Source organism: Actinophytocola gossypii, assembly GCF_025165815.1.
Taxonomy (GTDB): Bacteria; Actinomycetota; Actinomycetes; order Mycobacteriales; family Pseudonocardiaceae; genus Actinophytocola; species Actinophytocola gossypii.
The window spans coordinates 449,961-507,631 of sequence record NZ_JAFFZE010000014.1 but is presented as its reverse complement, the minus strand read 5'-3'; the positions used below and the strand labels follow the sequence as shown (position 1 = coordinate 507,631).

General features: G+C 74.7%; 20 protein-coding genes and 3 pseudogenes (2 of these 23 cut by a window edge). 18 read left to right on the top strand and 5 right to left on the bottom strand.

Translation table 11 applies throughout. From position 1 onward, the window contains the following. The 3 genes in view from JT362_RS18780 to JT362_RS18770 are tightly spaced (at most 28 nt apart) and all read right to left on the bottom strand, a layout consistent with a single transcriptional unit that may run on beyond the window. Positions 1-138, bottom strand: the 5' end (the start) of a protein-coding gene (locus tag JT362_RS18780; protein WP_260192613.1) for a DegT/DnrJ/EryC1/StrS family aminotransferase. 972 nt of this gene lie to the left of the window's left edge; only the first 138 of its 1,110 coding nucleotides appear in the window; the start codon lies at positions 136-138; its stop codon lies beyond the left edge, outside the window. Between the two features lie 28 nt (positions 139-166). Next, positions 167-1,417, bottom strand: a complete 1,251-nt coding sequence (locus JT362_RS18775; protein WP_260192612.1) for a cytochrome P450 family protein — start codon at positions 1,415-1,417, stop codon at positions 167-169. 4 nt (positions 1,418-1,421) lie between these two features. Further along, entirely contained in the window at positions 1,422-2,396 is a 975-nt protein-coding gene (locus JT362_RS18770; RefSeq protein WP_260192611.1) for an aldo/keto reductase, read from the bottom strand. Positions 2,397-2,577: 181 nt separating this feature from the next. Here JT362_RS18770 and JT362_RS18765 point away from each other — a divergent pair, with 181 nt between their 5' ends. From JT362_RS18765 to JT362_RS18725, 9 genes and pseudogenes are all read left to right on the top strand, one after another. Beyond that, positions 2,578-3,792 (top strand): FAD-dependent oxidoreductase, encoded by a 1,215-nt coding sequence (locus JT362_RS18765; protein WP_311202729.1) that lies wholly within the window; start codon positions 2,578-2,580, stop codon positions 3,790-3,792. Between the two features lie 38 nt (positions 3,793-3,830). Beyond that, positions 3,831-5,276 (top strand): activator-dependent family glycosyltransferase, encoded by a 1,446-nt coding sequence (locus JT362_RS18760; RefSeq protein WP_260192608.1) that lies wholly within the window; start codon positions 3,831-3,833, stop codon positions 5,274-5,276. After that, positions 5,171-6,187: an NAD-dependent epimerase/dehydratase family protein gene (locus JT362_RS18755; RefSeq protein ID WP_260192607.1), complete on the top strand. Its 1,017-nt coding sequence runs from the start codon at positions 5,171-5,173 to the stop codon at positions 6,185-6,187. Before JT362_RS18760 ends, JT362_RS18755 begins: the two co-directional genes overlap by 106 nt. Continuing rightward, positions 6,172-7,404, top strand: coding sequence for an activator-dependent family glycosyltransferase (locus JT362_RS18750; RefSeq protein WP_260192605.1), 1,233 nt, complete (start codon positions 6,172-6,174; stop codon positions 7,402-7,404). The genes JT362_RS18755 and JT362_RS18750 overlap by 16 nt, the downstream gene beginning before the upstream one ends. 10 nt (positions 7,405-7,414) lie before the next feature. Continuing rightward, a pseudogene (locus JT362_RS18745) lies at positions 7,415-15,689 on the top strand (SDR family NAD(P)-dependent oxidoreductase); the annotation flags it as partial. A gap of 60 nt (positions 15,690-15,749) precedes the next feature. Then, positions 15,750-17,012 (top strand): beta-ketoacyl reductase, encoded by a 1,263-nt coding sequence (locus tag JT362_RS35775; protein ID WP_511261445.1) that lies wholly within the window; start codon positions 15,750-15,752, stop codon positions 17,010-17,012. After that, positions 17,012-27,382, top strand: a complete 10,371-nt coding sequence (locus tag JT362_RS18735) for a type I polyketide synthase (RefSeq protein ID WP_260192600.1) — start codon at positions 17,012-17,014, stop codon at positions 27,380-27,382. Before JT362_RS35775 ends, JT362_RS18735 begins: the two co-directional genes overlap by 1 nt. 13 nt (positions 27,383-27,395) lie before the next feature. Further along, positions 27,396-37,031 (top strand): annotated as a pseudogene (locus JT362_RS18730) (SDR family NAD(P)-dependent oxidoreductase); the annotation flags it as partial. 9 nt (positions 37,032-37,040) lie between these two features. Next, on the top strand, positions 37,041-37,754 hold the full coding sequence (locus JT362_RS18725) for a class I SAM-dependent methyltransferase (protein ID WP_260192597.1): 714 nt from the start codon (positions 37,041-37,043) through the stop codon (positions 37,752-37,754). A gap of 48 nt (positions 37,755-37,802) precedes the next feature. On the opposite strand, the gene JT362_RS18720 is transcribed toward JT362_RS18725, so the two are convergent. After that, positions 37,803-38,543: a thioesterase II family protein gene (locus JT362_RS18720; RefSeq protein ID WP_260192596.1), complete on the bottom strand. Its 741-nt coding sequence runs from the start codon at positions 38,541-38,543 to the stop codon at positions 37,803-37,805. 169 nt (positions 38,544-38,712) lie between these two features. Between JT362_RS18720 and JT362_RS18715 the strand changes: the two genes are divergently transcribed. Beyond that, on the top strand, positions 38,713-39,630 hold the full coding sequence (locus tag JT362_RS18715; protein ID WP_260192595.1) for a proline iminopeptidase-family hydrolase: 918 nt from the start codon (positions 38,713-38,715) through the stop codon (positions 39,628-39,630). Then, entirely contained in the window at positions 39,627-40,565 is a 939-nt protein-coding gene (locus JT362_RS18710; protein WP_260192594.1) for an ACP S-malonyltransferase, read from the top strand. Before JT362_RS18715 ends, JT362_RS18710 begins: the two co-directional genes overlap by 4 nt. A gap of 19 nt (positions 40,566-40,584) precedes the next feature. On the opposite strand, the gene JT362_RS18705 is transcribed toward JT362_RS18710, so the two are convergent. Then, positions 40,585-40,836 (bottom strand): phosphopantetheine-binding protein, encoded by a 252-nt coding sequence (locus JT362_RS18705; RefSeq protein ID WP_260192592.1) that lies wholly within the window; start codon positions 40,834-40,836, stop codon positions 40,585-40,587. A gap of 69 nt (positions 40,837-40,905) precedes the next feature. Between JT362_RS18705 and JT362_RS18700 the strand changes: the two genes are divergently transcribed. The 7 genes and pseudogenes from JT362_RS18700 to JT362_RS35430 form a co-directional block, all read left to right on the top strand. Beyond that, the gene (locus JT362_RS18700; RefSeq protein WP_260192591.1) at positions 40,906-42,420 is read left to right on the top strand and encodes an AMP-binding protein; all 1,515 of its coding nucleotides are present in this window, start codon (positions 40,906-40,908) and stop codon (positions 42,418-42,420) included. Positions 42,421-42,550: 130 nt separating this feature from the next. Continuing rightward, complete coding sequence (locus JT362_RS18695) at positions 42,551-44,032, top strand: AMP-binding protein (RefSeq protein ID WP_260192590.1); 1,482 nt, start codon at positions 42,551-42,553, stop codon at positions 44,030-44,032. Further along, positions 44,029-45,249, top strand: coding sequence for a type III PLP-dependent enzyme domain-containing protein (locus JT362_RS18690; protein WP_260192589.1), 1,221 nt, complete (start codon positions 44,029-44,031; stop codon positions 45,247-45,249). The genes JT362_RS18695 and JT362_RS18690 overlap by 4 nt, the downstream gene beginning before the upstream one ends. Beyond that, positions 45,246-45,713, top strand: coding sequence for a cobalamin B12-binding domain-containing protein (locus JT362_RS18685; RefSeq protein WP_260192588.1), 468 nt, complete (start codon positions 45,246-45,248; stop codon positions 45,711-45,713). The genes JT362_RS18690 and JT362_RS18685 overlap by 4 nt, the downstream gene beginning before the upstream one ends. Continuing rightward, entirely contained in the window at positions 45,710-47,008 is a 1,299-nt protein-coding gene (locus tag JT362_RS18680) for a methylaspartate mutase (RefSeq protein WP_260192587.1), read from the top strand. The genes JT362_RS18685 and JT362_RS18680 overlap by 4 nt, the downstream gene beginning before the upstream one ends. Beyond that, positions 47,005-48,195, top strand: coding sequence for a cytochrome P450 (locus JT362_RS18675; RefSeq protein WP_260192586.1), 1,191 nt, complete (start codon positions 47,005-47,007; stop codon positions 48,193-48,195). The genes JT362_RS18680 and JT362_RS18675 overlap by 4 nt, the downstream gene beginning before the upstream one ends. 41 nt (positions 48,196-48,236) lie before the next feature. After that, a pseudogene (locus JT362_RS35430) lies at positions 48,237-57,671 on the top strand (SDR family NAD(P)-dependent oxidoreductase) (its annotated part continues 723 nt past the right edge of the window); the annotation flags it as partial.

Here is a 57,671-nt window from a genome sequence, read left to right as displayed (position 1 = left end):
GGCGAACTCGGACTCGAAGCCCGACACGCTCGGGCCCATCACGAGCTTGCCCGAGCGGAAGACCTGGTCGACCGCGCCGAGGATGTCCTCGCGTTCGTCCTCGTACTCGGTCAGGTAATCCCACACTAACGTGGTCATGGAGCGCTCCATCCACCTCTGGTTCGATTTACTGGCTGGCGACCGGGCAGCGTGCGATGCCGCGCACCACCGGGGACCGCATGCGGCGCACGACATCCCCGTCGGTGCGCAGTTCCGGAACGGTGTCGGCGAGGACACGCAGGGCCGCGCCGGCGAGCAGCCGCGCGGGCGCGGCGACGAGACTCGTGGAAGATCCCTCCGGCAGGGCGAGGTGCCCGGCCGAGGAGGTCCTGGTGAGGTCGAACCGGTCCGGCTCGGCGAACACCGCCGGGTCCCGGTTCGCTGCGTCGACCAGCACGACGACCTGGTCGCCCCTGCCGACCGCCTGCCCGGCGACCTCGGCGTCCTCGGCGGCGATCCGGCTCTCCAGCCGTACCGGCGGGGCGAAGCGCAGCGCCTCCTCGACCGCGTCCGGCGCGCGATCCGGCTCGGCGCGCAGCAGTCGCCACTGGTCGGGGTGGTCGAGCAGCGCGAGCACGGCGTCGCAGATCAGGTTCGTGGTGACCTCGGTACCGGCGACCGCGGCGAGCAGGCCGACCGCGCGCGCGTCCTCGTCATGTCCGGCGTCGTGGCCGGCGAAGGTCTCGCGGATCGCGTCGTAGGCGGCGACGAGCCGGGTGGTCATCGCCAGGGTCGGCGGACACAGGGTCGCGTCCAAGGCGGGACCGGCGCCGGCGCACGCCGCGGCGTGGTCGTCGCGGGCACCGGCCGGCACGCCGGTCAGCTCGGCGAGCACGGACACCGTGGCCGGGCGGGCGAAGTCGGTCATCAGGTCGAACCGGCCGCCGGTGTTCGCCGAGGTGTTGGCCAGCGTCTTCGCCAGGGTCTCGGCGAACACCCGGGTCACCTCGTCGGCGTCCGGCGCGAGGATCCGCTCGGCGATCGGGCGGAGCCGGTCGTGCTCGGCGCGGTCCATCGCCAGCACCGCGTCGTCCACGGACAGCACGTGCTTGAGGCTGGTGCGCGAGTCGATGGTGAACACCCGCTTGCGCCGCTTGGCCGCGGCCTGGTCGCGCAGGCGCAGCCGGGGGTCGGCGAGGATCTGCCGGCCGGCGGCGTGGTCGACGGTCACCCAGACGTCGGTCTCGCTCTGCCGGATGACCGGCGCGCCGCGCAGCCCGGGGAACAGCCGGTGCGGGTCGATGCCCTGGGCACGCAGGATCAGCGCGTACGGGTCGCCCCGGTTGCCGCGCATCCACTGGATGCCCCGCGCGGCCAGCAGGTGCCGGGCGAGGTCGCTCTCGGTCACGGTCCTCGGGTCGATCTGGTGTCTGGTCATCGGGTCACCACGCCTGGGGGATCTGGCTCGTGAGGGGCGGGAACAGCCGGTCGAGCGCGACGCGCGTGCTGTCGTCCAGCTCCAGCTTCAGCGCGTGCACGGCGCAGTCGAGGTGCTCGGCCGTGCGCGGTCCGATCACCACGCCGTTGACCCCTGGCCGGTCGAGCAGCCATGCCTGGGCGAGTTCGGCCGGGTCGACACCGAGGTCGGCGCACAGGTCCTCGTAGGCGGCGACGTCCGCGCGCCTGGTCTCGATCGCGACCTGGGCGCGGCCCTGGGCGGTCTTGACCGCGGTACCGGCGGCGAGCTTGCGCAGCCCGCCGCCGAGCAAGCCGCCGTGCAGCGGTGAACAGGCGAACACCCCGATGCCGTAGGCGTTCGCGGCGGGGATCAGCTCCAGCTCGGGCTGGCGGCTGAGCAGGTTGTAGAGGCACTGCTCGGAGACCAGGCCGAGGAAACCGCGCTGGTTGGCCTTCTCCTGGCCGGCCGCGAGGCTCCACCCGGTGAAGTTGGACGAGCCGACGTAGCGGACCTTGCCCTGGTTGACCAACAGCTCCATCGCCTGCCACACCTCCTCCCAGGAGGCGTCCGGGTCGGCGTGGTGCATCTGGTAGAGGTCGATCCAGTCGGTCTTCAGCCGCCGCAGCGAGTCCTCGCACGCGGCGACGATGTGCCGGGCGGACAGGCCGCGGTCGTTGGGCCGGTCGCTCATCGAGTTGCAGACCTTGCTGCCGAGCACGACCTGCTCGCGCCGGCCGCCGCCCTTGGCGAACCAGTCGCCGATGATCTCCTCGGTGAGTCCTCGGTGGACCTGCCAGCCGTAGTGGTTGGCCGTGTCGAAGTAGTTGATCCCGTGGCCCAGCGCCGCGTCCATCAGCCCGTAGGCCTCGTCGACCGTCGTGCGGACGCCGAAGTTCAGCGTGCCGAGGCACAGCGGGCTCACTTTCAGCGCGGTCCGGCCGAGCCGTACGTAGTCCATCCCACACCTCTGGTCATCGGATTGGATCGGGGAATTGGGACGGACATCTGTTTACGTTCTCGGTCACCCCTACCGTCAACCCTTACCCGAATTGCCGGTACGACCGGGGTTCGTTAGGGGCTGTATCCGGCGATCCCCTGGGACACACTGCAGAAAAGCGTTCCGTGGCAACTCGAACCGCATGATGGAGAACGTGATGACCACAGCTTTGATTATCGGCGGCGGTGTCGCAGGGCCGACCAGTGCGATCGCTCTCCGGAAGGCCGGCATCAAATCCGTGGTTTACGAGGCCTACGACCGAACCGCCGACGGAATCGGCGCGAATCTGGTGTTGGCCGTGAACGGTTACCGCGCGCTGCTGGAGCTCGGTGTCGACCATCTGTCCGCCGGCTTCGACATTCCGCGCTACCGCTACCACCTGGGCAGCGGCCGGGTGCTGGCCCAGGTCCGCAACGGCCGGCCGCTGCCCGACGGCACCGTGGCCAGGGCCATCACCCGCTCCGACCTGTACGCGTCGCTGCGCGACGAGGCCATCGACCAGGGCATCCAGATCGAGTTCGGCAAGCGGCTGGTGGACACCGAGGTCACCGCGGACGGCGTGATCGCCTACTTCGCCGACGGCACTGAGGCCAGGGGCGACCTGCTGATCGGCGCCGACGGCGCCCACTCGGTGGTGCGCAGGGTGATCAACCAGGGCGAGGTGCCGATGCGCTTCAACCACATGGTGACCACCAGCGGCTACGCCCACGGCGTCGACGTGCCGAACGAGCCGGGCACCGAGTTCATGTACCTCGGCAAGCGCAGCTTCTTCTGCTACATCCCGTCCGACGACGGCACCATCTGGTGGTACGCCGCGCCGACCTGGCCGGACGAGCCGACCAGCGACGACCTCGCGGCGATCACCCCGCGGCAGTGGCGGGCCCGGCTGCGGGAGATGTTCACCGACGACAACAGCGCCGCCGTCGAGATCATCGACGCCACCGAGGAGATCACCCCGCCGCGGCCGATCTACGACCTGCCGACGGTGCCGGTGTGGCGCAACGAGCGCATGGTCATCATCGGCGACGCGTGCCACGCGGTCTCCCCGTCCGGTGGCCAGGGCGTCTCGATGTCCGTCGAGGACGCCGTCGAGCTCGGCCGGTGCCTGCGCGACATCCCGGACATCCCGACGGCGCTGGAGCGCTACGAGCGGATCCGCCGCGAGCGGGTGGAGAAGGTCGTGGAGTTCGGCAGCTCGTCCAGCCGGTCGATCGCGGTCCGCGGCCAGGTCAGGCGGATCGCGCGCGACGTGTTCCTGCCGATCGCGTTCAACCAGAAGGCGGCCGAGAAGGACCTGGAGAACATGAGCTGGCTCTACGACCACCGGATCGACTGGGACGAGCCGGTCACCGTCTGAACTCCCCGCCGTCCCGACGACTTCCGCAGGTGTTGCCGATGCGTGTCATGTTCGCGGTGTACGCGGCCAAGACCCACTTCTACAACATGGTGCCGCTGGCGTGGGCGCTGCGCGCGGCCGGACACGAGGTGTGCGTCGCGACCCAGCCGGACATCGTGGACGCGGTGGCCGCGACCGGGCTGACGGCCGTCGCGGTCGGCGAGGAGACCGAGGTGGTCGAGCCGGCCGAGGCGGCCGCCCGAGGCGACCACGTGACCAGCGCCGGCACCTGGCAGAGCATCAACGCCGGCATGACCGAGACCCGGCCGGAGGAGCTGACCTGGGACTACGTGCTCGGCGCGTTCACCGTCGCCTGCACGATGCACTACGAGCACCTGACCGGTGGCCGGTCCATGATGGACGGTCTGGTGGAGTTCGCCAGGTACTGGGAGCCGGACCTGGTGGTCTGGGACGCGCTGAGCTACGCGGGTCCGGTGGCGGCCGTGGCGGCCGGTGCCGCGCACGCGCGGATCCTCTTCGGACTGGACTACATCGGCCGGATGTACACCCGCTACGAGGCGCTGCTCGCCGAGCAGGCGGCGGAACGGCGGGACGACGTGGTGGCCGACTGGGTCACCAGCCGGCTCTCCCGGTTCGGCCGTGCGCCGGAGTCCGCTCAGGACGTGCGGGAGCTGATGACCGGGCAGTGGACGATCGACCCCACGCCGCCGTGGATGCGGTTCCCGGTCGACCTGCCGTACCAGTCGGTGCGGTACGTGCCGTTCAACGGCCCGACCACGGTGCCGGACTGGATCCACCGGGACGGGCACCGGCGCCGGGTGTGCCTCACCCTCGGCATGACCGCCCGGGAGAACCTGGGCGGCGACCTGTTCGCCATCGACGAGCTGATCGACGCCCTGGCGAGCCTGGACATCGAGCTGATCGCGACCCTGGACGAGGCCCAGCTGGACGCGGTCGGCACGTTGCCCGACAACGTCCGGGCGGTGGACTTCGTGCCGCTCAACGAGCTGCTGCCGACCTGCTCGGTGATCATCCACCACGGCGGGTTCGGCACGCTGGGCAACGCGATGGTGCACGGGGTCCGCAACCTCATCGTGCCGGGCCGCTACTGGGACGAGATCGGGTTCGGGGAACTGCTCGAGGCCCGCGGCGCCGGCGGGTACATCGACCCGTACCGGCTCTCCGGCGACGCGCTGAAGAGCAAGCTGCCGGTCGACGCGTTCCGCGCGAAGGTCGCCACCCTGCTCGACGACCCGTCGTTCGCGCACAACGCCATGGTCATGCGGGACGAGCTGCGTGCCGTCCCGAGTCCGCACGACATCGTTCCGCAGCTGGAAGAACTGACCGCCACGCACCGGTCGGGACGGAGAGGAAAACCGTGTCAAAGGACAACTGGGCCGGGAAGAACGTCGTCGTCACCGGTGGACTCGGCCTCATCGGCTCGCACTTCGCGGAGGAGCTCGTCACCGCCGGTGCGAGCGTGACCCTGCCGTACCGCAGGGACAACCGGGGCGTGCTGCCCCAGCTGCCGCGGACCTCCCGGCTGCGCCCGGTGCGCCTCGACCTGCTCGACACCGAGCAGTTCGCCGCGCTGTTCGAGACCATGGACCGGCCGGTCGACCTGGTGGTGCACGCCGCCGTGGTGTCCGGGACGATGGAGGTCCGCCTGGACCAGCCCGGCCACATCCTGGACACCAACATGCGCGCGGTGTCCAACGTGCTGAACTGCGCGCGGGACTACTCGGTGCCCGAGGTGGTGCTGCTCAGCTCCAGCGACATCTACCTGTCGCCGTCGAGCATCCCGATCCGCGAGGACGACGACTTCCACCGGCAGATGTACTACTCCCGGGACGGGTACTACCTGTCCAAGAACTACGCGGAGATCCTGGCCGAGGCCTACCGCGCGGAGTACGGCATCAACATCTTCCTGCCCCGGCTGACGAGCGTGTACGGGCCCCGGGACAACTTCGAGCCGGACACCGACCGGGTGGTGCCGACGATGTTCGCGAAGGTCCTCGCCGGCGAGGAGATCGAGATCTGGGGCGACGGCAGCCAGACCAGGACCTACATGCACGTCACCGACCTGGTGCGGGCGATCCTGGACATGGTCGAGTGCAACAAGTACCAGACGCTGAACATCGGCACCACCGAGACCGTGTCGGTGCTGAACCTCGCGAAGATGATCTGCGCGGCGCTCGACCGGCCGGAGCGCATCCGCATCGACCCCGCCCGCTCCGGCGGCCGGCCGAGCCGGACGCTGGACGTCACGAAGCTCGAGGAGATCATCAGCTTCGCCCCGAGGTCGCTGCGGGACGGCCTCGACGAGACGGTCCGCTGGTACCGGAACGTTTACCTGTCAAGGAAATCTGGAGAACTCTCATGCGCGTCCTGGTGACCACCTCCGCCGTCAACTCCCACCTGTACAACCTGGTGCCGGTCGCCTGGGCGTTGCGCACCGCGGGGCACGAGGTGTGCGTGGCCACGCAGCCGAACCTGATCGAGGAGACCAAGCGCACCGGGCTCACCGCGGTCGCGGTCGGCGAGGAGCTGCCGACCGCGCGGGGCAACCTGGACACCTCGGACACCCCGTACGGCCTCGGCGTCGACATCACCGAGACCGACCAGGCGAAGCTGACGCCGTCGTACGTGCGCGAGGTGTTCCGCGCGTACACGTCGGTGGTCTGCGAGTACATGGCCGGCGACTCCACCCTGGACGACCTGGTGACGTTCGCCAAGGCGTGGCGGCCGGACCTGGTGCTGTGGGACGCGCACAACTACGCGGCGCCGGTGCTGGCCCGCGCGCTCGGGCTGCCGCACGTGCGGATCGTGCCGGCGCCGGACCACTGGGCGCGGATGCGTGCGATCTTCCACCGGCAGGCGGCGGCCGAGCCGGGCGGCGAGGACCCGCTGGCCGACTACCTGGGCGGCAAGCTCGCCAGGTACGGCAAGGAGTTCGACGAGGAGATGGTGGTCGGGCAGGCCACCGTGGAGCCGATCCCGTCCTGGCTGCGGGTGGACGCCGACGTCGACTACCGGCCGGTGCGGCACGTGCCCTACAGCGGCCCGAGCGTGATCCCCGGGTGGCTGCGGAAGAAGCCGAAGCGCCGCCGGGTGTGCCTGACGCTCGGCCAGACGCGCCGCGCGCTCGGGTCGGAGTCCGAGGGCGGCGGGATCGCCGGCCTGCTGCGCGGGATCGCCGACCTGGACGTCGAGGTGATCGCGACGCTGAACGCGAACCAGATCCCGCCGGGCACGACGATCCCGGACAACGTGCGGCTGTTCGACTACGTGCCGCTGAACGCGCTGCTGCCGACGTGCGCCGCGGTCGTGCACTACGGCGGCATGGGCACGGTGAACGCGTCGGTGGTGCACGGGGTGCCGCAGGTCGGCGTGCCGGGCAACATCTGGGGCGAGGCGGGCATCATGCGCGAGCTGTGCGCGCAGGGCGCCGGCCTGGTCGCCGACCACACGAACCTGGTCGACCAGCTGGCCCGGGTCCTGGACGACCCGTCGTACACCACGGCCGCCGACCAGCTGCGCAAGGAGATGCTGGCCACGCCGAGTCCCCGCGACATCGTGCCGGAGATCGAGGAGCTGGCCGGTGGACGGTGAGGACGGCAAGCTCCTCGGCTACCTGCGGCGGGCGACGGCCGACCTGCGGGACACCCGCGAGCGCCTGCGCGAGCTGGAGCAGCGGGACGCGGAGCCGATCGCGGTCGTCGGGATGGCGTGCCGGTACCCGGGCGGGGTCGCCTCGCCGGAGGACCTGTGGCGGCTGGTCGCCGACGGCGGCGACGGCATCGGCGAGTTCCCGACGGACCGGGGCTGGGACACCGAGGCGCTGTTCGACCCGGAGCCGGGCCGGCCGGGTCGCAGTTACGTGCGGCACGGGGGTTTCCTGTACGACGCGGGCGAGTTCGACGCCGGCTTCTTCGGGCTGAGCCCCCGGGAGGCCCGCGAGATGGACCCGCAGCAGCGGCTGCTGCTGGAGTCGTCGTGGGAGGCGTTGGAGCGGGCCGGCATTCCGCCGACGTCCCTGGCGCGCACGGACACCGGGGTGTTCGCCGGCGTGATGTACCACGACTACGCGGAGAGCAACGCGCTTGGCAGCGCGGTGCCCGGCCGGGTCGCGTACCACCTCGGGCTGACCGGGCCCGCGGTGTCGGTGGACACGGCGTGCTCGTCGTCGCTGGTGGCGTTGCACCTGGCGGTGCGGTCGCTGCGGCGGGGCGAGTGTTCGCTGGCGATCGTGGGCGGGGTGACCGTGATGGCCACCCCGGAGACGTTCGTGGACTTCAGCCGGCAGCGCGGGCTGGCCCCGGACGGGCGGTGCAAGTCGTTCTCCGACGACGCGGACGGCACCGGCTGGTCGGAGGGCGTCGGCGTGCTCGTGCTGGAGCGCCTGTCCGACGCGACCCGCAACGGCCGCCCGGTCTCGGCGGTGGTGCGGGGCAGCGCGGTGAACTCCGACGGCGCGAGCAGCAACCTGTCGGCGCCCAACGGTCCGGCGCAGCAGCGGGTGATCCGTGCCGCCCTGGCGGACGCGGGACTGTCATCCGCCGACGTGGACGTGGTGGAGGCGCACGGCACCGGTACGGCGTTGGGTGACCCGATCGAGGCGCAGGCCGTGCTGGCCACCTATGGCCGGGACCGGGACGAGCCGTTGTGGTTGGGGTCGCTGAAGTCGAACCTCGGCCACACCCAGGCGGCCGCCGGTGTGGGCGGCGTGATCAAGATGATCCAGGCGATGCGGCACGGGGTGCTGCCGAGGACCCTGCACGTGGGCACGCCTTCCGCCCATGTGGACTGGTCGTCGGGGAATGTGCGGCTGTTGACCGAGACGCAGGAGTGGGCCGCCGGTCCGCGTCGGGCCGCTGTGTCCTCGTTCGGGTTCAGCGGGACGAATGCGCACGTGATCCTGGAGTGGGTCGCGCCGGTCGAGGTGGAGCCGTCGCCGGATCGGGTGGTGCCGTTGGTGTTGTCGGCGCGGAGTGAGGTGGCGTTGCGGGAGTTGGCGTCCCGGTTGGCTGATGGTGTGGAGCCGCTGGTCGAGGTGGCGCGAACGCTTGCGGTGTCGCGGTCGTCGTTGGAACACCGGGCTGTCGTGGTGGCCGCCGGTCGGGACGACGCCGTGGCGGGTCTGCGTGCGGTGGCTGACGGGAACGGGATCACCGGTACCGCCGTCGAAGGCCGGTTGGCGTTCGTGTTCACCGGTCAGGGCGCGCAGCGAGTCGGCATGGGCCGCCGGCTGGCGACGGCGTTCCCCGTGTTCGCCGATGCGCTGAACGAGGTGTGTGCCCAGCTTCCCGGGCTGTACTCCGGTGATGACCCGGAGGTGTTGAACCGGACCGAGCACGCGCAGGCGGGCCTGTTCGCGTTCGAGGTGGCGCTGTTCCGGCTGCTGGAGTCCTGGGGTGTGCGCCCGGACTCGGTGGTCGGACACTCGATCGGAGAGATCGCCGCCGCGCATGTGGCCGGGGTGTTCTCGCTTGAGGACGCCTGCCGTCTCGTGTCGGCTCGCGGTCGGCTGATGCAGGCCTTGCCCGAGGGTGGGGCGATGGTCGCCGTCACGGCGAGCGAGGACGAGGTCGTCCCACTGCTCACCGACGGTGTCTCGGTCGCGGCGGTGAACGGGCCGCGCTCGGTGGTGGTTTCCGGTGTGGAGGCCGAGGTGCTGGCGGTGGTGGAGCGGTTGGGTTGTCGGCACACGCGCCTTCGGGTGTCGCACGCCTTCCACTCGCCGTTGATGGACCCGATGCTCGACGAGTTCCGCACCGTCGCGGAGTCCCTGACCTACCAGTCGCCCCGGCTGCCGCTGGTGTCCACTGTGACCGGTCGTGTCACGGATGTGGCGAATCCCGGCTACTGGGTGGACCAGGTTCGGGCGACCGTGCGGTTCGCCGACGCCATGGCCACCCTCGACGATGCCACCTGTCTGGAGGTCGGTCCCGACGCCGTGCTGCCCGGCTGTGTCCCGACCCAGCGCGCGAGCCAGCCAGAGGACGGCGCCCTGCTCACCGCGGTCGGACGGCTGCACGTCACCGGGATCAGTCCCGACTGGACCGCCCTGCTCGGCGCACCGACCCGGCACGTCGACCTGCCCACCTATCCGTTCCAACGCCAGCGGTACTGGCGGCATCCGCTCACCGACGGGCTCACCGGCGCCGGCCTGGTCGCCGCCGGGCACCCGATGCTCGGCGCCGCCATCGACGCGCCAGAGTCCGGCGAGGTGTGGCTCACCGGACGCCTGTCCACCGACACCCAGCCCTGGCTCGCCGACCACGTCGTGCACGGTCGTGTGCTCGTGCCCGGCACCGCGTTCGTCGAGCTGGCCATCCGCGCCGGCGACGAGGTCGGCCACCCCGAGCTGGACGAGCTGACCTGCGAGAGCCCCCTCGTGCTGCCCGAGAGGGGGGCGGTCGCGGTGCACCTTGTCGTCGGCCCTACAGACGGAGCCAGGCGGCCGGTGTCCGTGCACTCCAGAGTGGACGGACAGCCGTGGCGGCGACACGCCCGCGGCTTCCTCTCCGCCACCGCCGAGACCCCCGAACCGCCGGCCGAGTGGCCGCCGGCGGACGCGACCCCGATGCCCGTCGACGACCTCTACGACCAGCTCGCCGACCGCGGCTACGGCTACGGCCCGGTGTTCCAGGGCACCCGGGCCGCGTGGCGGCGCGGCGACGAGGTGTTCGCCGAGATCGCCCTGCCCGAGCACGCCGAGAGCGACGCCGGCCGGTTCGGCGTCCACCCGGCCCTGCTCGACGCCGCCCTGCACGCCGGACTCGTCGGCGACCGGGGCGCGCCCGACGACGGGCAGGCGTGGCTGCCGTTCGCCTGGACCGGGGTGTCCCTGCACGCCGCCGGTGCCCGCGCCGCACGGGTCCACCTCACCCACACCGACTCCGGTGCCATCGCTCTCGCCCTCGCCGACCCCGACGGCAGGCCCGTGCTCACCGTCGGCTCGCTCGTCGCCCGTCCCGTCGCCGACCTGGACACCTCCGGCGCCGCCGAACTGTTCCACGTGGACTGGACGCCCGCGACTCCCGGTACCGGCACCGAACCGTACGAGGTCGTCACCGCCTACCCGGACCCGGCCGCCGACACGCCCGCCGCCGCGCGGGAGCTGACCCACCGCGTCCTCGCCCGGCTGCGTGACCGGCCGGCCGACACCCGGCTCGTCGTCGTGACCCGTGACGCCGACACCGACCCGGCGAGCGCGCCCGTCCGGGGGCTCGTCCGGGCCGCCGAGGCCGAGCACCCCGGCCGCTTCTGCCACGTCGACATCGACACCACCGAACCCGACCCCGACACGCTCGCCGCGGCCGCCGCCACCGGCGAGCCCGAGGTGGCGATCCGCGCCGGCCGCCTGCTGGTGCCCCGCCTGGCCACCCACCGGCCGGCGAGGAAGCCCGCGCCCCGCTGGGACACCGGCACCGTCCTGGTCACCGGCGGCACCGGCGGGCTCGGCGCACTCGTCGCCCGCCACCTCGTCACCGCGCACGGCGCCCGCGACCTGCTGCTGACCAGCCGCCGAGGGCCCGCCGCGCCCGGCGCCGCCGAACTGCGCGCCGAGCTGACCGCGCTCGGCGCCGACGTCCGGTTCGTCGCCTGCGACATGGCCGACCGGAACGCGGTCGCCGCGCTGCTGGCCCAGCACCCGGTGACCGCCGTCGTGCACGCCGCCGGGGTCGCCGACGCCGGCCTGCTCGCCGACCAGACCCCCGAGCGGGTCGACGCGGTACTGCGGGCCAAGGTCGACGCGGCCTGGCACCTGCACGAGCTGACCGGCGACCTGACCGCGTTCGTGCTGTTCTCCTCCGCCGGCGGCCTGGTGCTCGCCGCCGGGCAGGCCGGGTACGCCGCCGCCAACGTGTTCCTCGACGCGCTCGCCGCGTATCGGCTCGCCGCCGGCCTGCCCGCGCTGTCCCTCGCCTGGGGCGCCTGGGACACCGGCATGACCGGCCTGCTCGACGACCCCGCCCGGCAACGCCTGCGCCGCGCCGGCCTGCCCCCGATGTCCACTTCGGACGCCCTCGCGCTGCTCGACGACGCGCTCACCGCCACCGAGCCGACCCTCGTCCCGCTGCGGCTCGACCGCGCCGCCCTGCGTGCCGGCGACCCGCCCGCCCTGCTGCGCGACCTCGCCCCGGCGCACCGCCGCGCGGCCGCCGACCGGACCATCGCCGGCGGCGGACCCGCGCTCGCCCGGCGCGTCGCCGCGCTGCCGGCCGACGAGCGGGACGCCGAGCTGCTGGCGCTGGTCACCCGGCACGTCGCCGCCGTGCTCGGGCACGCCACGCCGGCCGCCGTCGAGCCGGACCGCGCGTTCCAGGAGCTGGGTTTCGACTCGCTCGCCGCGGTCGAGCTGCGCAACCAGCTGGCCGCCGCGACCGGGCTGCGGCTGGCCGCGACGCTCGTGTTCGACCACCCGACGGCCGCCGCGGTCGCCCGGCACCTCGCCGACACGCTCGTCCCGGAGTCCACCGGGGACCCGCTGCTCGCCGAGCTGGACCGGCTGGCGGTCGTACTGCGGTCGGCGAACGGGACCGACCCGGCCGAGGTCACCACGCGGCTCGAGGCACTGCTGCGCGGTTGGCGGGACACGCACGCGGAACCGGAACCCGCGCGGGACTTCGGCTCGGCGAGCGACGAGGAGCTGTTCGCCGCGCTCGACACCGAGCTCGGCGCGGTCGGACGGGGGTGAGGACATGGCGGACGCGGACGAACTGCGCACCTATCTGCGGCGGGCCACGACCGAGCTGGCACACAGCCGGGCGGAGCTGCGCGAGGCACGCGCCAGGGAGCACACGCCGATCGCGATCGTGTCGATGGCGTGCCGCTACCCGGGCGGGGTCGCCTCGCCGGAGGACCTGTGGCGGCTGGTCGCCGACGAGGTGGACGCGATCGGCGAGTTCCCCACCGACCGCGGCTGGGACCTCGACCGGATCTACGACCCCGAACCCGGCCTGCCCGACCGCACCTACGTCCGGCACGGCGGCTTCCTGTACGACGCGGGGGAGTTCGACGCCGCGTTCTTCGGCATCAGCCCCCGCGAGGCCCTGCGCGCCGACCCGCAGCGCAGGCTGCTGCTGGAGCTGGCCTGGGAGTCGCTGGAGCGCGCCGGCATCGACCCCACCTCGCTCGCCGGCAGCCCGACCGGGGTGTTCGCCGGCGTGATGTACCACGACTACGCGGGCGGCGGACCGGTCGGCAGCATGGTCTCCGGCCAGCTGTCCTACACCTTCGGCCTGGAGGGGCCGTCGGTCACCGTGGACACCGCGTGCTCGTCGTCGCTGGTCGCCGTGCACCAGGCGGTGCGGTCGCTGCGCCGGGGGGAGTGCACGCTCGCGCTGGCCGGCGGCGTGACCGTGATGGGCACCCCGGAGCTGTTCGTCGACTTCAGCCGGCAGCGCGCGCTCGCCCCGGACGGGCGGTGCAAGTCGTTCGCCGACGCCGCCGACGGCGCCGCCTGGTCCGAGGGCGCCGGCCTGCTGCTGCTCGAACGCCTGCCCGACGCCCGCCGCAACGGCCACCAGGTGCTGGCCGTGCTGCGCGGCTCGGCGGTCAACTCCGACGGCGCGTCCAACGGCATGTCCGCGCCGAGCGGCCCCGCGCAGCAACGCGTGATCCGCGCGGCGCTGGCCGACGCGGAGCTGGCGGAGTCCGATGTGGACGCCGTGGAGGCACACGGGACGGGCACCACGCTGGGCGACCCGATCGAGGCGCAGGCCCTGCTCGCCACCTACGGCCGGGACCGGGACGAGCCGCTGTGGCTCGGTTCGGTCAAGTCGAACCTCGGACACCCGCAGGCCGCGGCCGGGGTCGCCGGGGTGATCAAGATGGTGCAGGCGATGCGGCACGGCATCCTGCCCCGCACCCTGCACGTCGACCGGCCGACCACCCAGGTCGACTGGACCGGCGGCGTCGAGTTGCTCACCGAGGCACGGAAGTGGCCGGTCACCGGGCGCCCGAGGCGGGCCGCGGTGTCGTCGTTCGGTTTCAGCGGCACCAACGCGCACGTGGTACTCGAAGAGGCCGAGCCGGTGCCGGAACGGGAAGGTACGACTCGCGCGACGGGAACGTACGACTCGCGAAGCTTGGCACTGGTGCTTTCCGCGCGGAGCGTCGACGCGCTGCGGGCGCAGGCGGCCAGGTTGCTTCCGGTGGTCGACGGTGGGCAGGCGCTGGTGGACGTGGCCGGGTCGCTCGTCACCCGGCGGGCCGCGCTGCCGCACCGGGCAGTGGTGCTGGCGGCCGATCGGGACGCCGCCGGGCACGGGTTGCGGGCGCTCGCCGCCGGGAGCGAGACCGGGGGCGTGGTCACCGGGTCCGTGACGGCGGGGCGGGTGGCGTTCGTCTGTACCGGGCAGGGGGCGCAGCGGCCGGGGATGGGGCGGGAGCTGGCCGAGGCGTACCCGGTGTTCGCCGAGGCGTTCGGGGCGGTGTGCGAGCGGATCGATCCGTTGTTGCCGGCGCCGTTGCGTGCGGTGGTGTTCGGGGGCGACCCGGACCGGCTGCGGCAGACCGTGTTCACCCAGGCGGGGCTGTTCGCCGTGGAGGTCGCGCTGATCCGGTTGTTGGAGTCGTGGGGGGTGCGGCCGGACCTGGTCGCGGGGCATTCGATCGGTGAGGTGGTCGCGGCGCACGTCGCCGGGGTGCTGTCCCTCGACGACGCCTGCCGGCTGGTCGCCGCTCGCGGCTCGCTGATGCAGGCGCTGCCCGCGGGCGGTGCGATGCTCGCGGTGCGGGCGGGGGAGGACGAGGTCGCGCCGTTCCTCGGCACGGAGGTCGGCATCGCCGCGGTGAACGCGCCCGGTTCGCTCGTGCTGTCCGGGTCGGCCGGCGCGGTGGCCGAGGCCGCCGACCGGCTCGCCGCCACCGGCCACCGGACCGCCTGGTTGCGGGTCTCGCACGCGTTCCACTCGCCGTTGATGGACCCGATGCTGGCCGAGTTCCACGCGGTCGCGAGCACGGTGACGTTCGCGCCGCCCACGATCCCGCTGGTCTCCACCGTCACCGGGCAGCCGGTCGAGCCGTGCACCGCGGACTACTGGACCGAGCAGGTCCGCCGCCCGGTCCGGTTCGCCGACGCGGTCGCCGCGCTGGAGGCGGCCGGCGCCACCACGTTCGTCGAGATCGGCCCGGACGCCGTGCTGACCGGGCCGGCCGCCGAGTCCCTGACCGGCGACACCGCCGCCGTGCTGCCCACCCTGCGTGCCGGCCAGCCGGAACCGCTCGCCCTCGCCACCGCGCTCGCCCGCCTGCACGTGCGCGGCGCCGGTCCGGACTGGGCCGCCGTGTTCGGCCCGCACCAGCCCGTCGACCTGCCCACCTACCCGTTCCAGCGCGAGCGGTTCTGGTGGAACCCCGAACCGGCGGCACCGAAGTCCACAGTGGACGATCTGCGGTACCGGGTGCGCTGGCGGCCGGTACCGGACCGCCCGGACCGGCCGGCCGGCGAATGGATCGTCGTCACCCCGGCCGGCCGGCAGGCCCCGGCCCTCCCCGGGCTGGCCGCGCGGCTGGTCGAGTACGCGGGCGAGGACCGCGCCGCCCTCGCCGCCCGGCTGCGGGAGCTGCCGCCGGCGACGGGCGTGCTCTCCCTGCTCGCCGCCGACACCGATCTCGAACCCGGCCACCCCACCCTCACCCGAGGCACCGCCGCCACCGTCGTGCTGCTCCAGGCACTCGCCGACGCCGGCCACAGCGCCCCGGTCTGGTGCGCCACCACCCAGGCGGTCGCCGTCGACGACACCGACCACGCACCCGACGAGCGGCAGGCCGCCCTGTGGGGCCTCGGCGCCGTGCTCGCGCTGGACCACCCCGACACCTGGGGCGGCCTGGTCGACCTGCCATCGGCGCCCGACGAGCGCGCCACCGAACGGCTCCTCGCCACGCTGGCCGGCGGCGAGGACCAGGTCGCGATCCGCGCCACCGGCCGCTACGCGCGCCGCCTGGTGCGCGCCGAGCCGGCCGGGTCGCCGGGCTGGCGGCCGAGCGGCACCGTGCTGGTCACCGGCGGCACCGGCGCCCTCGGCGGGCACGTCGCCCGCTGGCTCGCCGCGAACGGCGCCGAGCACGTCGTGCTGACCAGCCGCCGAGGGCCGGACGCCCCCGGTGACTGGACGGGCCTGCCGGTGACCGTCGAGGCCTGCGACGTGACCGACCGCGCCGCCCTGGCCGCCCTGCTCGACCGGCTGCCCGGGCTGACCGCCGTGGTGCACGCGGCCGGCGTGCTCGACCACGAGACCCCGTTGGCCGACACCACGGTCGCCGACTTCGCCGCCGCCGGCCTGGCCAAGGTCGCGGGCGCCAGGAACCTGGACGAACTGCTCGCCGACACCCCACTGGACGCGTTCGTGCTGTTCACCTCCGGCGCGGCCGTCTGGGGCACCTCTGGCCAGGCCGCCTACGGCAGCGCCAACGCCGTGCTCGACGCGCTCGCCCGCCGCCGCCGCGCGACCGGACAACCGGCAACCGCGATCGCCTGGGGGCCGTGGGCGGGCGGCGGCATGGTCGACGAGACCGCGAGCGCGCACCTGCGCCGGCTCGGCATCGGCGAACTGGACCCCTGGCGCGCGGTCGAGCTGCTCGCCGAGGCCACCGGCCCCGACCCGAACCTCGTGGTGGCCGACATCGACTGGACCCGGTACGGGCCGATCCTCACCGCCGCCCGCCCGCGCCCGCTGGTCGAGGAGCTGGTGCCGGCCGCGCCCCCGGCCGAGCCGGAGCCGGCCCGGTTCACCCTCACCGGCCGGACCCCGCCCGAGCAGGAACGGGAGCTGGTCGCCCTGGTCCGCGAGCACGCCGCCGCGGTGCTCGGCCATCCCGGCGCGGGCGCGGTCGAGGCGGGAGCGACGTTCAAGGACCTCGGGTTCGACTCGGTCAGCGCCGTCGAGTTCCGCAACCGGCTCGCCGACGCGGTCGGCCGCCGGCTGCCCACCACGATGATCTTCGACCACGCCACGCCCACCGCGCTCGCCGCGTACCTGCGCGCCGAGCTGGCCGGCGACACCCAGGACGGTGTCGAGCCGGTCCTGGCCCGGCTCGAGGCGCTGGCACTGTCTTCCGACGACATCGAACGAACCCGGATCACCGACCGGCTGCGCGCCCTGGTGACGACGTTGCACGGGCCAGGCCCGGACGACGACGTCGCCGACCGGCTCGCGGCGGCGACGGCCGATGACGTCTTCGACTTCATCGACAAGGAGCTCGGCTGATGGCCAACAAGAACGAGGAAAAGCTGCTCGGCTACCTGAAGAAGGTCTCGTCCGACCTGCACCGGACCCGCGAGCGGCTGCGCGAGGTCGAGGCCGAGCCGATCGCGGTCGTCGCGATGAGCTGCCGCTACCCGGGCGGCGTCCGCTCCCCGGAGGACCTGTGGCGGCTGGTCGACGGCGGCGTGGACGCCATCGGCGAGTTCCCCACCGACCGGGGCTGGCCGCTGGACACCCTGCTCGCCGGGGACGGTGACGGCACCAACTACGTCCGCGAGGGCGGGTTCGTCGACGACGTCGCCGGGTTCGACGCCGACCTGTTCGGCATCGCGCCGCGCGAGGCACTGGCCATGGACCCGCAGCAGCGGCTGCTGCTCGAACTGGCCTGGGAGTCGTTCGAGCGCGCCGGGATCGCGCCGGACGCGCTGCGCGGCGAGCAGGTCGGCGTGTTCGTCGGCAGCGGCTGCCAGGACTACTACGACGACCTGTCGCCCGAGTCGACCGAGGCCGTCGCCGCGTACCTGAGCACCGGCAACGCCGCCTCGGTGATCTCCGCGAGGATCTCCTACGCGCTCGGCCTGCACGGCCCCGCGGTCACCGTGGACACCGCGTGCTCGTCGTCGCTGGTCGCGCTGCACGCCGCCGGACAGGCGCTGCGCCGGCGCGAGTGCGGGCTGGCGCTCGCCGGCGGCGTGATGGTGATGGCGACCCCCGGCCCGTTCGTCGCGTTCAGCAAGCAGCGCGGCCTGGCCCCGGACGGACGCTGCAAGCCGTTCTCCGACAGCGCCGACGGGACCGGCTGGGCCGAGGGCGCCGGCCTGCTCGTGCTGGAACGCCTGTCCGACGCCCGCCGCAACGGGCACCCGGTGCTGGCGGTGATCTCCGGTTCCGCGGTCAACTCCGACGGCGCGAGCAACGGCATCACCGCGCCAAGCGGCCCGGCCCAGCAACGGGTGATCCGGTCCGCGCTCGCCGCCGCCGGACTGTCCACATCCGACATCGACGCCGTCGAGGCACACGGCACCGGCACCACCCTCGGTGACCCGATCGAGGCCCAGGCCGTGCTGGCGACCTACGGGCAGGACCGGGACGAGCCGCTGTGGCTCGGCTCGCTGAAGTCCAACATCGGGCACGCGCAGGCCGCGGCGGGGGTGGCCGGCGTGATCAAGATGGTCGAGGCCATCCGGCACGGCGTCCTGCCGAAGACCCTGCACGTGACCGAGCCGTCCTCGCACGTCGACTGGTCGGCCGGGAACGTCGAGCTGCTCACCGAGGCGCGCGAGTGGCACCGGGGTGACCGGCCGCGCCGCGCCGGCGTGTCCTCCTTCGGCGTCAGCGGCACCAACGCGCACGTGATCGTCGAGGAGGCCGACCCGGCCGAGCCGGCCGCCGAGCCGACGTGGCCGGCCGGCGTTCCGGTGCCCGTTCCGGTTTCCGGCCACGACGAGCGGGCGCTGCGCGACCAGGCTGCCGCGTTCGTGTCCGGTGTGGACAGTCTGGTCGACCTCGGCCACACGCTCGGCACCTCGCGTGCCGCGCTGGCCGAACGCGCCGTCGTGCTCGCCGCCGACCCGGACGCCGCCGCCCGGGGCCTCGGCGCGGTAGCGTCCGGCGAGCCCGCCGCGAACGTCGTGCGCGGCACGGTCACCGAGGGGACCACCGCGTTCCTGTTCGCCGGTCAGGGCGCGCAGCGGGTCGGCATGGGCCGCGAGCTGTACGAGGCGTTCCCGGTGTTCGCCGAGGCGTTCGACGCGGTGTGTGCGCACCTGTCGATCTATGAGGGCGACGACCAGGAGGTGCTGGACCGCACCGAGCACGCCCAGTCCGCGCTGTTCGCGTTCGAGGTGGCGTTGTTCCGGCTGCTGGAGTCGTGGGGCGTGCACCCGGACGTGGTCGCCGGGCACTCGATCGGTGAGCTGGCCGCCGCGCACGTCGCGGGAGTGCTGACCCTGGCGGACGCGTGCCGCTTGGTGTCGGCCCGGGGCCGGTTGATGCAGGCCCTGCCCGAGGGCGGGGCGATGGTCGCGGTGGTCGCGAACGAGGACGAGGTCACGCCGCTGCTCACCGGGGGTGTGGCGATCGCGGCGGTGAACGGGCCGGAGTCGGTGGTGGTCTCCGGGGTCGAGGCCGAGGTCATGGCGGTGGTGGAGCGGCTGGGCCGCCGGCACACCAGGTTGCGGGTGTCGCACGCGTTCCACTCGCCGCTGATGGACCCCATGCTCGACGAGTTCCGGGCCGTGGCCGAGACCGTGACCTACCACCCGCCCCGGCTGCCCGTGGTCTCCACGGTGACCGGCGAGCCGATGGAGGCCTCCGCCGGCTACTTCGCCGAGCAGGTGCGGCGGACCGTGCGCTTCCAGGACGCCGTGCGCGCCCTGGACGCCACCCGTCACCTCGAACTCGGCCCGGACGGTGTGCTGACCGGCCTGGTGCGGGGCTGGGTGGCGGACGCCGTGCCCGCCCAGCGAGCCGGCCACGGTCAGGCCGCCGCGCTGCTCACCGCCGTGGCCCGGCTGCACGTGACCGGAACGCCGGTCGACTGGGCCGGGGTCTTCGCCGGTAGCGGTGCGCGTTCTCTCCCGCTGCCGACCTACGCCTTCCAGCGCAGGCGCTACTGGCTGGACGGCCGCGCCAGGGCAGGCGACCTCGGCGCGCTCGGCCTCGACCCCGCTGGGCACCCGCTGCTCGGCGCGGTCACCGTGCTCGCCGACACCCGGGGCGTGGTGCTCAGCGGACGGCTCTCCACCGCCGCGCAGCCCTGGCTCGCCGACCACGTGGTGCACGGCGAGGTGCTGCTGCCCGGCACCGCGTTCGTCGAGCTGGCCCTGCGCGCCGGCCACCAGGTCGGCTGCGGCCGGATCGGCGAGCTGACCCTGCACACCCCGCTGCGGCTGCCCGAGCGCGGCGGCGTGCGGCTGCAGGTCGTCGTCGGCGAGGCCGACCCGGCGGGGAACCGGCCGGTCGGCGTGTACTCCCGCGCCGACTCCGCCGAGGACGAGTCCTGGACCCGGCACGCGGGCGGCATCCTCACCGTCGCCGGTGTCGCGCCGGCCGGGCCGGCCGAGTGGCCGCCGCCCGGCGCCGAACCCGTGGTCATCGACGCGCTCGCCGACGACCTCGCCGACGCCGGCCTCAGCTACGGCCCCACCTTCCTCGGCCTGCGCGCCGCGTGGCGGCATGGCACCGACCTGCTCGCCGAGGTCGAGGTGCCGGACGGCGACCGGTTCGCCCTGCACCCGGCCGCGCTCGACGCCGCCACCCAGGTACTCGGCCTCGGCCTGGCCGGGGCGCCCGGCGGCGCGCGGCTGCCGTTCTCCTGGTCCGGGGTCTCGCTGTTCGTGACCGGCACGTCCCGGCTGCGCGTGCGGTTCACCCCCACCGGCGAGGACACCTACTCCGCCCTGGTGTCCGACCCGGCGGGCGCCGCCGTCGCCTCGGTCGAGTCGGTCGCGTTCCGCCCGGTGCCCACCGGCACCACCCGCCTCGACCGTCCCCGCCGGGGCGCGCTGTACCAGCTGGACTGGATCCCGGCCGCCGCCCGGCCGGCGCGGGCCGAACCGAGGCCGGACGTGACCGTGCTGCATGCCGGCGACCCGGACGGCGGCACCGACCCCGACACGATCAAGGCCACCGTCCACCGGGTGCTGGCCGAGCTGACCGAGTGGCTCACCGCCGACCGCGACCCCGCCGCCCGGCTCGTCGTGGTGACCCGGCACGCGGTCTCGGTCGCCGGCGAGGACGTCGCCGACCTGGCCGGTGCCGCCGTCTGGGGTCTGGTGCGCTCCGCACAGGCCGAGCACCCGGACCGGATCGTGCTGGTCGACACCGACACGCACACCGACCGCCCGGAACTCGCCGCCGCGCTGGACTCCGGCGAGCCGCAGGTCGCGGTGCGCGCCGGCGTACCGCACGTGGCCCGCCTGACCCGCACCCCGGCCGGCGCGGACGAACCGACCGGCGAGTTCGACCCGGCCGGCACCGTCCTGCTGACCGGCGGCTCCGGCGCGCTCGGCGCGGTGCTCACCCGGCACCTGGTGACCCGGCACGGCGTCCGCCACCTGGCCCTGCTCGGCCGGCGCGGCGCGGACCAGGACCTGGTCGACGAGCTGACCGGGCTCGGCGCCGAGGTGACCCCGGTGGCCTGCGACGTCGCCGACCGGACCGCGCTCGCCGCCGCCCTCGCCACGCTCACCGAGACGCGGCCGCTGACCGCCGTGGTGCACGCGGCCGGCGTGGTCGACGACGGCGTGCTCACCGCGCTCACCCCGGACCGGGTCGACGCGGTGCTCGACCCTAAGGTGACCGGCGCGCTGAACCTGCACGAGCTGACCGGCGACCTGTCCGCCTTCGTCCTGTTCTCCTCGCTGTCCGGCACGCTCGGCGCGCCGGGGCAGGCCAACTACGCGGCCGCCAACACCGTGCTCGACGCGCTCGCCGTGCGCAGGCGTGCGCTCGGCCTGCCCGCGGTGTCCGTGGCGTGGGGCCAGTGGGAGACCGGCATGGCCGGCTCGCTCGGCGCCGCCGACCGCACCCGGATGGCCCGGGGCGGCGTGCTGCCGCTGTCCGAGGCCGACGGGCGGGCGCTGTTCGACGCCGCCGTCGGCGCCGGTGCCGCCTCGGTCGCCGCGGCGGCTCTCGACCTCGGCCGGCTGCGTGCCACCGGAGCCGCGGTGGCCCCGGTGTTCGGCACCCTGGTCGACCCGGGTGTCCGGCGCGCCGGGCCGGTCACCGCCGCGCCGGCGTCCCCGCTCGCCGAGCGGATCGCCGCGGCCACCGAGCCCGACCGGCCCGCGCTGGTGCTCGACCTGGTCCGCGGCCAGGTGGCCGCCGTCCTCGGACACGACTCGGCCGCGGCGGTCGCGCCCGGTCGCCGGTTCGCCGACCTCGGGTTCGACTCGCTGACCGCGGTGGAGCTGCGCAACGCGCTCGCCGCCGCCACCGGGCTCACCCTGCCCGCCACCCTGGTGTTCGACTACCCGACCGCCACCGCCGTCGCCGGTCACCTGCTCGAACAGCTGACCGGCGCCGCACCCGCGGCGCCCGTCGACCGGCCCGTCGTGTCCGATGTGGACGAACCGGTCGCGGTCGTCGGCATGGCCTGCCGCTACCCGGGCGGGGTCACCTCGCCGGAGGAGCTGTGGTCGCTGGTGGCCGACGGTGTCGACGCGATCGGCGAGTTCCCCACCGACCGCGGCTGGGACCTCGACCGGCTGCACGACCCGAGCGGCACCCGGCCGGGCACCACCTACACCCGGTCCGGCGGGTTCCTGCACGACGCCGCCGAGTTCGACGCCGGCTTCTTCGGGGTGTCCCCGCGTGAGGCGCCGACCGTCGACCCGCAGCAGCGGCTGCTGCTGGAGACCTCCTGGGAGGCGGTCGAGCGGGCCGGCATCGACCCGCTGTCGCTGAAGGGCAGCCAGACCGGCGTGTTCGTCGGCGTGCAGTACCACGACTACGTGGCCAGCAGCTCGACCGGCTCGGTGGTCTCCGGGCGGGTCGCCTACCACTTCGGGTTCGAGGGCCCCGCGGTCAGCGTGGACACCGCGTGCTCGTCCTCGCTGGTGTCCGTGCACTGGGCCACCCGCGCCCTGCGCTCCGGCGAGTGCACGCTGGCGCTCGCCGGGGGCGTGACCGTGATGGCCACGCCGGAGACGTTCGTCGAGTTCAGCCGGCAGCGCGGGCTCGCCCCGGACGGGCGGTGCAAGTCGTTCTCCACCGACGCCGACGGCACCGCGTGGGCCGAGGGCGCCGGCGTGCTGGTGCTGGAGCGGCTGTCCGACGCCCGCCGCAACGGTCACCCGGTGCTCGCCCTGGTCCGCGGCACGGCGGTGAACTCCGACGGCACCTCCAACGGCCTCACCGCACCGAACGGTCCCGCCCAGCAGCGGGTGATCCGCGCGGCGCTGGCCGACGCCGGACTGTCCACCCAGGACGTCGACGCGGTGGAGGCGCACGGCACCGGCACCAAGCTCGGCGACCCGGTGGAGGCGCAGGCCCTGCTCGCCACCTACGGCCGGGACCGGGACGAGCCGCTGTGGCTCGGCTCGCTGAAGTCCAACATCGGCCACACCCAGGCCGCGGCCGGGGTCGCCGGTGTGATCAAGATGGTGCAGGCCATGCGGCACGAGGAACTGCCGAGGACCCTGCACGTCACCGAGCCGTCGACACACGTGGACTGGACAGCGGGCGACGTCGCCCTGCTGACCGAGCCGAGGCCCTGGCCGCGCGCCGAACGGCCGCGCCGGGCCGGCGTGTCGTCGTTCGGGGTGAGCGGCACCAACGCGCACCTGGTGCTCGAGGAGGGCGACCCCGTCCAGGAGCCGCCGGTCACCGACGCGGCCGAGCCGCCGGTTGTGCCGTGGCTGCTCTCCGGGCGGAGCCACGCGTCCCTGCTGGCCCAGGCGGAACGCCTGCTGTCCCATGTGGACGAGACGGACGACGAGCCGGTCGACCTCGGCTACGCCACCGCCGTGTCCCGGTCGGGCTTCGAGCACCGCGCGGTGGTGCTCGGCGCCGATCGGGGCGACTTCCTGCTCGGGCTGGTCGCGCTGGTCGACGGCACCGAGGAGCCGGAGCTGGTGACCGGCGTGGTGACCTCGGACGGCGGCACCGGGTTCCTGTTCTCCGGCCAGGGCTCGCAGCGGCTCGGCATGGGCCGCGAGCTGGCCGCCGCGTTCCCGGTGTTCGCCGACGCGCTGCGCACGGTGACCACCGAGCTGGACGAACACCTCGCGCGCCCGCTGAGCACCGTGCTGTTCGCCGGACCGGGCACCGACGAGGCCGCGTTGCTCGACCAGACCGCGTACACCCAGGCCGGGCTGTTCGCCGTCGAGGTCGCGCTGTTCCGGCTGCTGGAGTCGTTCGGCGTCACCCCCGACCAGGTCGCCGGGCACTCCATCGGCGAGCTGGCCGCCGCGCACGTCGCCGGCGTGCTGTCGCTGACCGACGCCTGCGCGCTGGTCGCCGCCCGCGGCGCGCTGATGCAGGCGCTGCCGGCCGGCGGCGCGATGGTCGCGGTGTCGGCCACCGAGGACGAGGTGGCGCCGCTGCTGACCGAGCGGACGAGCGTCGCCGCGGTGAACGGGCCCGCGTCGGTCGTGGTGTCCGGCGCCGAGGACGACGTCGAGCGGATCGCGGCCGAGTTGGCCGCCCGGGGCAGGCGGAGCACCCGGCTCAGCGTGTCGCACGCCTTCCACTCGCCGGCGATGGAGCCGATGCTCGCCGCGTACCGGCGGGCCGCCGAGGCCGTGACGTTCCACCCGCCCCGGCTCACCGTGGTGTCGACCGTGACCGGTGCCCCGGCCGGCGCCGAGCTGTGCGACCCGGAGCACTGGGTGCGCCAGGTCCGGGAGCCGGTGCGGTTCCGGGACGCGGTGCGGGCGATGGCGGACGCCGGCGTCACCCGGTTCGTCGAGCTGGGCCCGGACGCGGTGCTCGCCGGCCTGGTCCCCGACTGCCTCGACGCACCGGCGACCGTGGTCACGCCGGTGGCGCACCGGGACGTCGACGAGCCGCGCGCGCTGCTGACCGCGCTGGCCCGGCTGCACGTCACCGGGACCCCGGTCGACTGGCGGGCGCTGTTCTCGCCACTGTTCGAGCCACGGGGAGCGCGGCTGGTTCCGTTGCCCACCTACGCCTTCCAGCGCGAGCGGTACTGGCTGGACAGCGCAGCCTCGGACAGCGCGGGTGGCGGGCACCCGCTGGTCGGCGCCGCGGTCGAGCTGGCCGAGACCGGTGGCGCGGTGCTGCGCGGCACCCTGTCGACCGGCACCCAGCCGTGGCTCGCCGACCACGTGGTGCACGGCTCGGTCCTGTTCCCCGGCACGGGTTTCGTGGAGCTCGCGGTCCGCGCCGGCGACGAGGTCGGCTGCGGCCGGATCGAGGAGCTGACGTTCGAGGAACCGCTGGTGCTGCCGCCGGACGCGCCCGTGCGGGTGCAGGTGGAGGTGGGCGGACCCGACGAGCGGGGCGCCCGCCGGTTCGCCGTGCACTCCCGGCCGCCCGGCGCCGGCTGGCGGCGGCACGCGACCGGGGTGCTCACCGCGGCCGGCGCGCCCGCGGAGTTCGACCTGGCGCAGTGGCCACCGGCCGGCGCCACCCCGGTCCCGCTCGACGGCTGGTACCCGGCGCTCGCCGAGTCCGGCATCGCCTACGGGCCGGCGTTCCAGGGCGTGCGCGCGGTCTGGCGGCACGGCGACGACGTCCACGCCGAGGTGTCCCTGCCCGACGCGTCCGATGTGGACGCCTACGGCACGCACCCGGCGGTGCTGGACGCGGCCTGGCAGGCGGTGGCGCACAGCGCGGTCGCCGCCGACGGGCCGGTGCTGCCGTTCGGGGCCGCCGGCGTGGAGCTGTACGCCACCGGCGCCACCGAGCTGCGGGTGCGGGTCCGGCCCGGGACCACGGGCCTGACCGTGGAGATCGCCGACCCGGCCGGGCGACCGGTCGCGGTGGTCGAGTCGCTCGCGGTCCGCCCGGCCGCCGAGCCGGTGCCCACCGAGACGGACGGCACGCTGCTGCGCCTCGGCTGGGTCCCGGTGCCGACCAGGACCCGGCCGGTGGACCGCTGGCACGTGGTCGGCCCGGACCCGTGGGGCCTGACCAACGCGCTCGGCGCGCCGCTGTCCGCGGACCTGGCCGACGCCGGTACCGCCGAGGTGGTGGTGCTGCCGTGCGGCGGCGGGGCCGACGCGGGCACCGCGCGGGAGCAGAGCCGGCGGCTGCTCGGGCTGCTGCGGGCCGGGCTCGCCGCCGAGGCCACGCTGCTCGTGGTGACCAGCGGCGCGGTGAGCACCGGCACCGAGGACGTCACCGACCTCGCCGGCGCCGCCGCCTGGGGCATGGTGCGCTCGGCGCAGGCGGAGCACCCCGGCCGGATCGTGCTCGTCGACGTGGACGGCGACCCGGAGTCGGTCGCGGCCCTGCCGGCCGCGCTCGGCGCGGGCGAACCGCAGCTCGCGGTGCGCGCCGGCGTCGTGCACACCCCACGCCTGACGGCCGCCCCGACCGACACCGGGCGGACCGCGTTCGGTACCGGCACCGTGCTGGTGACCGGCGGGACCGGTGCGCTCGGCGGCCTGGTCGCCCGCCACCTGGTGGCCGAGCACGGCGTGCGGCACCTGTTGCTGACCAGCCGGCGCGGCCCGGCCGCCCCCGGCGCCGCCGAACTGGGCGCCGAACTGGCCGCGCTCGGCGCCGAGGTGTCGGTGGTCGCCTGCGACACCGCCGACCGGGACGCGCTGGCCGCGGTGCTGGCCGGGATCCCGGCGGAGCACCCGCTGACCGGGGTCGTGCACGCGGCCGGCGTCACCGCCGACGGCCTGCTCGACTCGCTGACCCAGGACCGGCTCGACGAGGTGCTGCGGCCCAAGGTCGACGCCGCCTGGCACCTGCACGAGCTGACCGCGACCCTCGACCTGTCCGCGTTCGTGCTGTTCTCCTCGGCGTCCTCGGTGCTCGGTGCGCCGGGGCAGGCCAACTACGCGGCCGCCAACGGCTACCTCGACGCGCTGGCCGCGCACCGCCGCGCGCTCGGACTGCCGGGGCGGTCGCTGGCCTGGGGCCTCTGGGACACCGGAACGACCGGCATGGGCGCCGGGCTCGGCGACGCCGACCTGCGCCGGCTCGCGGCCGCCGGGATCGCCCCGCTCACCCCCGCGGCCGGACTGTCCCTCCTGGACACCGCGGGCGGGCTGCCGGACGCGGTACTGCTGCCGATCCGGCTCGACCAGGACGCGTTGGGCGGCGAGGACACCCCGCCGCTGCTGCGCGGGCTGGCCAGGACACCGGTGCGGCGGGTCGCGGACACCACGCCCGCCGGACCGGCCGGCGGGGGTGCGGGCGGGAAGCTCCGGGACCGGCTGGCCGAGCTGCCGCCGCACGACCGGGAGCCGCTGCTGCTCGACCTGGTGCGCACCGAGGCGGCGAAGCTGCTCGGCCACGCCGGGCCGGCGGCGGTCGAGCCGGAGCGGGCGTTCAACGAGCTGGGCTTCGACTCGCTCGCCGCGGTGGGCTTCCGGAACAAGCTCACGCTGCTCACCGGGCTGACCCTGCCGGCGACCCTGATCTTCGACTACCCGAACGCGCTCGTGCTCGCCCGGCACCTGCTGGCCGAGCTGGTTCCGGACCAGGCCGACGGCGGGACCGGCGAGCAGGCGGCGGACACCGACGAGCGAATCCGCGCGGCGCTGTCGTCGATCCCGCTCGCCCGGCTGCGCGACGCGGGCCTGCTGCACAGCCTGCTCGACCTCGCGGGCATCACGGCCGAGCCGACCCCCGACCCGGCCACCGACGACTCCTCGATCGACGACATGGACACCGAAAAGCTGATCAGCAGGGCATTCGAGCTCGACGACGCCACGCGAGAGATGTGAGGCCGGCATGACCACGCAGGACAAGAAGGTTGTCGACGCCCTCCGCGCGTCGCTGAAGGAGACCGAGCGGCTGCGCGAGCAGAGCAGACGGCTCACCGCCGCCGCGCACGAGCCGATCGCGATCGTCGGCATGGCCTGCCGGTTCCCAGGCGGCGTCAGCAGCCCGGAGGACCTGTGGCGGGTGCTGGCCGACGGCGTCGACGTCGCGGGCGAGTTCCCCACCGACCGCGGCTGGGACCTCGACCGGCTCTACGACCCGGACAACACCCGGCCGAACACCACCTACGTGCGGGAGGCCGGGTTCCTGGCCGACGCGGCGGACTTCGACGCCGAGTTCTTCGGCATCGCCCCGCGCGACGCGCTGTTCATGGACCCGCAGCAGCGGCTGCTGCTCGAGTCCACCTGGGAGGCGTTCGAGCGCGCCGGCATCCCGCCCGCGACGATGAAGGGCAGCCGGACCGGGGTGTTCGCCGGCGTCATGTACCACAACTACCCGGGCAGCTACGGCTCGTCCGGCGTGGTCTCCGGCCGGGTGTCGTACCACTTCGGCTTCGAGGGCCCCTCGGTCACCATGGACACCGCGTGCTCGTCGTCGCTGGTGGCGCTGCACCTGGCCGTGCAGTCGCTGCGGCAGGGGGAGTGCTCGCTGGCGGTGGCCGGCGGGGTGTCGGTGATGGCCTCGCCGCAGACGTTCGTCGAGTTCAACCTGGAGGACACCCAGTCCCGCGACGGGCGTTGCCGGTCGTTCGCGGCCGGCGCGGACGGCCCGGGCTGGTCCGAGGGCGTCGGCGTGCTGGTCGTGGAGCGGCTGTCGGACGCGCGGCGCAACGGGCACCCGGTGCTCGCGGTGGTGCGCGGCAGCGCGACCAACCAGGACGGCGCGTCGAACGGGCTGACCGCCCCCAACGGGCCGGCGCAGCAACGGCTGATCCGGGCCGCGCTGGCCAACGCGCGGATGTCCGCCGACCAGGTGGACGCGGTCGACGGGCACGGCACGGCCACCGAGCTGGGCGACCCGATCGAGGCGCAGGCGCTGCTCGCGACCTACGGCCAGGACCGGGAGCGGCCGCTGTGGCTCGGTTCGGTCAAGTCGAACCTCGGGCACACCCAGGCCGCGGCCGGTGTGGCCGGCGTGATCAAGATGGTCATGGCGATGCGTGCCGGCGAGCTGCCGAAGACCCTGCACGTGGACGAGCCGTCGCCGCACGTGGACTGGGCGTCGGGCAACGTGCGGCTGCTGACCGACGCGCGGGCGTGGCCGGAGACCGGTGCGCCGCGCCGGGCCGCGGTGTCGTCGTTCGGGCTCAGCGGCACCAACACGCACGTGATCCTGGAGCAGGCGACCGAGACCGACGACCACCCGGAGACCGAGCCGGTGCCGGTGGTGCCGTGGGTGCTCTCCGCCCGCGGCCGGACCGCGCTGCGGGCGCAGGCCGAACGGCTGCTGTCCTTCGTGGACGGACGACCCGAGCTGTCCGACGTGGATGTCGCCGGCGCGCTCGCCACCACCCGGGCCGCCCACGAGCACCGCGCCGTGGTCACCGGCACCGACCGCGCGGAACTGCTGGCGGGCCTGCGCGCCGTGGCCGACGGTGCCGATGGTCCCGTCGAGGGCGTGGCCAGGGTCGGCGGCAAGTCGGCGTTCGTGTTCACCGGCCAGGGTGCCCAGCGGGCCGGCATGGGCCGCGAGCTGCACGCGGCGTTCCCGGTGTTCGCGGCGGCGTTCGACGAGGTGTGCGCGCTGCTGCCCGGCGTCTACTCCGGTGACGACCAGGCCGTGGCGAACCGCACCGAGCACGCGCAGGCGGGGCTGTTCGCGTTCGAGGTCGCGCTGTTCCGGCTGCTGGAGTCCTGGGGCCTCCGCCCGGACTTCGTCACCGGCCACTCCATCGGCGAGATCGCCGCCGCGCACGTCGCCGGCGTGTTCTCGCTGGCGGACGCCTGCGCGCTGGTCTCCGCGCGCGGCCGGCTGATGCAGGCCCTGCCCGAGGGCGGCGCGATGGTCGCCGTCACCGCGAGCGAGGACGAGGTCACCCCACTGCTGACCGACGGCGTGGCCGTCGCGGCGGTGAACGCGCCCGGCTCGGTCGTGCTGTCCGGCGTCGAGGCCGAGGTGCTCGCCGTCGTCGAGCGGCTCGACCGCCGGCACACCCGGCTGCGGGTGTCGCACGCCTTCCACTCGCCGCTGATGGACCCCATGCTCGACGAGTTCCGCGCGGTCGCCGAGTCCCTGACCTACCAGGAGCCCCGGCTGCCGCTGGTGTCCACCGTCACCGGTCGGGTCACCGACGTGGGCGACCCGGAGTACTGGGTCACCCAGGTCCGCCGGCCGGTGCGGTTCGCCGACGCCATGGCCACGCTCGCCGACTCCGGGGTGACCACCTTCCTGGAGGTCGGCCCCGACGCCGTCCTGCCCGGCTGTGTGCCGACCCAGCGGGCCGGGCAGCCGGAGGTGCGTGCCCTCGTCACCGCCCTCGCCCGGCTGCACGTCACCGGCGTGAGTCCGGAGTGGTCGGCCCTGCTCGGCCGCACCCGCCGCGTCGACCTGCCGACCTACCCGTTCCAGCGGGAGCGGTACTGGATGACCGCGTCCCCGCGCACCGGCGACCCCGCCTCGATGGGCCTCGCCCCGACCAGCCACCCGCTGCTCGGCGCGTCGGTCATGCTGGCCGACACCGACGGCATGGTGCTCACCGCGCGACTGTCCGCCACCACCCACCCGTGGCTCGCCGACCACCGCGTCGGCGGCGCGATCCTGTTCCCCGGCACCGGGTTCGTCGAGTTGGTCGGCCACGCGGGCGACCGGGCCGGCACCGGCCGGATCGAGGAGCTGACCCTGCACGCCCCGCTGGTGCTGCCCGACGACGGCGCCGTTCGGCTGCAGATCACCGTCGGCGCGCCCGACGCCGCCGGCGCCCGCCCGGTCGCCGTGCACGCCTGCCAGGACACCCCGGACGCGACCTGGGTCCGGCACGCCACCGGCACCCTCGCCGACGGCGGCACCGCCGCCACGTTCGACCTCGCCGAGTGGCCACCGGCCGGCGCGGAACCCGTCGACCTCGACGGCGTGTACGGCGAGTTCGCCGACCGCGGCCTGGTCTACGGCCCGGTCTTCCAGGGCCTGCGGGCCGCGTGGCGGCGCGACGGCGACCTGTTCGCCGAGCTCGCCCTGCCCGAGACCGCCCGCGGCGACGTCACCCGCTACGGCCTGCACCCCGCCGTGCTGGACGCCGCGCTGCAGGCCGTCGGGCGCAGCGGTCTCGCCGGCCAGGAGGCGGCGCTGCCGTTCGAGTGGCGCGGGGTGGAGCTGCACGCCACCGGCGCCGCCACCGCCAGGGTCCGGATCAGCCGCGCGGCCGGCGGCGTCGCGATCGCCGTCGCCGACGGCACCGGCGCCCCCGTCGCGACGGTCGACTCGCTGGTGCTGCGCCCGATCACCGCCGACGCCATCGCCGCCGCCCGGCGAACCCACCGCGACGCCCTGTTCCGGCTCGACTGGCAGCCGGTGGCACTCCCCGCCGGCACCCCGCTGTCCACAGTGGAACTCGATGCGGTCGGGGCCGACGCCCCGGACGTCGCCGTGCTGCGCTGCGGTGGCGGTAGCGACGCGCCCGCCGTGCACGCCGCCACCACCCGCGCCCTGGAGTCGCTGCGTGCCTTCACCGGCGACCGGAACCTCGACGGCACCCGCCTCGTCGTGCTCACCTCCGGTGCGGTCGCGCTGGCCGGCGAGGACGTGACCGACCTGGCCGGCGCCGCCGTCTGGGGCCTGGTCCGCTCCGCGCAGGCCGAGTACCCCGGCCGGATCGTCCTCGTCGACACCGACACCGAACGCGACCTCGACACGGTGCTGCCGAAGATCCTCGCCGCCGGCGAGTCCCAGGCGCTCGTCCGGGACGGCAGCGTGCGGGTCGGCCGGCTCACCCGCGCCGGCAGCCAGGACACCGCCCCGGCGTCGCCGGTCGCCGCCGGCACCGTCCTGGTCACCGGCGCGACCGGCGGCCTCGGCCGGCTCGTCGCCCGGCACCTGGTCGCCGAGCACGGCGTGCGCGACCTGCTCCTGGTCAGCCGGAGCGGCCCGGCCGCCACCGGCGCGGACGACCTGGTGGCCGAGCTGACCGCCCTCGGCGCCGCCGTCGAGCTGGTCGCCTGCGACCTCGCCGACCGCGAGGCGGCCGCCGCGCTGCTCGCCGGCCGCGCGCTGACCGGCGTCGTGCACGCCGCCGGCGTCCTGGACAACGGCACCATCGACACCCTCACCGCCGACCAGCTCACCACCGTGCTGCGCCCGAAGGTCGACGCCGCGCTGAACCTGCACGAGCTGACCGCCGGGCACGACCTGGGCGCGTTCGTGCTGTTCTCCTCCGCCTCCGGCCTGCTCGGGGCGCTCGGCCAGGCCAACTACGCCGCCGCCAACACGTTCCTCGACGGTCTCGCCGCGCACCGCGGGGCGAACGGCCTGCCCGCGGTCTCGCTGGCCTGGGGCATGTGGGGCACCGGCACCGGCATGGCCGGCCACGTCACCGAGGCCGAGCTGCCGCACGTGGCCCGCACCGGGTTCGTGCCGCTGTCCGCCGAGGACGGGCTCGCGCTGTTCGACGCCACCTGGACCGCCACCGAGCCGGTCCTGGCCCCGGTTCCGCTGGACCTCGGCGTGCTGCGCGGCCAGGGCGACGCGCTGCCGGACCTGTTCCGCGGCCTGGTGCCCGCCGCCCGCCGCACCGCCGCCGCCGACACCCCGGCCGGCGACGGATCGCTGGTCCGTCGGCTCGCCACCCAGTCCGAACAGGACCGGGTGACCACGCTCAAGGAACTGGTGCGGGCGCAGGTCGCCCAGGCGCTCGGGCACAGCTCGCCGGAGTCGATCGAGCTGGACCGCGCGTTCCAGGACCTCGGCTTCGACTCGCTGACCGCGGTGGAGCTGCGCAACGGGCTTAGCGTGGCCACCGGCGTCCAGCTGTCCGCCACGCTCGTGTTCGACAACCCGACGCCGCTCGCGCTGATCGGCTACCTAGAGGAGGAACTGCTCGGCGCGGCCGACCAGGACGTCGACGAGGCCGCCCCGGTCGTCGTGTCGGCCGACGAGCCGATCGCGATCGTCGGAATGAGCTGCCGCTACCCCGGCGGCGTCGCCTCCCCGGAGGACCTGTGGGAGCTGGTGGCCGGCGGCGGCGACGGCGTGACCGCGTTCCCCACCGACCGCGGCTGGGACGTCGAGGGCTGGTTCGGGCTCGACTCCGGCGGCGGCTCCCGGCAGGGCGGGTTCGTGCACGACGCCACCGACTTCGACGCCGGGTTCTTCGGCATCGACCCGGACGAGGCGACCATGATGGACCCGCAGCAGCGGCTGCTGCTCGAGGCGTCCTGGGAGGCCATCGAGCGGGCCGGGATCGACCCGCGTTCGCTGCGCGGCAGCACCACCGGCGTGTTCGCCGGCGTCATGCAGCCCGACTACGACCCCGGCATGTTCGGCACCCTGGAGCACGCCGCCGGGTTCCGCGGCGTCGGGCTGTCGCAGAGCATCGTGTCCGGCCGCATCGCCTACCTGTTCGGCCTGGAGGGCCCCGCGGTCTCGGTCGACACCGCGTGCTCGTCCTCGCTGGTCGCCCTGCACTGGGCGATCCAGGCGCTGCGCCAGGGCGACTGCTCCCTGGCGCTGGCCGGCGGCGTCACGGTGATCTCGACCCCGGCCACCTTCGTCGACTTCGACCAGCAGGGCGGCCTCGCCGGCGACGGCCGGTGCAAGTCGTTCGGCGCGGACGCGGACGGCATCGGCTGGGCCGAGGGCGTCGGCGTGGTCGTCGTCGAACGGCTCTCCGACGCCCGCCGCAACGGCCACCAGGTGCTGGCCGTGGTCCGGGGGAGCGCGGTGAACTCCGACGGCGCGTCCAACGGCATGACCGCGCCCAACGGCGCCGCCCAGGAGCGGGTGATCCGCAAGGCGCTGGCCAACGCCGGCCTCGAACCGTCCGATGTGGACGCGGTGGAGGGCTTCGGCGGCGGCACCAGGCTCGGCGACCCGATCGAGGTGCGGGCGCTGATGGCGACCTACGGGCAGGACCGGGACCGCCCGCTGTGGCTCGGCTCGGTCAAGTCCAACATCGGCCACACCCAGTCCGCCTCCGGCATCGCCGGCGTGATCAAGACCGTGCAGGCGATGCGCGAAGGCCGCCTGCCCAGGACCCTGCACGCCGACGAGCCGTCGCCGCACGTCGACTGGACGGCCGGCGAGGTCCGGCTGCTGACCGAGACGATCCCGTGGCCGGCCGGTGACCGCACGCGCCGCGCCGGCGTGTCCTCCTTCGGCCGCAGCGGCACCAACGTGCACACGATCCTGGAGGAGGGCGACCCCACGCCGGCGGCCGAACCCGTGGACGCCGACCGGGAGCCGGGGCCGGCGCTGCCGTGGCTGGTCTCCGCCCGCACCGCGGGCGCGCTGCCCGCCCAGGCGGCCGCCCTGCTGTCCCAGGTGGACGGTGTGGACGCGCTCGACCTCGGCTACTCGCTGGCCGCCACCCGAACCCCCTACGAGCACCAGGCCGTCGTGGTCGGCGCGGACCGCGACGTCCTGGTGGCCGGGCTCCGCGCGCTCGCCGACGGCACCGGGTCGCCCTCGGTGGTGACCGGCGCCCGCACCGGCGGGAAGACCGCGTACCTGTTCCCCGGCCAGGGCGCCCAGCGGCCGGGCATGGGGCGCGAGCTGTACGCCGCGTTCCCCGCGTTCGCGAGCGCCTTCGACGCGGTCGGCGCCAAGTTCGACCGGCACCTGGACCGGCCGCTGCGCGAGGTCGTGTTCGCCGACGAGGGCACGGTGACCGCCGGGCTGCTCGACCAGACCACGTTCCTGACCGCCGCGGTGTTCGCCGTCGAGGTGGCGACCTACCGGCTGCTGGAGTCCTGGGGCCTGCGGCCCGACTTCGTGACCGGCCACTCGGTCGGCGCGGTCGCCGCCGCGCACGTCGCCGGGGTGCTCTCGCTGGCCGACGCGGTCAAGCTGGTCGCCGCGTGCGGCGAGCTGGCCCAGGAGCTGGCGCCCGGCGTGATGGTCGCGGTGCGGGCGACCGAGGACGAGGTCACGCCGCTGCTGTCCGACGAGGTGGGCGGCGAGGTCGGCATCGCCGCTGTCGACGGCCCGGACCGGGTGGTGCTCTCCGGCGACGAGGACGCCGTGGACGAGGTCCTGGAGCGGCTCGGCGACCGGCAGACCACCCGGCTGCGGGTGCGGCGCGCGTTCCACTCGCCGGTCGTGGACGACATCCAGGAGGAGTTCTTCGACGTCGCCGACCGGCTGAGCTTCCAGCCGCCGGCGATCCCGGTGGTCGCCCACCTGGACGGCGAACCGGTGTCCGCCGACGACCTGGCCACCTCCGACCACTGGGAGCGGCAGCTCCGCGCGGAGGTCCGCTTCGCCGACGACGTACGGCACCTGGCCGAGCAGGGCGTCACCCGGTTCGTCGAGGTCGGCCCGGACGGCGGGCTCGCCGGCCTGGTCGCCGGCTGCCTCGACGAGGACGCCACTTTCGTGCCGGTGCCCACCCTGACCGGCGGCCCCGAGGTCACCGGCCTGCTCACCGCCGTCGCGCGCCTGCAGGTCACCGGGCACGGCGCCGACTGGTCCCGGTTGTACGCCGGACGGGGTGCCCGCGAGGTGCCGCTGCCGCCCTACGCCTTCCACCGGACCCGGTACTGGGTGGAGATGGACACCATCGCGGTCGGCGAGGTGGCCGCGGCCGGCCTGGAGGAGACCGGGCACCCGCTGCTCGGCGCCGCCGTCGCGCTGGCCGGCTCGGACTCCGTGGTGCTGACCGGGCGGCTCTCGCCGGCCACCCACCCGTGGCTCGCCGGCACGCCGGTGCTGCCCGGCGCGGTGGCGGTTGAGCTGGCGGTGCACGCGGGTGACCTGGTCGGCCTGCCCCGGCTGGCCGAGCTGGACGTCGTGGCCCCCGCCCGGCTCGCCGGGTCCGGCGGCACCAGGGTGCAGGTCGCCGTCGGCGCCCCGGACGAGACCGGGGACCGCCGGGTCGAGGTGCACACCCGCCCGGAGGACGAGACCGCCTGGACCCACCACGCCACCGGCCTCCTCACCGCCGCGTCGAAGGTCGCGCCGACCGGGTGGCCGCCGCCCGGTGCCGACACCGTCGCCGAGGTCGCGCTGCCGGCCGCGGCCCGCGCCGAGGCCGACTCGTTCGCCGTGCACCCGGCCCTGCTCGACGCCGCCCTGCGGGCCACCGGCCGGCCCGTGACACCGGCCGCCTGGACCGGGGTCGAGGTGCACGCCACGGGCGCGGTCGCGGCCAGGGTCGCGCTGCGCGGCACCGGCGACACCGTCTCGCTGGTCCTCGCCGACCCGGCCGGAGCGCCGGTACTGACCGTGGACTCGGTGACCCTCCGCGCGGTCGACCCAGCCGAGCTGTCCGCGATGGACGCTCCGGTGGTCGAGGCCCGCACCGAACGCCGCCGGGCCGCCGCCGACGAGGACTCCGGCCCGCACGAGTCGTGGCTGCGCCTGGCCGACCTGCCGGCCGACGAGCGCGAGCGGGCCGTGCGCGAGCTGGTGCTCGGCGCGGTCGCGGCGATCGCGGGTACGGACTCGATCGACGCCGACCGGCACCTCATCGAGCTGGGTCTCAACTCGCTGTCGGCCACCGAGCTGGCGATCGAGCTGGGCACGGTCACCGGGCTGCCGCTGGACAACGCGGTGTTCGACCACCCGACGCCGAACGCGCTCGCCGCGTACCTGCTCACCACGTTCACGCCGGCCCCGCCGGCACCGGCCCCGGCCGGCACCCTGCGGGACCTGTTCCGCGAGGCCGCACTGGCCGGCAAGCTGGGCCAGGGCATCGACGTGCTGAGCGCGGCCGCGCGGCTGCGCCCGACGTTCGACTCGGCCACCGACCCCGGCCGGACGATCGTGCCGCTCCGGCTCGCCAAGGGTGCGGCGCGGCCGAGGCTGGTGTGCGTGGAGACCCCGATGGCGATGGGGAACCACTACCAGTACGCGCGGCTCGCGGCGCACTTCGACGGCGTGCGGGACGTGGTGTCGCTGCCGGTGCCCGGGTTCACCGCAGCCGACCCGCTGCCGGAGACCTCCGACGTCGTGGTCCGGCTGCTCGCGGACGCCGTCGTGGCGGCCGCGGACGGCGAGCCGTTCGTGCTCGTCGGCTACTCGGCCGGCGGTGTCCTCGCGCACACCACCGCGACGCACCTGGAGGAGTCGGGGATCCGTCCGGAGGCCGTGATCCTGATCGACACGCTCCCCGTGGACGGCGGTGACGGCGGCGGCGGCGGGGGAGCCGAGGGCGGTGCCGTGCCGATGATGACCGAGATGGTGGCCGGCCTGTTCGAGCTGGAGTCGTCCGTCGGCACGTTCGACAACGCCCAGCTGACCGGGATGGCCTGGTACGTCGACCTGCTCGCGGAGTTCGACGTGCGTGACACCGCCGCGCCGGTGCTGTACCTGCGGTCCGCGCGACCGATGGGCGGCGCCGGGACCGAGCGGGTGTCCTGGCGGTTCGCCGACACCGTGGAGACGGTGCCCGGCGACCACTTCACGATGATGGACGCCGACGCGTCCACGACCTCGCAGGCGATCGAGGGCTGGCTGGCGACCGCCGAGTTCGGAGTTTCCCTTGTCGCCGAGGGGAGTTGAGGAGGGAAGATGTATGAGTCCGAGGACGCGGAGCTCTACGACCTGATCCACCAGGGGCGGGGCAAGGACTACGCGACCGAGTCCGCCCAGGTGGCGCGGCTCATCCTCGCCGAGAAGCCGGACGCGACGTCGCTGCTGGACGTCGCGTGCGGCACCGGCGAGCACCTGCAACACCTGTCCGGCACGTTCCCCGACGTCGCGGGACTGGACCTGTCCGAGGACATGCTGCTGGCCGCGAAGGAGCGGCTGCCGGACGTGCCGCTGCACCTCGGCGACATGAGCGACTTCGACCTCGGCCGCGAGTTCGACGCCGTCACCTGCCTGTTCAGCTCGATCGGGCACATGCGCACGACCGAGGACCTGGAGACCGCGCTGCGGCGGTTCGCCAGGCACACGGTCCCCGGCGGCGTGCTCGTGGTCGACCCGTGGTGGTTCCCGGAGACGTTCCTCCCCGGCTACGTGGCCGGCGACGTGATCCGGGCACCGGGGCGGACGATCGCCCGGGTGTCGCACGCGTCGCTGGAGGGCAACGCCACCCGGATGGACGTGCACTACCTGGTGGCCGCCAACCACGCGGGCGTCCGGCACCTGGCGGAGTCCACGCTGATCACCCTGTTCACCCGTGACGAGTACGAGCAGGCGTTCCGCCGCGCCGGGTGGGCCCCGACCTACCTGGAGGAGGGCCCCACCGCCCGCGGCCTGTTCGTCGGCGTGCGGGACTGAGTGCGATGAAGGACGCCGTCGTCGCGTCGAGTACGACGACGGCGTCCTTCATCGCACCGCCGCGGGCAGCCGGTCGGCCACCATGCCCAGCACGGTGCCGGCGTGGTCGGTGAGGTAGAAGTGGCCGCCGTCGAAGACCCTCAGCTCGAACTCGCCGCTGGTGTGGGCGCGCCAGTCGGCGACCTCGTCCACGGTCGCCTCGGTGTCCGCGTCGCCGACCATCGCGAGCACCGGGCAGGTCAGCGGTGGACCGGGGCGGTACCGGTAGGACTCGACGGCCCGGTAGTCGGCGCGGGTGGCCGGCAGGATCATCGCCAGCATGTCCTCGTCGTCGAGCAGGCCGGCGCCGGTGCCGGACAGCCGCGCCAGCTCGGCCCGCAGCCGGTCGTCGTCCAGCCGGTGCACGTCGGTGTCCCGGTGCCGCGACGGAGCGCGCCGGCCGGAGGCGAACAGGACCGAGGGCGCGGTGTCCAGCCGCCGGGCGACCTCGTAGGCCACCAGCGCGCCCATGCTGTGCCCGAACAACCCGACCGGCCGGTCGCACCACGGCGCCAGCTCCGCGACCACCAGGTCGGCCAGCCGCTCGATGTCGTCGATGTTGGGTTCGTGCCGGCGGTCCTGCCGGCCCGGGTACTGGATCGCCAGCACGTCGACCGACGGCGCGAGGCCGCGGGCCACCGGCAGGTAGTAGGTCGCCGACCCGCCGGCGTGCGGGAAGCAGACCAGCCGGGCGGGCGCGTCCGGGGCGGGCACGAACCGGCGCACCCAGGGACTGACAGGGGAGGTCATGGCGGCTCCGAACTCGAGGACAGACGTGCCGCCACCGTGCCGAGCGGCGGGTGCCGGCGGCAACCCGTGGCCGCCCCTACCGACCCCGCCCGCACGGAACTGGGGTTGTCGCGCGGTTTCCCCGCTGCCACCGTCGAAACCGGTCGTCGTCGGAAAGTCAGGTGAGATCATGTCGTTGCCCCCGGACGACAAGGGTCTGGTGCCGTTCCGCGGTTTCCAGACCTGGTACCGGGTGACCGGCCGCCCGCACGATGGCCGGCCCGCGGTCGTCGTCGTGCACGGCGGACCGGGCAGTACCCACGACTACCTGCTGAGCCTCGCCGGGCTCGCCGAGCACGGCTGGCCGGTGGTGCACTACGACCAGCTCGGCAACGGCGGCTCCACCCACCTGCCCGACCGGGGCGCCGACTTCTGGACCCCGGAGCTGTTCCTCGACGAGCTGGCCAACCTGCTCGACCGGCTCGGGGTCGCCGACGACTACGTGTTGTTCGGCCACTCCTGGGGCGGCCCGCTGGTCGCCAGGCACGCGGCGAACCGCCCGCCGGGACTGCGCGGGCTGGTGATCGCGAACGCACCGGCGTCCTACCCGCTCTGGCTGGCCGAGGCCGCCAGGCTGCGGGCCGACCTGCCGCCCGGGACCAACGAGACGCTGCTGCGGCACGAAGCGGCCGGCACCACCGACAGCGACGAGTACTTCGCGGCGATGCGGGTGTTCTACGACCGGCACGTGTGCCGCGTGCAGCCCTGGCCGAGGGACTACCTGGCGTCGTTCATGGAGATCGCGAACGACCCGACCGTCTACTTCACCATGAACGGGCCGAGCGAGTTCCACGTGACCGGCACCCTGCGCGACTGGTCCGTGGTCGACTGCCTGCCCGACATCGCCGCACCGACGCTCGTGCTGTCCGGGCGGCACGACGAGGCCACACCGGCCACGCTGCGGCCCTACCTCGACCTCGTTCCCGGTGCCCGGTGGGAGGTCCTGGAGCACTCCAGCCACCTGCCGCACCTCGAGGAACCGGAGCGGTTCACCGAGGTGCTGACCGGGTTCCTCACCGAGCTGGAGTCCGAAAGGGACCAACGATGAACGAGCGGACCGGAACCGCGGTCGTCTTCCCCGGCATGGGGCCGACCGCCTTCGCCGACGTCGGCCGCTTCATGCTCACCAACGCCCACGCCAGGGAGCTGACCTCGGTCGCTGACGACGTGCTCGGGTACTCGCTGCTCGACCGGTTCCGCGCTGGCGGTGACTACTCCGAGGCCGCGCAGGTCGCGTTCCTCGTCAACTGCCTCGCGCTCGCCCGGTGGGCCGAGGACGAGTACGGCGTGACCCCGGACTTCTGCGTCGGCCCGAGCTTCGGCGAGAAGCCGCTGGTCGGGCACGTCGGCGCGCTGCCGGTGCCGGACACGATCCGGCTGACCGCGCGGCTCGCCCGCTGCCTGGAGGAGTACTTCGCCACCGAGCACCAGGACGTGGTGACCCACTCGTTCGTGCGGACCCCCGAGCCGGTGCTGCGCGAGCTGCTGGCCGAGCTGGACGCGCGCGGCGAGTGGTACGACATCTCCTGCTACGTCGACGACGACTTCTACATGGTGTCGCTGCGCGAGGGCTCCCTCGACCGGCTGACCACCCGGCTGCGTGCCGCCGGCGGGATGTCGCTCTACACGATGCGCCCGCCCATGCACTCGGCGGCGTTCGGGCCGTTGCGCGACCGGATCGCCGCCGAGGTGCTGGACGGGCTGGCGTTCGCCGACCCGAGGGTGCCGGTCGTCGCCGACCAGGACGGTTCGCTGGTGACCACCGGAGCCGGGGTGGCCACCATGCTGCTGGACAGCGTCGTGCGCCCGTTGCGCTGGCCGGACGTGGTGGCCTCGCTGGTCGAACGCGGGGTGGGGACGGTGTACGTGTGCGGGCCGGACCGGTTGTTCGGCCGGGTGCCGGCGACCACGCGGCACGTCGAGGTGGTCGCGGTGAACCCGAGGTCGGCGATGCGGCCGAGGCGCCACGCCCAGCTGGGCTGAGCGTGGCCGCCCTGATGTCCTACACGTGCTGGGCGGTCCGCACGGAGGCCAGCGTGGACCACAGCACCGCCGGCGTCTCGAACGACTCCAGCGCCAGCGCGTCGTCGGTGAACCGGACGTCGTACGTGGACTCCAGCGCCGCGAGCAGCTCGACGGTGCCGAGCGAGTCGAGCCCGAAATCACGCAGCGGGCTGTCCGAGGCGAGTTTCTCGTCGGCCTCGATGAATGGCAGGTACTGGCGGAGTAAAGCCTCGAACTGGTCGTCCCACATGGTATCGGCTCCTGTTTGTCTTACCCGGCAAGAACGGGGAAAGCATAGCATTCTTCGGAGCGAGGAAAAATGAACGAGACAACAACCGTGAGCCTGTCCGAACGATTTCTCCTCGGCCTGCGCCGGGCACCGGAGAACGAGGCGGTGCGTGTCGGTACGGCCGCGATCAGCTACGCCGAGGCGCACCGGACCGCCCTGCGCTGGGCGTCCGCGCTCACCGGCCATGGCACCCGCCCCGGCCCGGTCGGCGTGCTCGCCGGCGAGAGCGTCACCGCGTACGTCGGCGTGCTCGCCGCGCTCTACGCCGGCGCCACCGTCGTCCCGCTGCGCCCCGACTTCCCGGCCGCGCGGACCAGGAGCATGCTCGACGCGGCCGGCGTCGCCGCGCTCGTCGTCGACGACCGGGGACACGCCGCGCTGCCCGACCTCCCCGACCTGCCGGTACTGGCCCCGGACCGCCCCGGGTCGCTGCCGGTCCCGGCCGAGCCGGTGCTGACCGAGCCAAGGCCGGTGGCAGCCGAGGACGCCGCGTACGTGCTGTTCACCTCCGGCTCGACCGGCCGGCCCAAGGGCGTGCCGATCACCCACGGCAGCCTGGCGCACTACTTCCGCCTGCTCGACGAGCGCTACGACTTCGGTCCGGACGACGTCTTCTCCCAGACGTTCGACCTCAACTTCGACTGCGCCATGTTCGACCTGTTCTGCGCCTGGGGCGCGGGCGCGCGGCTGCTGCGCGTCCCCGGCGGGGCCTACCGGGAGCTGCCCGCGTTCCTCGCCGAGCACCGGGTGTCGGTGTGGTTCTCCACGCCGAGCAGCGTCTCGCTGGTCCGCAGGCTCGGCGGGCTCACGCCGGGCGCCCTGCCGTCGCTGCGCTGGAGCTTCTTCGCCGGGGAGGCCCTGCGCTGCCAGGACGCCGAGGACTGGCAGGCCGCCGCCCCCGGCTCGTCCGTGGAGAACCTGTACGGGCCGACCGAGCTGACGATCACCGTCTCCCGGCACCGGTTCACGCCGGAGTCGACCCGGCTCGCCGCGAACGGCGTGGTCCCGATCGGCGCCCTGCACGACGGCCACGAGCAGCTGATCGTCGGCCCAGACGGCGAGCAGGCGGGGGCCGAGGGCGAGCTGTGGGTGAGCGGCCCGCAGCTCACCCCGGGCTACCTGGACCCGGCCGACGGCACGGGCCGGTTCGTCGAACGGGACGGCCGGGTCTGGTACCGCACCGGCGACCGGGTACGCCCCGCCGAGTCGGGTGAGCTGCTCTACCTCGGCCGGCTGGACTCCCAGGTCCAGGTGCACGGCTGGCGCGTTGAGCTGGCCGAGATCGACCACGCGCTGCGCGGCTGCCCCGGGGTCGACGACGCGGTCACCCTGGACACCACGGCCGGCGGCGAGACCGAGCTGGTGGTGTTCTACACCGGCGAGCGCCGGGCCCCGGTGGCGTTCTCCCGCGCGCTGCGCGACGTGCTGCCGCTGCGCCTGGTGCCCCGGCACTACCGGCACCTGGCCGACCTGCCGCTCAACGGAAACCGCAAGGTGGACCGGCCCGCCCTGCGCGCGCTCGCCGCCGAGGTGGTGGCCGGGTGAAATAGGGGCCGGTTGGGGTGCACTCCCGCGCGGCCCGCGGTTACGGTTTCGACAAAGCGCTCGGAATATGTGCCCGAAAGACGGGAGGCCGGTCGTGGACGTCATTTCCGGAAACCATTCGCCAGCGATCGTGCATTCCCTGCTGGACGACGCCGCCGCCGATTCCGGCGACCGGGTCGCGGTGCGGGACGGGGCGGGCGCGTGGACCTATACCGAGCTGGCCGACCACAGCCACGCGGTCGACCGGTGGCTCGCCGAACGGGGCGTGCGGCCGGGCGACCGGGTGCTCGTCCAGGCCCGCACCACCCGCGAGCTGGTGGCCATGTTCCACGGGGTCTCCCGCCGCGGCGCGGTGTTCGTGCCGCTGAACCCGGCGATGAAGACCTTCCACCTGCGGTCGGTGCTCGAGAACGCCGACCCGCGGCTGGTGGTCGTCGACGACTCCGGCGTGGAGCGGATGCGCGAGGCCACCCTGCTCCCGGTGCACGAGGCGGGAAAGGTGTGGCGCGAGACCGCGTCGCTCACCGGGTTGCGGGCGGCCAGCCCGGCCCGCCCGGTGCCGACCGACCTGGCCGCGCTGATCTACACCTCCGGCAGCACGGCCGCGCCGAAGGCCGTGATGACCCCGCACGCGCAGACCGTGTTCGCCGTCCGCGCGCTGCGTACCGCGCTCGGCTACCGCGCCGACGACGTCGTGTTCTGCCGCTTCCCGATGTCCTGGGACTACGGCCTGCACAAGGTGCTGCTCGCCTGCGCCGCCCGCGCCGAGGTGGTGCTCGCCGGCGAGGAGTCGGACCTGTCGCTGCTGCGCCGGATGCGCGAGACCGGTGCCACCGTGGTGCCGGTCGTGCCGTCGCTCGCGTCCATGATCGTCACCCTGGCCGGCCGGGACGACGCGCCGGTGCCGCCGGTGCGGATGTTCACCAACACCGGCGCCGCGCTGCCGCAGGTGACGATCGACGCGCTCCGGGCGGCGTTCCCCGGCGTGCGCGTGGTGCGGCAGTTCGGGCAGACCGAGTGCAAGCGGATCTCGGTGATGCCGCCGGACCAGGACACCGAGCGGCCCGGGTCGGTCGGCCTGCCGCTGCCGGGTACCGAGGTCGCGATCCTCGACCAGGACGGTGTTCCGCTGCCGCCGGGGGAGACCGGCGAGATCGTGGTCACCGGCCCGCACGTGATGCCCGGCTACTGGCGCGCGCCCGAGCAGACCGCCCGGACCTTCCGCCGCGACGAGCGCACCGGCGCGCCCCGCCTGCACACCGGCGACTACGGCCACCTCGACGAGGACGGCTACCTGTACTTCGCCGGCCGCCGCGACGAGATGTTCAAGCGCAAGGGCATCCGGATGAGCACGGTCGAGATCGAGGCGGCCGCGCTGGACGTGCCCGGCGTGCACGCCGCCGCCGCGCTGCCGCCGACCGACACCAGGGACCTGACCCTGTGCGTGGTCACCGAGCTGGCGCCGCGCCGTGTCCTGCGTGAGCTGGCCCGTCGCCTGGAACCGGCGAAGGTGCCGGCCGTCTGCCGGGTGCTCGACGAGCTGCCGCTCAGCCCGCACGGCAAGAACGAGAGAAGGAAGCTGGCCACTATGTTGGACGGGGTCATCTCATGACGTGGTACACCGAGCTGGCCGAGCGCTACGGCACCCCGCTCTACGTCTACGACCTCGACCGCGTGGCGGCGGCTCGCCGGGACCTGCTGGCGACGCTGCCCGACGAGGTCGACCTGTTCTACGCCGTGAAGGCGAACCCGCACCCCGAGGTGGCCCGCGCGGTCCGCGGCGACGGCCGGGTGCGCGCCGAGATCAGCTCCACCGGCGAGCTGGCCGCCGCGCTCGCCGCCGGCTTCGACCCGGCGGGCTGCCTCTACACCGGACCCGGCAAGACGACCGGCGAGCTGCACGAGGCGATCGAGCGCGGTGTGCGCACGTTCTCCGTCGAGTCGCTCGGCGACCTGCGGCGCATCGGCGCGGTGGCGAGCCGGCACGGAGTGGTCGCCGACGGTGTGCTGCGGATCAACAGCGCGTCGGCGCGGGCCACCACGAGCATTCGGATGACCGGCGCGCCGTCCCAGTTCGGCATCGACAGCGAGACGCTGCCGGCACTGCTCGGCGAGCTGTCGTCGGTGCCCGGCACCAGGATCGCCGGCGCGCACTTCTTCCCGCTGAGCAACGCGAAGGACGAGGCGAGCCTGACCGCCGAGTTCCAGCACACGATCTCGCTCGCCGCCCAGCTGCACGAGGAGCTCGGCCTGCCGCTGCGGCTGCTCGACATCGGCGGCGGCTTCTCCGCGCCGTACGCGGTTCCCGGCAGCCGCGCCGAGTACGAGAAGCTGCGGGTGGAGCTGGAGAACGAGCTGGACACCTACTTCTCCGGGTGGCGCCAGGGCGGCCCGAGGATCGCCTGCGAGTCGGGCCGCTACCTGGTCGGCGACAGCGGCACTCTGCTGTGCGGCGTGGTGAACGTCAAGGAGAGCCGGGGCAGGCGGTTCGTCATCCTCGACGGCGGCATCAACACCTTCGGCGGCATGTCCGGACTGGGTCGGCTGCTGCCGGCCGCGGTCCGCCTGGACGGCGAGACACCGACCGAAACGGCGAGCCTCGTCGGTCCACTGTGCACTCCGGGTGACGTGCTCGGCCGGGAGGTCGAGGTACCCGCACTGCGCACCGGCGACGTGCTGGAGATCCCCAACGCGGGTGCCTACGGCCCGACCGCGAGCCTGCTGGCCTTCCTCGGCCGCCCCGCGCCCGCCGAGGTCGTGGTGCGCGGCACCGAGGTGGTGTCGGTGTCGCGGTTGGAGTACCACCGCTCCTACGGGGAGCCCGCGTGAGTGAGCTGGCTCGGCTGAACCCGGCGCCGGTGCCGTCATCGCGGCGGCCCACAGCCATTGTGAGTGGGCTGTCCTCGGACGCGCACACCTGGAACCTCGTGTTCCTGGAGCTGTTGCTCGACGAGCTGGGCTTCCTGGTCACCAACCTCGGGCCATGCGTGCCGGACGACCTGCTGGTCGCCGAGTGCCTCGACCACGTCCCGGACGTGCTCGTGCTGAGCAGCGTCAACGGGCACGGCTACGCCGACGGCGCCCGGGTCGTCCGCCGGCTGCGCGAGCACACCCCGCTCGCCGCGCTGCCGGTCGCGATCGGCGGCAAGCTCGGCGTCGCGGGCGGCCTGACCGCCGGACAGCGCGACGAACTGGTCGCCGCGGGCTGCGACGCGGTGTTCGAGGAGCACGCCGACGCGGTCGCGTCCTTCCGCGGTTTCCTGCGAGCACTGCCGGTGAGGGCGGCCCGATGACCGCGATCCTCACCGACCGGATCGGCCTGCACGACTTCGTCCGGCGCGCGCACGACGCGGGCGAACTCGTCGTGCAGCCGAGGATGGGCTTCGGCCTACCGGAACGGATGCGGGCCGGGCTGGTCGCCACGAAGACCGCGCCGGCCACCACCGTCGGCACGCTCACCCTCGACAGCTACACCAGGATCGGCGATCTGGCCGCGGTGGAGCGCGCCCTCGCCGCCGGGTCCGACCTGAACGGCTACCCGATCGCCAGCCACCCGCTCGGCACCACCCGCGCGATGCTCGCCGGCGTCCGGGACGCCGGCTTCCCGGTGCAGGTGCGGCACGGCTCGGCCACTCCGAGCCACATCTTCGCCGCGCTCGTCGCCGCCGGGCTGGACGCGACCGAGGGCGGCCCGGTGTCCTACTGCCTGCCCTACGGCCGGGTGCCGCTCGAGGAGTCGGTACGCGAGTGGTCCCGCTGCTGCGAGCTGTTCGCCCACCTGCGGGAGCACCTGCCGGTCGAGCCGAACCTGGAGACCTTCGGCGGCTGCATGATGGGGCAGCTGTGCCCGCCCGGCCTGCTGGTCGCGCTGAGCGTGCTGGAGGCGCTGTTCTTCCGGTCGCGCGGGGTGCGCGGCATCGCGGTCAGCTACGCCCAGCAGGCGAACCCGGTGCAGGACCAGGAGGCCGTGTTCGCGCTGCGCCGGCTGTGCGCCGAGCTGCTGCCCGACACGGACTGGCACGTCGTCGTCTACGCCTACATGGGCCTGTACCCGGTGACCCCGCGCGGGGCGCGCCGGCTGCTCACCGCCGCCGCGGAGCTGGCCAGGGCGACCGGCGCGGAGCGGCTGATCGTTAAGACCGTCGCCGAGTCCGAGCGGATCCCCACGATCGCGGAGAACGTCGACGCGCTCACCCACGCGGCGACCCGGCAGATCCGGCCGGCGGAGCCGCTGGCCGACCCGGGCGCGGACTCCGAGACCTACCAGCAGGCCCGCGCGATCGTGGACGCGGTCCGCGACGTCGACCAGGACCTCGGGCGGGCGCTGCTGCACAGCGTCAAGCGCGGCTACCTCGACGTCCCGTACTGCCGGCACCCGGACAACCTGGGCCGCACCCGCAGCTACCTGGACCGCGACGGCACGCTGCGCTGGGCCGACCCGGGCCTGATGCCGATCGGCCACCTGGTTCCACGCCGCCGGTCCCGGCAGGTGACCTCCGCCGGCCTGATGGACGCGCTCGGCTACGTGCGGCGGAAGTTCGACAGCTTCGAGGAGAGCGCACCCGAACCGATTCTGGAGCTCCGATGACCACCGTCGACCGCGAAGTCCGCCGGTACCCGTTCGACACCGTCGAGGCCGAGGTGGCCCCGATGTACGCGACGCTGCGCCGCACCGAGCCGGTGAGCCGCGTCCAGCTCCCGCACGGCGAGCCGGCGTGGCTGGTGACCCGGCACCAGGACGTGCGAACCGTGTTGTCCGACAAGCGGTTCAGCCGCGCGGTCGCACAGGGGCTGGACCAGCCGCGGCTGCGGGTGGAGAACATGAACGACGGCATCATGGGCATGGACCCGCCCGACCACACCCGGCTGCGCAAGCTCGCGATGAAGGCGTTCACCGCGCGCCGGGTGGAGAAGATGCGGGCCCAGGTGCGGGATCTGGCCACCGAGCTGATCGACGGCATGGTCGCCCTCGGCCAGCCGGTCGACCTGGTCGAGCACTTCGCCCGCCCGCTGCCGGTGACCGTCATCTGCGGGCTGCTCGGCGTCCCGGTCGAGGACTACCCGAAGTTCACCAGGTGGACCGAGGCGTTCACCAACGACGAGTCCGCGATGGGCGACGTGGTCGCCACGCTCGGCCCGGAGATGGACGCCTACATCGCCGAGCTGGTCGCGCAGCGCCGCAGGCGGCCGACCGACGACCTGCTCGGCGCGCTGGTTCGCTCCCGGGACGACGGCGACAAGCTGACCGAGACCGAGCTGATCGACCTCGCCGGAGCGGGCCTGCTGACCGCCGGCACCGAGACGGTGTCCTCCGCGCTGCCCGGGTTCGTGCACGCGCTGCTGAAGCACCCGGAGTCGCTGGCGCGGCTGCGTGCCCGGCCGGAGCTGATGCCGTCCGCGGTGGAGGAGCTGCTGCGGTTCGTGCCGATCAACACGGCGGCGATGTTCGCCAGGTACGCGCTGGAGGACGTCGAGCTGTCCGGGGTGCTGGTGCGGGCGGGGGAGCCGGTGCTGCCGTCGCTCGCCGCCGCCAACCGCGACCCGGAGGTGTTCGCGGACCCGGACCGGCTCGACCTCACCCGGGCGACGAACCCGCACGTGACGTTCGGGTTCGGCCCGCACCTCTGCATGGGCGCGCAGCTGGCCAGGCTGGAGCTGCAGGAGTCGCTCGGCGCCCTGCTGACCCGGTTCCCCGACCTCGGGGTGGCGGACGGGATCCGCTGGAAGTTCGGCGTGATCGTGCGTGGCCCGGAAGTCCTGCCGATCACCTGGTGAGTACCTGAGCTGAAGGAGCGCGGATGAACACCACCGGCACCTCGAGCGGCTTCCCGGCATCGCTCGCCGGGTTGCCAGCGGCCGAGCGGCACCGGCGGGTGCTCGACCTGGTGGCCGGCCGCACCGCCGAGGTGCTCTCGGTCATCGGCGTGCGGTCCACTGTGGACGTGACGGTTCCGTTCCAGGAGCTGGGGTTCGACTCCCTCGCCGCGGTCGAGCTGCACGCGCGGCTCACCGGGGACACCGGGCTCGACCTGCCGGTCACCCTGGTCTTCGACCACCCCACCCCCGACGCCGTGGCCCGCCTGCTGCTCGCCACCTGGTTCGGCGACATCCCAGCCGCCCCCGCACCCGCCGCACGTGCGGCGGCCGACGAGCCGATCGCGATCGTCGGCGTCGGCTGCCGGTACCCGGGCGGCGTGTCCACTCCGGACGACCTGTGGCGGGTCGTGCGCGACGGCGTGCACGTGCTCGACGAGTTCCCGACCGACCGGGGCTGGGACCTGGCGTCCCTGTACGACCCGGACCCGGACCGGCCGGGCACCAGCTACGTGCGGCACGGCGGCTTCCTGGACACCGCGGCGGAGTTCGACGCCGACTTCTTCGGCATCGGCCCGCGTGAGGCGTCCGCGATGGACCCGCAGCAGCGGCTCGTGCTGGAGACCTCGTGGGAGGCGCTGGAGCGCGCCGGCATCGACCCGGCCTCGTTGCGCGGCACCGCGACCGGCGTGTTCGTCGGCGCCGAGCCGCAGGAGTACGGGCCCCGGCTGTACGAGGCGCCCGCCGGGCTCGACGGCTACCTGCTCGCCGGGAACGCGCCGAGCGTCGTGTCCGGCCGCGTCGCCTACAGCCTGGGCCTGGAGGGCCCGACCCTGACCGTCGACACCGCCTGCTCCGGCTCGCTGGTCGCCCTGCACCTGGCCTGCCGGGCGCTGCGGGCCGGCGAGGCGTCGCTGGCGCTGGCCGGCGGCGTCGCGGTGCTCGGCGGTCCCGGGGTGTTCACCGCCTTCAGCCGCCAGCGCGGACTGGCCCCGGACGGCCGGTGCAAGCCGTTCGCCGACGCCGCCGACGGCACCGGGTTCGCCGAGGGCGTCGGCGTCTTCGTGCTGGAGCGGCTGTCCGACGCGCGCCGCAACGGGCACCGGGTGCTGGCCGTGGTGCGCGGCACCGCCATCAACTCCGACGGCGCGTCCAACGGGCTGACCGCGCCGAGCGGACCCGCCCAGGAACGGGTGATCGCCGCCGCGCTCGCCGACGCCGGGCTGACCGCGCGGGACGTGGACGCGGTGGAGGCGCACGGCACCGGAACCCGGCTCGGCGACCCGATCGAGGCGCGGGCGCTGCTCGCCGGGTACGGCCGGGACCGGGCGGAGCCGCTGTGGCTCGGCTCGGTGAAGTCCAACCTCGGGCACGCCCAGGCCGCCGCCGGCGCGGCCGGGGTGCTCAAGATGCTGCTCGCCATGCGGCACGACCTGCTGCCGAGGACCCTGCACGTCGACCGCCCCACCTCCCGGGTCGACTGGTCCGCCGGCGCGGTGGAGCTGCTGACCGAGGCCCGCGCGTGGCCGGCCGGCGACCGCCCGAGACGGGCCGGGGTGTCGTCGTTCGGCGTGAGCGGCACCAACGCGCACGTGATCATCGAGGAGGGCGACCCCGAGCCGTCGCCAACGCCCGGCCAGGAGCCGTCCGGTCCGGTGCCGGTGGTGCTCTCCGCCAGGAGCGAGCCCGCGTTGCGGGCACGGGCCGCGCAGCTCGCGCCGGTCGTGGCCGGCGCGGAGTCCCTGGTGGACGTGGCGGCCACGCTGGCCGCGACCAGGGCGTCGCTCGACCACCGCGCGGTCGTGGTGGCCGCCGACCGTGCCGAGGCCGAGCGCGGGCTGCGGGCGATCGCCGACGGCACCACCCCGGTCGCCAGGACCGGCGGGCGGACCGCGTTCCTGTTCACCGGGCAGGGCGCCCAGCGGCTCGGCGCGGGCCGAGGGCTGTACCAGGCGTTCCCCGCGTACGCGGCGGCCTTCGACGAGGTGGCCGACGAGCTGGACGTGCACCTGGACCGCCCGCTGCGGGACGTGCTGTTCGGCGACGACCCAGAGCCGCTGGACCGCACCGGGCACGCCCAGCCGGCGTTGTTCGCGGTCGAGGTGGCGCTGTACCGGCTCCTGGAGTCGTGGGGGCTCGCGCCGGACGTGTTGCCGTTGTTGACCGACGGGGTTGCGGTCGCGGCGGTGAACGGGCCGGAGTCGGTGGTGGTCTCCGGGGTCGAGGCCGAGGTCATGGCGGTGGTGGAGCGATTGGGGTGCCGCCACACGCGGTTGCGGGTGTCGCACGCGTTCCACTCGCCGCTGATGGACCCGATGCTCGACGAGTTCCGCACCGTCGCCGAGTCCGTGACCTACCACGAGCCCCAAATCCCGCTGGTGTCGTCGGTGGCCGACCCGGACTACTGGGTCCGGCAGGTCCGCGAACCCGTCCGATTCCACGACGCCGTGCGCACGCTGGCCGAGGACGGCTCGACCACGTTCCTCGAACTCGGCCCCGACGCCGCGCTGACCGCGCTCGGCCCCGGCTGCGTCGACGGGGACCACGCGTTCGTCGCGACCACCCGCCGCGGCAGGCCGGAGACCCGTGAGCTGATGTCGGCCGTCGCCCACCTGCACGCGCGGGGGATCGGCGTGGACTGGTCCGCGTTGTTCGGCCCGGCCCGCCGTGTCGACCTGCCGACCTACCCGTTCCAGCGTCGCCGGTTCTGGCTGGACGCCGAACCGGCCGCCGGGCACGCCCGCACCGGCCACCCCGTGCTCGGCGCCGCGCTCCCGCTGGCCGACGACGGTGCCGTGCTGACCGGGCGGCTCTCGGTCGACGCGCAGCCGTGGTTGGCCGACCACGTGGTGCTCGGCACGATCCTGTTGCCCGGCACCGCGTTCGTCGAGCTGGCGCTGCGCGCGGGCGAACAGGTCGGACACCCGGTCGTCGACGAGCTGACCCTGCACGCCCCACTGACCCTCGACGAGCGCACCCCGGTCGCGGTGCAGGTCGTCGTCGGCGCCCCCACCGACGGACGCTGCCCGGTGTCGGTGTACTCCCGGCCCGAACACGCCCCCGCCGACGCCGCCTGGACCAGACACGCCACCGGCAGCCTGACCACCGACGCCACCCCCGCCGCCGCCCTCACCGAATGGCCTCCGGCCGGCGCCGAGGAGATCCCCGTCGGCGACGCGTACGCGCTGCTCGCCGACCGCGGCTACGACTACGGGCCCGCGTTCCAGGGCCTGCGCGCCGCGTGGCGCCGGGCCGACGAGGTGTTCGCCGAGGTCACCCTGCCGGCCGGCCAGGCGGCCCCGTTCGGCGTGCACCCGGCCCTGCTCGACGCCGCCATGCACGCCGACCTGCTCGCCGGCGGCCCGACCCTGCTCCCGTTCGTCTGGAAGGGCGTCGCCCTGCACGCGCCGGGCGCCGGCACGCTGCGCGTCCGGATCACCCGCCTGCGCGGCGACGAGGTGTCCGCGATGACCATGGCCGACGAGACCGGCCGTCCCGTGCTGACCGTCGAGTCCCTGGTGTCCCGACCGGTGTCGGCCGGGCAGCTCACCGCCGACCCCCTGTACCGGGTCGACTGGATTCCCGCCACCCTGTCGGACGAACCGGTGCCCGACACCGTGGTGTTCCCCGTGCCCGACCCCGCGACCGGCGACGTCCCCGCCGACGCGCTGGCCGCGACCACGGCGGTACTCGCCGCGATCCGCGGCCGGCTCGCCGACGAACGGTCCCGCGACACCCGCCTGGTGGTGACCACCCGGCGCGCCGTCCACCACCCCGAGCCGGCGCTGGTCCACGCATCCGTCTGGGGTCTCGTGCGCGCCGCCCAGGAGGAACACCCCGGCCGGTTCGCCCTCGTCGACCTGGACGACGACGACACCGGCCTGGCCGCCGCCATCGCCTCCGGGGAGCCGGAGACCGCCGTCCGCGACGGCGTCGTGCTGGTGCCCAGGCTCGTCCGCACCACACCCTCCGAAGTGGACACCAGGACGCTCGACCCGGACGGCACCGTCCTGGTCACCGGCGGCACCGGCGGGCTCGGCGCGCTGGTCGCCCGGCACCTGGTCACCCGGCACGGCGTCCGGCACCTGGTGCTCGCCAGCCGCCGCGGCCCGGCCGCCCCCGGCGCCGCCGCCCTGGTCGACGAGCTGACCGAGGCCGGCGCCACCGTCCGGGCCGTGGCCTGCGACGTCGCCGACCGGGACGCGCTCGCCAGCCTGCTCGCCGACCTCCCCACCCCGCTGACCGCCGTGGTGCACGCGGCCGGCACCGCGGGCGGCGGCCTGGTCGACACGCTCACCCCGGACGCGGTCGCCGCCGCGTTCGAGCCCAAGGCGGCCGCCGCCTGGCACCTGCACGAGCTGACCGCGCACCTCGACCTGGCCGCGTTCGTGCTGTTCTCCTCGGCCGGCGGGCTCGTCCTGGCCGCCGGACAGGGCGACTACGCCGCCGCCAACGTGTTCCTCGACCGGCTCGCCGAGCTCCGGGCCGCCCGCGGCCTGCCCGCCACGGCGATGGCCTGGGGACTCTGGGACGAGACCACCGGCATGGGCGAGCCGACCGACGCCGACCGGCGGCGGATGGCCCGGCTCGGCACCCCCGCCCTCACCCGCGCCGAAGGCCTCGCGCTGTTCGACGCCGCGCTCGCCTCGGGCACGCCCTCGGTCGTGCCGCTGCGGGTCGACCTCGCCGCCCTGCGCACCCGCACGGACGTCCCGGCCCTCCTGCGCGACCTCGCCAGCCCCGCCCCACGCCGCGCGCCGGCCGCCCCCGCCCGCTCCCGGCTCGCCGACCTGCCGGCCGCGGAACTGGACCGGGTGTTGCCCGACCTGGTCGGCACGCACGTCGCCGCCGTACTCGGCTACGACGACCCGGCCGACGTCGAGGAGGGCCGCGCGTTCCGCGACCTCGGCTTCGACTCGCTGGCCGCCGTCGAGCTGCGCAACCTGCTCGGCGCCGACACCGGCCTCACCCTGCCCGCGACACTGGTCTTCGACCACCCGACACCGACTGCGGTCGTCGCACTGCTCAAGGAGAAGCTCGGCACCGCCGCCACCCCCGCCCCGGCCGCGCCCGCGGTGACCGCCCCGGTCGACGAGCCGATCGCCATCGTCGGCATGAGCTGCCGGTTCCCCGGTGGCGTGGCGAGCCCGGAGGACCTGTGGGCGCTGCTCGCCGACGGCGTGGACGCGGTGTCCGAGCTGCCGACCGACCGAGGCTGGGACGTCGACGGCATCTACCACCCGGAGCCGGGCACCCCGGGCCGCACCTACACCCGCGAGGGCGGGTTCCTCTACGACGCCGCCGAGTTCGACCCGGAGTTCTTCGGCATCGGCCCGCGTGAGGCGCTGGCGATGGACCCGCAGCAGCGGCTGCTCCTGGAGACCGCGTGGGAGGCCGCCGAACGCGCCGGCATCGACCCGTCGTCCCTGCGCGGCAGCCGGACCGGCGTGTTCGCCGGCGTGATGTACGACGACTACGGCAGCCGCCTGCACAACCCGCCCGACGACGTGGCCGCCTACCTCACCAACGGCAGCTCCGCGAGCGTCCTGTCCGGCCGGGTCGCCTACACCCTCGGTCTGGAGGGCCCGGCGCTGACCGTCGACACCGCGTGCTCGTCGTCGCTGGTGGCGCTGCACCTCGCGATCGCCGCGCTGCGCAACGGCGAGTGCGAGCTGGCCCTGGCCGGCGGCGTCACCGTCATGTCCACCCCCGACATCTTCGTCGACTTCAGCCGGCAGCGCGGCCTCGCGCCGGACGGCCGGTGCAAGTCGTTCTCCGACGGCGCGGACGGCACCGGCTGGGCCGAGGGCGCCGGCCTGCTCCTGGTCGAGCGGCTGTCCGACGCGCGCCGCAACGGGCACGAGGTGCTCGCGGTCGTCCGCGGCTCCGCGGTGAACTCCGACGGCGCGTCCAACGGGCTGACCGCCCCGAACGGTCTCTCCCAGCAGCGGGTGATCCGGTCCGCGCTCGCCGCCGCCGGACTGTCCACACGCGACGTCGACGCGGTCGAGGCACACGGCACCGGCACCACCCTGGGCGATCCGATCGAGGCGCAGGCCGTGCTCGCGACCTACGGCCAGGACCGCGAGCGCCCGCTGTGGCTGGGCTCGCTGAAGTCCAACCTCGGGCACGCCCAGGCCGCGGCCGGGGTCGGCGCGGTCATCAAGATGGTGCTGGCGCTGCGCAACGGCATGCTGCCGAAGACCCTGCACGTGACCGAGCCGTCCTCGCACGTCGACTGGTCGGCCGGGAACGTCGAACTGCTCACCGAGCCACGCGACTGGCCCACCGGCGACCGCCCCCGACGCGCCGGGGTGTCGTCGTTCGGGCTCAGCGGCACCAACGCCCACGTCATCCTGGAAGAGGCGGACCCGGCACCGGCCACACCGTCCGGGGACCTCGCGCCGCCCTCGGTGCTCCCGGTCGTCGTGTCCGGTACGACCGAGGCCGCGACCAGGGCCCAGGCCGCCCGCCTGCTGTCCCACCTGGACGCCCGCCCGGACCTCACCCTGCCCGACCTCGCCTACTCGCTCGCCACCACCCGCGCCGCCCTCGACACCCGCGCGGTCGTCCTCGCCGGCGACCGCGCCGAGGCCGAACGCGGCCTCGCCGCAATCGCCGCGGGTAACACCCCCGTCCACGGGCTGCTCCGTGGCCGCACGGCGTTCGTGTTCGCCGGTCAGGGCGCGCAGCGGGTCGGTATGGGTCGTGAGCTGTACGAGTCGTTCCCGGTGTTCGCGTCGGCGTTCGACGCGGTGTCCGCTCAGCTGCCGGGGATCTACCTCGGTGATGATCCGGAGACGTTGAGCCGGACCGAGCACGCGCAGGCTGGGTTGTTCGTGTTCGAGGTGGCGTTGTTCCGGCTGTTGGAGTCGTGGGGTGTTCGTCCGGACGTGGTGGTCGGGCACTCGATCGGTGAGATCGCGGCCGCTCATGTGGCCGGGGTGTTCTCGTTGGCGGACGCGTGCCGTCTGGTGTCGGCGCGTGGTCGGTTGATGGGAGCCCTGCCCGAGGGTGGGGCGATGGTCGCGGTCGCGGCCGCCGAGGCCGAGGTGTTGCCGTTGTTGACCGACGGGGTTGCGGTCGCGGCGGTGAACGGGCCGGAGTCGGTGGTGGTCTCCGGGGTCGAGGCCGAGGTCATGGCGGTGGTGGAGCGATTGGGGTGCCGCCACACGCGGTTGCGGGTGTCGCACGCGTTCCACTCGCCGCTGATGGACCCGATGCTCGACGAGTTCCGCACCGTCGCCGAGTCGGTGACCTACCACGAGCCCCGGATTCCGCTGGTGTCGTCGGTGGCCGACCCGGACTACTGGGTCCGGCAGGTCCGCGAACCCGTCCGATTCCACGACACCGTCCGCCGCACCGGCGCCACCCGGTTCGTGGAGATCGGCCCCGACCGGGTGCTCACCGGGCTGGTCCTGGCCGGCCTCGACGACGTGCTCGCCGTGCCGACGCAGCGCGCCGGCCACCCCGAGCCCGCCACCCTGATCGCCGCGCTCGCCGAACTGCACGCCCACGGCACCCGCGTCGACTGGGCCGCGTTCTTCGCCGGTCGCCGGGTCTGCCGGGTCGACCTGCCGACCTACGCCTTCCAGCGTGAACGGCTCTGGCTCACCGACGGACCCCGCACCGCCGACATCCACGCCGCCGGACTGGACGCCGTGACACACCCACTGCTCGGCGCCGCGATGCCCGCCCCCGACACCGGTGGCGTGGTCCTCACCGGCCGCCTGTCCACCGCCACCCAACCCTGGCTCGCCGACCACCGCGTGCACGGCGAAACGCTGCTGCCCGGCACCGCGTTCGTCGAACTGGCCATCCGCGCGGGTGGCGAGGCCGGCTGCTCCCGCCTCGACGAGCTGACCCAACTCGCCCCGCTGGTCCTGCCCGCCGACGGCGCGGTCGCGGTCCAGGTCGTGGTCGGCGCCGAGGACGAGCACGGCACCCGCCCACTGACCGTCTACTCGCGGCCCGACCAGAGCACCACCTGGACCCGCAACGCCGCCGGCGCCGTCGCACCCGCCGCCCCGGCCGAACAGCCCACGCCGGACAGCTGGCCGCCCGCCGGCGCCACCGAGGTCGACCTCTCCCGCGCCTACCAGGACTTCACCGCACTCGGCTACACCTTCGGCCACACCTTCCAGGGACTCCGGGCACTGTGGCGCCGAGCCGACGAGGTGTTCGCCGAGGTCGTGCTGCCCGACGGCGCCGACGCGGGCTCGTTCGGCCTGCACCCCGCCCTGCTCGACGCCGCGTCCCAGGCCGCCGACTACCTCGCCGACGGCGGCCCCACCGCCGTCGGTGAGACCAGGGTCCCGTTCGTGTGGCACGACGTCTCCGTGCACGACCAGGGCGCGACCGCCGTGCGGGTGCGCGCCCGCACCCTCGCGCCCGGCGGCGTCGTGTCCCTGACCCTGACCGACCGCGCCGGCCGCCCGGTCGCCACCGTCGGCTCACTCACCCCGCGAGCGGTGGCCCCGGAACGGCTCGGCGGCTCCCTGTACCGCGTCGAATGGTCCACAGTGGACAACGGAGTCGCCGGCCCCCGGATCGTCCTGGACGGCCCGGCCGACCTCGACGAACTCACCGAGGTGCCCGAGACGGTCGTGCTGCCCTGGCCCGCGGTGCCCGGTCGGGACGTGCCGGAGCGGGTCCGCGCCGGCGTGCACGGCGTGCTCGCGGTGGTCCGGCGCTGGCTCGCCGACGACCGGTTCGCCGCCGCCCGGCTGGTGCTCGCCACCACCGGCGCGCTCGACGACCCGGCCCAGGCCCCCGTCTGGGGACTCGTCCGCGCCGCGCAGGCCGAGAACCCCGGCCGGTTCGTCCTGCTCGACCTCGACACCGACGGCGAACCGCCGGCCGCGCTGCCCCCGGACGAGCCCGAGCTGGCCGTCCGCGACGGGCGGCTCCGCGTCCCCCGCCTGGTCGACCACCCCGCGCGCACCGAGGCCGCCTGGCCCACCGACGGCACGGTGCTCGTCACCGGCGGCACCGGCGCGCTCGGCGCCCTGGTCGCCCGCCACCTGGTGACCGAGCACGGCGTGCGCCGGCTCCTGCTGACCAGCCGGCGCGGCCCGGCCGCCCCCGGCGCGGACGCGTTGCGCGCGGACCTGACCGCGCTGGGCGCCGACGTGTCGGTGGTCGCCTGTGACGTCGCCGACCGGGACGCGCTCGCCGCGCTGCTCGCCGGGCACCGGCTCGCCGCGGTCGTGCACACCGCGGGCGTGCTCGACGACGGCGTGGTCACCGCGCTGACCCCCGAACGGGTCGACACCGCGCTGCGCGCGAAGGTCGACGCCGCCTGGCACCTGCACGAGCTGACCCGCGACCACGACCTGGCCGCGTTCGTGCTGTTCTCCTCCGCGTCCGGGATCCTCGACGGCGGCGGGCAGGGCGGCTACGCGGCGGCGAACGTCTTCCTCGACACCCTCGCCGCG

Coding starts and splice junctions, on each gene's coding strand:
- JT362_RS18775 (WP_260192612.1), bottom strand. CDS start 1,417: ATGACCAGACACCAGATCGACCCGAGGACCGTGACCGAGAGCGACCTC.
- JT362_RS18770 (WP_260192611.1), bottom strand. CDS start 2,396: ATGGACTACGTACGGCTCGGCCGGACCGCGCTGAAAGTGAGCCCGCTG.
- JT362_RS18765 (WP_311202729.1), top strand. CDS start 2,578: ATGATGGAGAACGTGATGACCACAGCTTTGATTATCGGCGGCGGTGTC.
- JT362_RS18760 (WP_260192608.1), top strand. CDS start 3,831: ATGCGTGTCATGTTCGCGGTGTACGCGGCCAAGACCCACTTCTACAAC.
- JT362_RS18750 (WP_260192605.1), top strand. CDS start 6,172: ATGCGCGTCCTGGTGACCACCTCCGCCGTCAACTCCCACCTGTACAAC.
- JT362_RS18735 (WP_260192600.1), top strand. CDS start 17,012: ATGGCCAACAAGAACGAGGAAAAGCTGCTCGGCTACCTGAAGAAGGTC.
- JT362_RS18725 (WP_260192597.1), top strand. CDS start 37,041: ATGTATGAGTCCGAGGACGCGGAGCTCTACGACCTGATCCACCAGGGG.
- JT362_RS18720 (WP_260192596.1), bottom strand. CDS start 38,543: ATGACCTCCCCTGTCAGTCCCTGGGTGCGCCGGTTCGTGCCCGCCCCG.
- JT362_RS18715 (WP_260192595.1), top strand. CDS start 38,713: ATGTCGTTGCCCCCGGACGACAAGGGTCTGGTGCCGTTCCGCGGTTTC.
- JT362_RS18710 (WP_260192594.1), top strand. CDS start 39,627: ATGAACGAGCGGACCGGAACCGCGGTCGTCTTCCCCGGCATGGGGCCG.
- JT362_RS18705 (WP_260192592.1), bottom strand. CDS start 40,836: ATGTGGGACGACCAGTTCGAGGCTTTACTCCGCCAGTACCTGCCATTC.
- JT362_RS18700 (WP_260192591.1), top strand. CDS start 40,906: ATGAACGAGACAACAACCGTGAGCCTGTCCGAACGATTTCTCCTCGGC.
- JT362_RS18690 (WP_260192589.1), top strand. CDS start 44,029: ATGACGTGGTACACCGAGCTGGCCGAGCGCTACGGCACCCCGCTCTAC.
- JT362_RS18680 (WP_260192587.1), top strand. CDS start 45,710: ATGACCGCGATCCTCACCGACCGGATCGGCCTGCACGACTTCGTCCGG.
- JT362_RS18675 (WP_260192586.1), top strand. CDS start 47,005: ATGACCACCGTCGACCGCGAAGTCCGCCGGTACCCGTTCGACACCGTC.